Genomic DNA, 55594 nt, shown 5'->3' with positions numbered 1-55594 from the left:
GCCCCACTCATCTATTCGCATCTTGGGGCGTTCCAAGCCTTCGCTGACCGCACTGATTGTGCTGCTGGTCGTGGCCGCCCTATTGTTTGCGATTCCGCGCATGATCCTGCCCTGGGCGCAATCGGCCTTCGTGCAGCAGCTCGATCCCACGGTGTGGGCCGATTACGCTGGCCCGTACGACCTGGCAGCCGCGGTGGTGGCCGCCAGCGCGATCATCATCTTCCTGCTTCGCCGCTGAGCGCGTCCGTCAACGCGCGAGTGCGCGAGCGCATTCCGCCACAAGCGCCGGGCCGCGATAGATCAATCCCGTATAGAGCTGTACCAACTGCGCGCCAGCGTCGACCTTCTCGCGGGCGTGCTCGCCAGCGAGGATGCCGCCCACGCCGATGATGGGCACTGCATCGCGCAGCAAGCCATGCAATGCGCGAATCACCCGCGTCGAGCCTTCACGCACCGGCTGGCCGGACAGTCCGCCCGCCTCTTCCGCATGCGCCAGGCCGGCGACGGCCTCACGACTGATTGTGGTGTTGGTCGCAATCACGCCATCCATCTTGTGGCGCAACAGCGCGTCGGCAACGTTGGCAATCTGGTCGTCATCCAGGTCCGGCGCAATCTTCAGTGCCACCGGCACGTAGCGCTTATGCAGGTCTGCCAGACGCTGCTGCGCATCGCGCAGCGTACCGAGCAAGCTGTCCAGCTCGCTCGCGCCCTGCAGTTGACGCAGGTTCTTCGTGTTCGGCGATGAAATGTTGACTGTCACGTAGCTCGCATGCGGATACACACGCTCGAGGCAATGCAGGTAATCGTCGACAGCGCGCTCGATGGGCGTGTCGGCGTTCTTGCCGATGTTCAAGCCGAGCACGCCGCCCGCCTCGCGCCACTTTGACGCCTTTACGTTATTGATAAATGCATCGACACCGCCGTTGTTGAAACCCATGCGATTGATGAGCGCGTTAGCCGCCGGCAAGCGGAACATGCGCGGGCGCGGGTTGCCCGGCTGCGCACGCGGCGTGACCGTGCCAACTTCAATGAAGCCGAAGCCGAGCGCGCCGAGCGCATCGATATACGCGCCATCCTTGTCCAGGCCAGCAGCCAGCCCGACTGGATTGGGAAACCTCACGCCCATCACCGTGCGCGGCTGCGGGGCTACGCGTCCGCCAATGCAGCCCGAAAGCCCCATCGCGTGTGCCCGCTTGAGTTGGTGCAGCGTGAAGTGATGCGCGTCTTCAGGATCCATCGAAAACAGCAGCGGGCGGACAAGCGGGTACAGGGCGTTGAGCACGATCAGAATCAAGAGAAGAACGCGAAGGGCCGCATTGTAAACGGCCAGCACGCCGCAATGCACCGTGCGCGCCGCTTTCGAACATGGCCGCGCACGATGTGTTTAAACATCAGTCCGCGCCTGCCTTTGCGGCCCATTAGAGGGGCAACACGCACCATCAAAATGCATACAGCACGAGAAAGGTGTTGCATCGCCGCACGGATCTCGCTATAATTTTTTATTCGACGGACGCGGGGTGGAGCAGTCTGGCAGCTCGTCGGGCTCATAACCCGAAGGTCGCAGGTTCAAATCCTGCCCCCGCAACCAGCCAGAAAGTCGAATGCGTTTCTACGGACGCGGGGTGGAGCAGTCTGGCAGCTCGTCGGGCTCATAACCCGAAGGTCGCAGGTTCAAATCCTGCCCCCGCAACCAACCAAAGTAGAACGGCTCGCTCCAAGACCTGAGCCGAATCATGAAGCCCGCATACAGCGGGCTTTTTGTTTTTCTACGTTCCTGACGCGCCGTTTTGCGTGCAACTCAGTCGATACTCCCGGCCCACCCTGCGCCGCGCAGGGACGCTTCGCCGCGGTGATACACTGAGACACTCCACCCGCGACGATTCCCTATGAAATTCTGTTCCAACTGCGGCCAATCAGTCGTCTCGCGCATTCCTGCCGGTGACAACCGACTGCGCGACGTTTGCGACCATTGCAATACGATTCACTATGTGAATCCACGCAACGTGGTCGGCACCGTGCCCGTTTGGAACGATCAGATCCTCCTGTGCAAGCGCGCGATCGAGCCGCGCTACGGTTTCTGGACCTTGCCCGCAGGCTTCATGGAAATCGGCGAGACGACCGCGCAGGCCGCCAACCGCGAAACGCAGGAAGAAGCCGGCGCCAATGTCGAAATCGGCGAGCTGTACTCAGTGCTCAACGTGCCGCACGTGCATCAAGTGCACTTGTTCTACCTGGCCAAACTGAACGATCTGGATTTCGCGCCGGGGGAAGAAAGCCTGGAAGTCGCGCTCTTTAATGAAGCCGACATCCCCTGGGATGACCTGGCCTTCCCGACTGTCATTCACACGTTGCGTTGCTTCTTCGCCGATCGCGCGGCCGGCAAGCTGGCCGACGGCAGCTTCCGCCTCCACACGCTCGACATCTACAAGCCGATGCGCTCGGCCGCGATCGACACGCCGGCCACGACGCCGTAACACCTAACTCACGTTGTCCGCATCATGATTGCCTGGCTGGATCCGCATGATCCCTTCCCGCCGGTCGATCGCGCGCTCGGGCCAGAGTCTGAAGCGCCGGGGCTGCTGGCCGCCAGCGCAGAGTTATCGCCCCAACGGCTGCTGATCGCGTATCGGCAAGGCATTTTTCCATGGTATGCCCAGGGCCAGCCGGTGCTGTGGTGGAGCACCGACCCGCGTATGGTGCTGCGCCCCGAAGATTTTCGCGTCTCAACTACGTTTCGCAAGACACTGCGCCGCGTGCTTGACGACCCGGCTTGGGAAATCCGCATCGACCACGGCTTCCGTGAAACGATGGTCGCCTGTGCCACCACGGCCCGCCCGGGGCAACATGGCACGTGGATCACCGAAGATGTCATTCAGGCGTATACCGCCCTGCACCGCCGCGGCTATGCGCACAGCGTCGAGACGTGGCACGCCGGGCAACGCGTGGGCGGCCTGTACGGCGTGGCGCTTGGCCGCATGTTCTATGGCGAATCGATGTTCGCCCGCCGCACCGATGCTTCGAAAATCGCGCTGGCGGCGCTGTGCGCCTTCCTCGGCGGTCGGGGCGTCGCGATGATAGACTGCCAGCAGGAGACCGAGCATTTGGCGTCGCTGGGCGGTGCCCCGGTGCCGCGCGAGGCGTTTCTCGCACATGTGCGGGAGGCGGCCAACGCGCCGGCCATTGTGCCGTGGCACTTCGACAAATCGGTGCTCCGCCGGTGGACCGTGCGCAATGAGCAAGCTTAAGGAACTCCCCCTCTCGGCATTGCAGTTCTATGCCACCGCGCCTTACGCATGCAGCTATCTCGATGGCCGCTTGGCGCGCTCGCAGGTCGCCACGCCGGCGCACCTGATCAATGCAGACGTCTATTCGAAGCTCGTGCGCGCTGGCTTCCGGCGTAGCGGCATCTTCACCTACCGTCCACATTGCGACGACTGCCATGCATGTACGCCATGCCGCGTCGTCGTTGATCAATATTCACCGACGAGAGCGCAACGCCGCGCCGCCGAGCGGCATCAAGGGCTGGAAGCGTTGGTGGCACCGCTCACCTATGTCGAAGAGCACTATCAGCTCTATCTGCTGTACCAATCGGTCCGCCATGCGGGCGGTGGTATGGACCACGACAGCCGCGATCAGTACGAGCAGTTCCTGTTGCAGAGCCGGGTGAACTCGCGTTTGGTGGAGTTTCGCGAGCCGCCCGAATCGCCATCGGCGGGCAAGCTGCGCATGGTGAGCATGATCGACGTGCTGGAAGATGGGTTGTCGTCGGTCTACACGTTCTACGACCCGATCGAACAGAAGGCGAGTTACGGGACGTACAACGTCTTGTGGCAGATCGCCCAGGCGCAGGCGCTGGACCTGCCCTACGTCTATCTCGGCTACTGGATCGAACAGAGTCGGAAGATGGCCTATAAAGCGCTGTTCCAGCCGCTGGAACTGCTCGTCAATGGCGAGTGGCGGCGGTTTGAAGACGTGGTGCCACCGGCCACGGAATGATGATCAGCGGGACGTACGCTCGATTCCCACGTCGACCACACCATACGTACTGATATTGGAACTCTGGCTGTATTGATCGCGCGAAGTCGTACAACCTGCCAAGGCGCCGCCCACGCAAGCCAAACCTGCCGCCCACACTGCGGCGCGCTTCCACCAAGTCATTTTGCTCATAGGTCGATTCCTCTCAGGGCGCGGTCGAAAGCCGCTCGGCGAGCACAGTGTTGTATGCGCGGACCATCCCGGGAATCAGGAACATGTCCACCAGCACCCACAGCCCGCCGATGACGGCCAGCACCCAGCCAGCAGTGTTACCCATGTCGCGAAACGCCAACCATGTGCCGCCGATGTTGGCGATGGCCTGTGCGACGCCGCTGCCCGGCCGCTTCAGATAAAAGCGATGCGCTCCGAGGAAGCCCAGCAGAAACCACCACAGGTAAGCCACGCCCGAACTTTTCTTCTGGGCGTCGTACAACATGATTTCGCGGGCGGTCTGGTTCATGGCATGGGCTGACACGGGAATAAGCTGTCAGACACTAGCACGCATCCCGCGTTCCATGTCGCCTCTCGATTACATGCTGGCGAGCTTGGCCTCAGCCTTGTCCGTCCACAAACGCATTTCGGCCAGCAACGACGACGGCGAGAACGAGCAGCTTTCCTCACCAAACGACACCGCCATATCCAGCCGCTGCAGCAAGGAACGCCGCACCTGGTCGTACGCCGGTGGCAAGATCGCCAGCGGCGCGAGTACGGCATCGTCGCGCCACTGCTTGAGCAAGTGCGGCAGGTCGGTCGACTTTGCGTGACGATCGAGCGCGTCGCGCAATGTTTGGAGGGATTCAGCGGTGGTCATGCTCGGGCCTTCTTTTCACGGTACAGCTCGCGGAACGTTTTGCCCGCGGGGGCCGGCATATCACGTGTATCGGTCCAACCTTTGCCGATGGGCAGCGAGTGGATCAGTTTCTTGTCGCCGCCCATCCAGCGCAGCACGCGTGCGGCAACCCAGGTGCCGGCTGAGTACAGTGCCGGTCGCCGTGCCATGAAGCCCCACATGCGCAAGCCAAGGCGCTCCGATTGCGGGCGCAGTTCGCGCTCCATTTGTTTCTCGCGCAGCGTGCGCAGCAAATCCGACAACGGGATGGACGCAGGGCACACGCGGTTGCATTCGCCGCACAGCGTGGCCGCTTGCGGAAGGTCCAACGCGTTCGACAGCCCAACGTAGCTTGGCGTCAGCACGCTGCCCATCGGGCCCGGATACACCCAACCGTACGCATGACCGCCGATCTTCTGATAGACCGGGCAATGGTTCATGCACGCGCCGCATCGGATACAGCGCAGCATCTCCTGGAAGTCGCCGCCGATGAGGCCGCTGCGACCGCCGTCGACGATGACGAAATACATATGCTCCGGGCCATCCTTCTCGCCGGGCGCGCGCGGGCCTGTGAGCAGCGAGAAATAATTCGAGATCGCCTGCCCCGTGGCTGAACGCGGCAGCAGGCGCATGACGGTGGCCAGATCTTCGAGCGTCGGCAGCACCTTCTCGATGCCCGTCACGGCAACATGCACGTGCGGCATGATCGTGCACATGCCTTCGTTGCCTTCGTTCGTGACGATCGCAACGGAACCCGTCTCAGCAATGATGAAGTTGCCGCCCGTCACGCCCATGTCAGCGGACAGAAACTGGGGCCGCAGCACTTCGCGCGCCTCGCGCGTCATCTCCGGAATATCGGTCAAGCGCGGCTTGTTGTGCGTCTTGGCGAAGAGATCGGCGATCTCCTCCTTATCCTTGTGCACCACCGGCGCAATGATGTGCGACGGCGGCTCGCTGTCATTGATCTGCAGGATGTACTCGCCCAGATCGGTCTCGATGCTCTGCACGCCCATCTCGCCGAGCACCTGGTTCAGGCGCATCTCTTCGGTCACCATCGACTTGCTCTTGATGACCTTCTTGACCTCGTGCTTGCGAGCGATTTCTGCGACCAGGCGCGCGGCATCGGCGGTGGTTTCGGCAAACAACACCTTGGCGCCACGACGCGTCGCTTCTGCCTCGAACGTAGCGAGCCAGAGGTCGAGATTTTCTAGCGCGCGGTTGCGGCGCTCCTTCAGCGCTTCACGCGTGGCTGGAAAATCGATGTCCTGGATGGCCGCCGCGCGTGCGGTGACGAACTTGGTTGAGAGCTTGGTGAGGTTCTGCTGCAGGCGCTTGTCGGCGAGCTTCTGCCCGGCGCGCGCCTTGAATTCCATGCTGCGGACTTGCATGCGATTGCGTCTCCGTCGTGTTCTTGGCGTTGCGATTTACGCGTCGCCGGCAAGGACTTGCGCGATGTGCAGCACACGCGTGTGCGTGTCGCCCGTACGGCGCAGCCGGCCTTCGATGTTGAGCATGCAGCCCACATCACCGAGCACCACGGCATCGGCGCCGCTGGCCTTGATGTTGGCGCATTTTTCATCCGCGATGGCGGTGGAGATATCGCCATACTTGATCGAGAACGTGCCGCCGAAACCGCAGCACGCTTCGCAGGCGGGCATCTCGGTCAGTTGCACGCCCGGCAGTTTGCCGAGCAGCTCGCGCGGTTGCGCTTTCACGCCCAGCTCGCGCAGGCCGGAGCACGAATCGTGGTACGTCACGTGGCCGTGAAATTCGGAATCGAGCGTCTCGACACGCGCCACGTTGACGAGAAAGTCCGTCAATTCGTACACGCGCGGCGCCAGGCGCTCATAGCGGCCCGCGAGCTCCGGATCGTCTCGAAAGAGATCGGCGTAGCCCTTGCGAATCATGCCGCCGCACGAACCAGACGGGATGACGACGTAATCGAACTGTTCGAATTCCTTGAGCGTTTTCTCCGCCAGATCGCGCGCCAGTGGCCGATCGCCGGAGTTGTAGGCGGGCTGGCCACAGCAGGTCTGCGCAGGCGGCACAACGACGTCGTAGCCAGCCTTTTCCAGCAGCTTGAGCACCGAAAACCCGATGTCGGGCCGCATCAGATCAATGAGGCAAGTGACGAACAAACCTACGCGCATGGGAGTCTCTTGTGTTCTGCGGGAAGCTGCCATTATGCGCCCGCTGCCCTGTCCGGCGCGGCCCTCAAGGCACAGAACTTCTTCATGTCAGCGGTGAGTGCGCTTCACGAGGCCCTACCAAGCACAGCCGGTGGCCGACTGAGAAAGCCCTCGAAAATACCCGGAATCATGCGTCGGGATGGTGCGAATTTTCACATTGTGGGATAGAATTTTGCATCGCATCCGCAACCCACTGCACCCATGGCAGAAGCAGATAAGGACCCCGGCAAGACGTCCATCCAGGTCATCGAACGCATGATGATGCTGCTCGACGCGCTTGCCGATCACGCCGATCCGGTCAGCCTGAAAGCGCTGTCCGCCAGCACCGGCCTGCATCCCTCCACCGCGCACCGCATCCTCAACGACATGGTGGCTTGCCGCTTCGTCGACCGCTCCGACCCGGGCAGTTACCGTCTCGGCATGCGTTTGCTGGAACTCGGCAACCTCGTCAAGGCACGCCTCTCGGTGCGTGAAGCGGCCCTCGCGCCGATGCGCGCCCTGCATCGCCTGACCGGCCAAACCGTCAACCTCTCGGTGCGCCAGGGTGATGAGATCGTCTACATCGAGCGCGCATATTCCGAGCGATCAGGCATGCAAGTAGTGCGTGCTATCGGTGGCCGCGCGCCGCTGCATTTGACTTCGGTTGGCAAGCTGTTCCTGGCTGCAGACGAACTCGGCCGTGTGCGGGCCTATGCCACGCGTACCGGTTTGTCTGGTCACACTCGCACCTCGATCACGGACTTGCCCAAGCTCGAACGTGAACTCAACTGGGTGCGCACCAACGGCTACGCACGCGACAACGAAGAGTTGGAACTCGGCGTACGCTGCATCGCTGCCGGTATTTATGACGATTCGCGGCGGCTGGTAGCAGGTCTGTCGCTGTCTGCACCGGCAGACCGCTTGCAGGACAGCTGGCTCGACAATCTCAAGGACACCGCGCTACAGATTTCCAAAGGCATGGGTTACACGTACGACGAGGACGCCGTACGAGCAGAGTGAGCCGCCGGTTTAGCCAACAAAAAAAGCGCGTTCGATGACGCGCTTTTTTTGTTGGGTGACGCCGAGGCTCAAGCGCCGTGCTGCTCCGATGCCAGCACGGTTGTGGGCTGCGTCGACACAGGTACATTCCGCAACGGCGCAGCAGCTTGCGTGGCCGGCTCGATGTGCGGATTGCGCTCCAGCCAATTGCGCACGCGTGTGGCATCCGCAAAGCGCGTGAGATTGCCAGCCGAATCCAGGAACACCATCACGACGTTGCGGCCGTGCACGTTGGCCTGCATCACGAGGCAGCGGCCCGCTTCGTTGATGAAACCGGTCTTCTGCAGACCAATATCCCATTCGCCGCCACGCACCAGACGGTTGGTGTTGACGTAGTGCAGCGTGCGGCCGTTGGCGTTGACCGTATGTTCAGGCGTGGTCGTGAATTGGCGAATGGTCGGCACCTTGTAGGCAGCCATCACGATCTTGGCCAGATCCTGTGCGCTCGACACGTTGCTGCTCGATAGGCCGTTCGAATCGACATAGTGCGTGTCGTTCATGCCCAGCTCGTGCGCCTTGCGGTTCATGGCGGCAACGAATGCCGGACGACCACCCGGATAGTTACGGCCCAGCGCTGAGGCTGCGCGGTTTTCCGACGACATCAGCGCCAGCAGCAGCAGATCTTCACGCGTGAGCATCGTGCCGAAGCGCAGACGCGAGCCGGTGTTGCGCTCGTAGTCGCGATCTTCATCGGTGATTTCAAGCAGCTCGTCCATCGGTTGATGAGCGTCGGTCACGACCAGCGCCGTCATCAGCTTCGTGATCGAGGCAATCGGCAGCACGGCCGACGAATTCTTCTGGAACAGCACTTCGCCGTTGTTCTGGTCCATCACCAGCGCGACGGAGGAACGCAGCGCCAACGCGTCGGGCGTCGAGCGCAGACCCATCGCCTCGCCAAGCGTCGGCGACGCCGGCACAAAGGCTGCGCGCACCGGACGTGCACCGCGCTCGACCATGATCACACGGCGCTTGCCTTTGACGGTGACGACCTTGCGGACTTTGGTGGACGCGACGTCATCGCTGCTCGCAGCCGCGACTTTGGCGCTGGCCTTGCGATTGACGACGGTCTTGCCCGTGGATTTGACTTTGGCTTTCTTGCTGGCGGCGGGCTTTTTGTCGGTCGTGGCGGCGTTGGCCACGGTAGCGACGGAGACGGCAGCGAGCGCGACGGTCATCAGCGAAACAAAGCCGAGACGTCGAAAAAATGAGGAAACAGACCGTGACATGGTTCGATCACCCGCGCGTGAGATGGCGCAAGTGTAGGTAAAAACAAAATTCTTAGCAAGATGAAGGACTTAGCTCACGGCCTTAAAGTTTGACCTCTGGAGCCTTATCATTCGGTCATCATTTCGACGCAATTGTCTGCTGTGGCAAAGTTCCAATCGCGAAGAAAGTTGCTTAAGCCGCACATGATGTGCGGTGCGGAATCAGCAACGGACGCTGAAGGTACCCCGTGAGTTCCGTCGCACATGCCGACAATCACGGTTTACAACCAGCCCCAACACTTCCTCACAACACGCGCGCGTCATACGCAGAGTCGCAGATCAAAGTCTAACGATGGATCGGTCGTATCTGTTGACATAATTCGACGACTTTTCACCGCCAATTCTCGCTTTGCGCGAAGATGTGCGCTGTAGCGTGCAGGCTGCGGCGCGATGACAACGTCAGTCGAGGAAGCGAGTGAAGTCGGAGACAGGTGCACGTTCGGTGACGAGGGTGTTCTCGATGGCTGCAGGATTCGCGTAACCCATCGACATGCCGCAGACGACCATTTCGTCATCGGTCAACCGCAGATGCTCGGCGATGATCCGATGGAACTGGGTGAAAGCAGCCTGTGGACACGTATCGATGCCGCGAGCACGCGCACCCACCATCACGGCTTCCAGAAACATGCCGTAATCCAGCCAGCTGCCCTGCTCCATCACCCGGTCGATCGTGAAGATGATGCCGACCGGCGCATCGAAGAAGCGGAAGTTGCGCGCGTGCTGCGCGTGCATGCGCTCCTTGTCGGCGCGCTCGATGCCGAGCAAGCCATAGAGATCCCAGCCGACCTTGCGGCGCCGACTTTGGTACGGATCAATCCATGTGCGCGGGTAGTACGGATACTCCTCGCGATGCAGCGTATCGGCCTCCGGATGTTCATACGCCGCCAACACAGATTCGGACAAGCGCGCCTTCGATTCGCCCGTCAGCACATACACCTTCCATGGCTGCGTGTTGCTGCCTGACGGCGCACGGCGCGCCACATCAAGGATCGCTTCGATATCTTCACGCGCCACCGGCGTAGGCAGGAACGCGCGAACAGACCGACGCGACGTGATGGCCTGATCGACAAGTTCGACTTCTGCGGAGGTGGGCCGTCGGTCGGTCATGGCGATGCGCAAAATTTCAAGCAGTGACATTGGAGACAAGCGGCTCGAGCACGGCACGCAGTGCATCCGGCAGCGCCACCGGCCGACGCGTTTCGCGGTCAACGTAGACATGCACGAAATGGCCCTGCGCTGCGGCCTCTTGCGCGTCGCCGCGGAACAGGCCTACCTCATAGCGCACGCTCGTATTGCCCAGGCGCGCAACGCGCAGGCCCGCCACCACAGGGTCTGGAAACGACAACGGCGCGAAGTAGTTACATTGGGTCTCGATGACGAGGCCGATGGTGTCGCTGCGCTCGGGGTTCAGCACGCCCTGCTCGATCAGGTAGGCGTTCACCACGGTGTCGAAGTAGCTGTAATAGACGACGTTGTTGACGTGGCCGTAGACGTCGTTGTCCATCCAGCGCGTGGTGATGGTTTGGAAGTGGCGATAGTCGTCGCGCGTCTGGCGTGGCGTGCTCATGGGCAGCGGGCAGGTGGCCGTGGAAAGTGATCAGGATACGCCAGCCGCTGAGCCTCGGTCACTTGCGGATGACGAGCGCCACACCGCACGCGGCAATCACCATGCCCAACGCAGCGAGCGGCGGAAATCGCTCGTCAAACAGCGCCCACGCCATCACGGCGGTCGTCGGCGGTGTGAGATACAGGAGCGACGTCACCTTGGTGGCCGCGCCTTGGCGGATCAGCACGAACAGCAGCGAGATCGCCCCGATCGACAGCGCCAGCACCGACCACACCAGCGAGCCGATCATCGGCAGCGTCCAATGCACCTCACGCGTCTCAAACACAAACATGAACGGCAGACACAGCAGCGCCGAGGCCCCGAACTGAATGCACGCGCCCATCCGCAGGTCGAACACCGGGCAATGGCGCTTTTGATACAGCGTGCCGACGGTGATCGACAGCAACGCGCCCACGCAAAGCGCAAGCGTCGTCACGCCGACGCCCGCCAGATGCAGCTTGTTGGCCACGACCAGACCCACGCCCGCGATGCCGCACAGCAGTCCCGCCCATTGTCGGCGCGACACGCGCTCCCCACATATTGATACATACAGCGCAGTCAGAATCGGCTGCATGCCGACGATCAGCGCCGTCATGCCTGCCGGCATGCCGAGCTTGACCGCTGCCCAGACGCCCGCCAGGTAGCCCCATTGCATCAGCAAGCCGGCCACCGCGATGTGGCCGACGGCCGCCCAGTCGGTTTCGCCTGTGCCGGCGTGGCGCGGCAGCGGTACGCGCGCCAGCCAGACCAGCGGCAGCAGGCACACCAGCACGCCCACGAAGCGTAAAAACAGGAACGTGATCGGCTCGGCGTACGGCATCCCGTACTTGGCCACGATAAAGCCAGTGCTCCAGATCAGCACGAACAGCCACGGCATGGCGACAAAAAACAGAGAGCCTCGCGCTGAGGCTGGCGCGACGGAAGACACTTGGGTCATGCGGAAAGCGGAAGAGAGGTCGATGCGCCAGCGGCCTCGTCGCGTGCTGCCCAGCGCTGTGCGTGGCGGGCAGCCAGCGCGATGGTCTGCGCGTGGACGGCCACGGTATCGTCGATATTGTTGCCGTAGCCGCCCGCCATGGTAACGGCAACCGGTATGCGCCGTTGATACGCGAAATCGAAGACTTCCTGGTCGCGCCGGGCCAAGCCATGCAGCGTCAGCTTGAGCCGGCCGAGCCGATCGCCCTCATGCGGATCCGCGCCGGCCAGATAGATGATCAATTGCGGCTTGAAGCGCCCGGCCAGGATGTCGAGTGCGCCGGTCAACGCTTGCAAATAGTCCTCGTCGCCACAGCCATCGTGCAGGCCGATGTCGAGATCCGACGCTTCCTTGCGGAACGGATAGTTCTTCTCGCCGTGCAGCGACAAGGTGAAAACGGTGGCGTCATCGCGCAGGATCGACGCCGTGCCGTTGCCCTGATGTACATCCAGATCAATGATGGCGACCGGAAAATCCGCCGGCGTCCTGCCTGATTGGCGCTGCATCCAGCGCGAGGCAATGGCTGCGTCATTAAATACACAGAATCCGCCGCCCTTGTCCGCGTAGGCGTGGTGCGTCCCGCCCGCCAGGTTGACGGCAATCCCGTCCGCCAGCGCGGCCTCGCTCGCGGCCATCGTCGCGCCGGCCGACCGGCGGCTGCGCTCCACCATTTCCGACGACCAGGGAAACCCGATCTCGCGCTGGCGCGCCGGGTCAAGCCGACCAGCGCTTACCGCCTCAACATATTCGGGCGTGTGCGCCAGCAGCAACGCGTCGTCCTCGGCGCGCGGCGCCTCATGCAGGGACAGCCACGGCACGTCGGCCAAAACCCGTGCCCGCAGGTCGCTGTACTTGCGCATCGGGAACCGATGGCCCGGCGGCAGCGGCAAAACAAAATGGTCGGTGTAGAACGCCCGCATGTGAATAACAAATCGCAACGCAACAAAAATGGCACTCGGGCGCATCCTAACCTACGCTGCACTCGTATGTTTTTTGAGACGGAATTACCGCCGGAAGTGGTCAAATGCATTTCACCTGCACCACGGACGCGCATTTTTCTGCCACAAAAAATTACGCCAAACGGTTGGTCGCGCAATTCCTGTGCACGAAAAATCAACGAATTCTGATTTTTGTGCGATGCACAAATGGCGCTTGACACTGGTTTAACATTCAACAACAATGAAATTGTTGCGATGCACCATCCCTAATTTGATCGCGATGTCGCCTGGAAGGCCCGACGCTGACCGTCATGCTTTGTACATCTGGGCGATCTAAATTTTCATTTTGATTCCCCGACCCACCTTTGTATTTGGAGAGACAACATGCTGACTCAGGAACAGATCGCTGCGGCGCACAAGGCCAACCTGGAAACGTTCTTCGGCCTGACCAACAAGGCATTTGAAGGCGTCGAAAAGCTGGTCGAGCTGAACCTGCAAGTCGTCAAGGCTACCCTGGCCGAAAACGTCGAACACGCCAAGAAGGCACTGACCGCTAAGGATGCTCAAGAGCTGCTGTCGGTGCAAACCGCCGCTGTGCAGCCGCTGGCTGAAAAGGTTCTGGCTTACAGCCGCCACCTGTACGAAATCGCTTCGGACACGCAAACCGAATTCAGCAAGGCTGCTGAAGTGCAAATCGCTGAAAATAGCCGCAAGCTGCAAGCGCTGGTCGACAACGTGTCGAAGAACGCTCCGGCCGGTTCGGAATCGGCAGTTGCCCTGGTGAAGTCGGCTCTGTCGGCTGCCAACAACGCCTACGACTCGGTGCAGAAGGCCACCAAGCAAGCCGTGGAACTGGCTGAAAGCAACTTCCACGCTGCTGCCAACGCTGCCAGCAAGGCAACCGCCCAAGCTTCGGCCCAAGCGCGCGCTGCTACCGGCAAGAAGTCGGCAACGACTGCTGCCTAAGCGCTAGGCTAGCGTAGTTACCCTGTTGTTCAAGCGGGCCTCCCTCGGGAGGCCCGTTTTGTTTTGGCCATCGAGCCACTCCTCCAAACACGTCGTTTGCGCGCATTTGCGCGGAACCGAAACGCACGCCCCGCGGTCCATTCCACCGTGTTCGTTAGATTGTCTCCTCGGTCCCGCTACCGAAACCTGTCCTCAGTGGTGATCAGTGGGTACCTTTAGCCCGGCTTCGGCCGGGTTTTTTATGTGCGCCTGAAACGTCTCTGCCCTTCAAATTGCGAACTTTGCAGGCGGCCAACGCTCCATTCTGTATTGCGGCCCACCGCCCCCTCTCCCCTTCCCAATGTCTCGCGAATCCCTCGCCAAGCGAAGTCTGATCGTCGCGGCTGCGCTCATCCTGCTGTTAGAAGAGTGGATCTGGAACGTCATGCAGCGGGCGACCGCTCGCTTGGTGGCCCACCCCTGGGTCCAAGCAGCGGAGCGAAAGTTGGCACAACTTGAGCCTATCGAAGCTCTCTGCGCATTTGCCCTGCCTATGCTGGCGTTGCTGCCGTTCAAGCTGGCGGCCGTCTACGTGCTCGCGCGGGGCCATCTCATCGCAGGCACCCTAGTTCTGGTCGCAGCGAAAATCGTCAGCACGGGGCTGGGTGTACGCATCTATGCCGCCGTGCGACCGCAATTGCACACGATCGCCTGGTATGCCCGCTGGGAATCCGCCTTCCTGGCTTGGAAGCAGCGCATGGTTGCCACCCTGCAGGCAACGCCGACCTGGCAAGCCCTGCAGGTACGAATTGCCGTCTGGCGTGCCCGTCGGCATGGGTTGTTACAACAGATATGGCGCCGCCTGATCGCGGCCCTGCGTCTGCTACGTCGGCATCGGCGTCCAGCTGAGCCTCGGCACTGACCCGCTGCCACATCGCCCCCCAAAAAAAGGGCCGCCCAATCGAGCGGCCCTTCCTTTTTGCCAGCCAGATTTTAGGGTGGCTCCCAAAACTTGGCGGTTAATTGCATTTTAGCGTTTACGGGTGGGCGGTACGTCCGTGCAAACGCCTTCGTAGATTTCTGCAGCCATCCCCACCGATTCACCCAACGTCGGATGCGGGTGAATGGTCTTGCCGATATCCACGGCATCTGCGCCCATCTCGATGGCCAAGCAAATTTCGCCGATGAGATCGCCTGCATGCGTTCCAACGATGCCGCCACCGATGATGCGGTGGGTTTCCTCGTCGAAGATAAGCTTGGTGAAGCCCTCGTCACGGCCGTTGGCAATCGCGCGGCCCGATGCAGCCCAGGGGAACACGCCCTTGCCATACTTGATGCCCTGCGCCTTGCACTGGTCTTCGGTCAGGCCTGCCCAGGCTACTTCCGGATCGGTATAGGCGACCGACGGAATCTGCTTGGCGTCGAAATACGCCTTCTCGCCGTGCGCAGCTTCGGCCGCCACGTGGCCTTCGTGCACGGCCTTGTGTGCCAGCATCGGTTGACCCACGATGTCGCCGATCGCGAAGATGTGCGGCACATTCGTGCGCTGTTGCTTGTCCACTTCGATGAAGCCGCGGTCGGTCACGGCCACGCCGGCGTTTTCCGCGCCGATGCGCTTGCCGTTCGGAGCGCGGCCCACGGCCACCAGCACCGTGTCATAGCGTTGCGGCTCGGCCGGTGCTGCTTCGCCTTCAAACTTGACGTAGATGCCGTCCGGCTTGGCTTCCACTCCGACCGTCTTGGTCTTGAGCATGACCTTGTCGAAGCGGCTCTTGTTCATCTTGTCCCATACCTTGACGAGGTCGCGATCAGCGCCCTGCATCAGGCCGTCGAGCATTTCCACCACGTCGATGCGGGCGCCCAGCGTGCTGTACACCGTGGCCATTTCCAGGCCAATGATGCCGCCGCCAATGACCAGCATCTTGGCCGGCACTTCGCGCAGCTCCAGCGCGCCAGTCGAATCGACGATGCGCGGATCTTCCGGAATGAACGGCAGCTTCACGGCCTCGCTGCCGGCAGCGATGATCGCCTTGGCAAAACGGATGACCTTCTTCTCGCCCGTCGTTGCCTTGCCGTCGCCGTCCGTCAGCTGCACTTCAAGGTGGTTCGGGTCCAGGAACGCACCGACGCCGCGCACGACCTGCACTTTGCGAGCCTTGGCCATGCCGGCCAGCCCGCCGGTCAGCTTGCCGATGACGGATTCCTTGTGCTTGCGCAGTTGGTTGATATCAACCGTGGGCTCGCTGTAGACAATGCCGTGCGCGGCCATGGCCTTGACTTCGTCCATGACTGCCGCCGTGTGGAGCAGCGCCTTCGACGGGATACACCCCACGTTCAGGCAAACGCCGCCAAGCGTGGAGAAACGCTCCACCAGCACAGTGTTCATGCCCAGGTCCGCACTGCGGAAGGCTGCCGAGTAGCCGCCCGGGCCAGAGCCGAGGACGAGCATGTCACATTCGATGTCGGCGTCGCCAGCGTGCTTGGCCGCTTGCGGCGCGGGTGCCGATGCTGCCGGTGCGGCAGCAGGCGCTGCGGCCGGAGCCGGTGCTTGAGCAGGCGCCGGAGCAGCAGCCGCGCCGGCTTCAGCCGTCGCGATTACCGTGCCCTTGCTGACCTTGTCGCCCACCTTGACCTTCACGTCGACGATCTTGCCGGCCACGTCCGACGGCACTTCCATGCTGGCCTTGTCGGATTCCAGCACGATCAGCGACTGCTCGGGCGCCACGGTATCGCCCGCCTTGATCAGCACTTCGATGACTTCCACCGCATCGAAATCGCCGATGTCCGGCACCTTGATTTCCACCACGCTCATTCCTGACTCCTTGTTCTTGTCGTCGGCACCCGGCATCGCCCGGGCCCGCTGACGCTTTTCAATCCTGCAGACGGACTGTGTGCACCTCGATCGGGCCGCCCGAACTCTTGTCGAACTCCACGCCTGCGGACACGCCCACCTGTGCAACGTCCGCCGCCGACTTGCCCGGCATATCGAACACCGCCGACATGGCACCCAGTGCAAAGTTGCGCCCCGAACCGATGCCCCAAAAACGGTCGAACGCAAACACTTCGCGGTACGAATAGACGCCGTAGATGCCGGTTGCGTTGGCGATCAGACAGGTGATCTGTGACGACTCGTAGGGGTCGTCGTCGTCTTCCTTGGTGTTCACGAAATACTCGTCCTTGAGCTTTTCATGCACCTTGAGGAAGGTCCGGAAGACGTCGTCACGCGTGCCGAGGCGGCACTCATCAGCCAGACCCGCCAGCAGACTCCGCATGACCGGGAAGTGGGCCGTCGTGCCCGCCAGCGCGATCAGAGAATCGCCCACCTGGAAGATCTTCTGGTTCTGCTCGTAGCCACGCGCCAGGCGCGTATCGCCGAACGTCACCAGTGAATCGGCCGCAATCGCCACTTCGCCGTCTTTCTTGACCACCACGCACGTCGTCATGTCGTCCTCGCCATCAGTCCACTGACCAGTCCGCCGACCGCTGCAAACCCAACCGGGCCGGCACGCACAGGCCCGAAGCCAGATGCGTGCCGCGCCCGCGTGGGCTTACAGGCTGACGCGGCGGAAGTCCGCCAGCACGCTGGCCAGATACGCGTTGAAGCGTGCAGCCTCCGCGCCGTCGATCACGCGGTGATCGTACGACAGCGACAGCGGCAGCGTCAGGCGCGGCACGAATTGCTTGCCGTCCCAAACGGGCTTCTGATAACCACGCGACAGGCCAAGGATGGCCACTTCCGGTGCGTTGATGATCGGCGTGAAGTTCGTGCCGCCAATACCACCCAGCGACGAGATCGAGAAGCAGCCGCCCTGCATCTGGTCCGGTTTGAGCTTGCCTTCGCGGGCTGCCTTCGACAGATCGGCCATTTCCTTCGCGATGTCGATCAGGCCCTTCTTGTCCGCATCGCGGATCACCGGCACCACCAGCCCATTCGGCGTATCGGCTGCAAAACCGATGTGGAAGTACTGCTTGAAGACCAGGTTGTCGCCGTCCAGGCTCGCGTTGAACGTCGGGAATTTCTTCAGCGCGCCCACGACCGCCTTGATCACGAACGCCAGCATCGTGAACTTCACGCCGGCCTTTTCGTGGTCCTTGTTCATCTGCACGCGGAAGGCTTCCAGCTCGGTGATGTCCGCTTCGTCGTTGTTGGTGACGTGCGGAATCATGACCCAGTTGCGGTGCAGGTTTGCGCCGGAAATCTTCTTGATACGCGACAGCGGCTTGGGATCGACCGGACCGAACTTGGTGAAGTCGACCTTCGGCCATGGCAGCAGGTTCAGCTCGCCACCGCCGGCCGGTGCACCCGCGGCAGCCTTGCCCGGTGCCGCGGCCTGACCGCTCATCACACCCTTGACGTAGCGCTGCACGTCTTCCTGCGTGATGCGATTCTTCGGACCTGTACCGCCCACGAGATTCACATTGACGCCCAGCTCACGCGCGTACTTGCGCACCGAGGGGCTGGCGTGGGCCGCCTTGCCGACCGTACCGACGGTATCGGCGGTGTACGTAGCGGGCGCTGCGGCCGGAGCAGCTGCGGGCGCAGCCGCGGGGGCCGGGCTCGGTGCAGCGGCAGCCGGTGCGGCTGTGGGTGCCGGTACTGGAGCTTGCGCAGGTGCCGGCGCAGCGGCAGCACCGCCCGCACCCTCCAGCACGACGATCAGCGTGCCTTGCGACACGGCATCGCCCACCTTCACGCGGATTTCCTTGACGGTACCGGCGGCCGGCGACGGCACATCCATCGTGGCCTTGTCGGACTCAAGCGTGATCAGCGACTGCTCGGCTTCCACCTTGTCGCCCACCTTGACGCTGATCTCAATGACCGGTACGTCGGTGTAGTCGCCGATGTCCGGCACCTTCACCTCAACCGTACCGCCACCCGCAGCAGCGGGCGCTGGGGCCGGAGCTTGTGCGGCAGGTGCGGGCGTCGGCGCCGCAGCGGCCGGAGCCGGTGCGGGTGCCGCTTGAGGTGCCGGGGCGGGCGCGGCGGCAGCGCCCTGCTCTTCGAGCAGCAGCACCAGCGAGCCTTCCGACACGGTGTCACCCACCTTGATCTTCACTTCCTTGACGACGCCGCTCTTGGGCGAGGGCACGTCCATGGTCGCCTTGTCCGATTCCAGCGTAACCAGCGAATCTTCGGCGTTGACGGTATCGCCCGCCTTGACCAGCACTTCGATCACCGGGACGTCTTTGTAGTCGCCGATGTCCGGCACCTTGATTTCTACGACTTGACTCATTCTTCTGTCTCCAGAGGGTCTGGCGGCGAGAGCATCCGGCGGCGGACACGCGTTGCCCCGCAGGCTACCGCATCGTGCAGGCAAATGCACGTTGCGGGAAGTCTGTCGGGGCGGTGCCCGGCCGGACGCAACCCGCGCGCCCGGCGGCTCCGTTATACGGTCATCGGGTTGGGCTTGTTCGGATCGAGGTTGTACTTCTTCAGTGCCTCGGCCACCTTTTCGCGCGGCAGCACGCCTTCATCGGCGAGCGCCTTGAGCGACGCGACCGTCACCCAGTAGCGGTCCACCTCGAAGAAGTGACGCAGCTTCTCGCGGGTATCCGAGCGGCCGAAGCCGTCGGTGCCCAGCACCACGTAGCGACGCGGCACAAAGGCGCGGATCTGCTCGGCGAAGGTACGAACGTAGTCGGTCGAAGCGATGACCGGACCGCGTGCGTTCTTGAGCAGCTTCTCAACGTGCGACTCGCGTTGCGGCTCGGTCGGGTTGAGCAGGTTCCAGCGTGCGATGGCGTTACCTTCGCGGGCCAGCTCGGTAAAGCTCGGGCAGCCCCACAGGTCGGATTCGACGCCCCAGTCCTTCTTGAGCAGATCGGCAGCGGCAATCACTTCACGGAAGATCGTGCCCGAACCCAGCAGTTGCACGCGCGGTGCGTTGCTGTTCTCGACGCCCTTCTTGAACTGGTACATGCCCTTGATGATGTCGCCCTCGACACCCGCCGGCATTTCGGGGTGCTCGTAGTTTTCGTTCATCACCGTCAGGTAGTAATAGACGTCTTCCTGCTCGACATACATGCGACGCAGGCCGTCTTGCATCACCACCGCCAGTTCGTACTGGAAGGTCGGGTCATACGAGATGCAGTTCGGGATGGCAGCGTGGTACACGTGCGAATGGCCGTCTTCATGCTGCAGGCCTTCGCCGTTCAGCGTGGTACGGCCAGCGGTACCGCCCAGCAGGAAGCCGCGCGAGCGCATGTCGCCAGCGGCCCAGCAAAGGTCACCGATACGCTGGATGCCGAACATCGAGTAGTAGATGTAGAACGGGATCATCGCCACACCATGCGTCGAATACGACGTGGCGGCAGCAATCCAGTCGCACATGGCACCGGCTTCGTTGATGCCTTCCTGCAGCACCTGACCCGTCTGCGATTCCTTGTAGAACATCAGCTGGTCGTGATCCTGCGGCACGTATTTCTGGCCTTCCTGGTTCCAGATACCGACCTGACGGAACAGACCTTCCATGCCGAACGTACGCGACTCATCCGGCACGATGGGCACGACGTGCTTACCGATGTTCTTGTCCTTCAGCAGGATGTTCAGAATGCGCACGAAGGCCATCGTCGTGGACACTTCGCGGCCTTCGCCGGTGGCCTTGAGCAACGCGTCGAACGCAGCCAGCGCGGGAATCTGCAGCGGGTCAGCCTTCTGACGGCGAGCCGGCAGGTAGCCACCCAGGTCCATGCGAGCCTTGCGCATGTATTCGAGTTCCTTCGAGCCTTCTTCGAACTTGACGTACGGAACGTGCTCGAGCTGGTCGTCGGCAACCGGAATGTTGAAGCGATCACGCAGCTTGCGGATAGCGTCCACCGGCATCTTCTTCTGCTGGTGGGCGATGTTCATCGCTTCGCCCGCCTCACCCATGCCATAGCCCTTGATGGTCTTGGCGAGAATGACGGTCGGCTGGCCCTTGTGATTGCTCGCCGATTGGAACGCCGCGTAGATCTTGTGCGGGTCATGGCCGCCGCGGTTCAGCGCCCAGATGTCGTCGTCGGACCAATCGGCCACCATGGCCTTGAGTTCCGGCGTGTTGAAGAAGAACTCGCGCACATAAGCGCCGCTCTTCGACTTGAAGGTCTGGTATTCGCCGTCGACGCATTCCATCATGCGGCTCATCAGCAGGCCCTTCGTGTCGCGGGCAAGCAGTTGATCCCAGCGGCTGCCCCAGATGACCTTGATGACGTTCCAGCCAGCGCCGCGGAATTCCGATTCCAGCTCTTGAATGATCTTGCCGTTACCGCGCACCGGACCGTCCAGGCGCTGCAGGTTGCAGTTGATCACGAAGACGAGGTTGTCCAGCTTTTCACGGCCGGCCATGCCGATCGCGCCCAGCGATTCCGGCTCGTCGGTTTCACCGTCGCCCAGGAACGCCCAGACCTTGCGGTTTTCCCAGTTCTGGATCAGACCGCGGCTGGCCAGGTACTTGGTGAAGCGCGCCTGGTAGATCGCCATGATCGGGCCCAGGCCCATCGACACGGTCGGGAATTGCCAGAAATCCGGCATCAGCCAGGGGTGCGGGTACGACGAGATGCCCTTGCCGTCCACTTCCTGGCGGAAGCTGTCGAGTTGCTCCTCGCTCAGACGGCCCAGCAGGAAGGCGCGCGAATACACGCCCGGCGCCGAGTGGCCCTGCACGAAGACCATGTCGCCGCCGTGCTTGTCCGACGGGGCGTGCCAGAAGTGGTTGTAGCCGACGTCATACAGCGTGGCCGCCGAAGCGAACGACGAGATGTGGCCGCCGACGTTGGTGTCCTTGTTCGCGCGCAGCACCATCGCCATGGCGTTCCAGCGCGTATACGAGCGGATGCGGTGCTCAATTTCCTGGTTGCCAGGAATGCGGTCCTGGTTCTCGACCGGGATCGTATTGATATAGGGGGTTTCTGCGTGCAGCGGAGACGTCACGCCGTTGATGCGTGCGTATTCGATCTGCTTGTCGAGGAGGAACGCCGCGCGTTGCGGGCCTTCCGCGCCGATGACGCCTTGCAGCGCCTCCAGCCATTCCTTGGTTTCCTGGGGATCAGCGTCGCTGGCGCTCGTGGCACCCAGGACTTGTTCTGGTACGGCCGACATGGCGGTCTCCTTGGTAGCAGTAACGGTAGTTGCGTCTCTTGTGAGGCACCCCACTGCCGCGCGCGTCCGCACGCACGCAGGGAGCCACCCCGACTTTTGCGCTGATTCTATGGGCACCCGCAAACGCAGCACAAGCGGAATTTTCAAATTGCGATATGGTTTTTTATAATGTGGAATATTGCCGCAACGCAAAACAAATCACTTTTGACATTGCGGTGCAGCATTTTCCGAGCGAACGAGACAGCTCACCAATCGGTTTCCCCAAGCGACCCGCAAGTTGATTGCCGTTACACTTGGTTTTGCGCAGTTGCACAGATGCCCACTCCTTTACCTCCGCAGAATTCCGGCGTTCGTCCGCCCATCATGCTTGCCCCCTCCCACGCTTCGCAGGACCCGGCCGCCAAGCCCGAGCCGTCAACGCCTGCTGCGCCTGCGCCCATTTCCGTGAACGCGTCTGAATTGCCTTCAGACGAAATCGTGCGCCCGAACATGCCCCGCCGCCTGTGGCTGACGCGCCTGGGGCGGCTATGGACGACCAATTGGTTCATGTTCATCCCGCTGGTGGCGATCGTCCTGTTTGCCGGCGCGATGATTTTCATCCTGTATCAGTTGCACGCCACCGAGGTGCAGCAGCAGCGCGACGCCCTCTACCGTGATGCCGCCTGGGCCGAGCAGAAGGTGCGCCTGTCGCTGCAAAGCAATCAGGATCAAGTGGCCGCCCTGGCGCGCGATATCGGTGCCGCGCAACTTGACCCAAGTGCCTACCGCGATGCGGCCCGCCAGCTCTTGCGCGAGAACCCTGAACTCGTCTTCATCAACTGGCTCGATGCCACGCGCCGCCCGCGCTGGGCGTTCCCGTCCACTTCCGAATTCACCGCACGCGTGCGCGAAACGCGCGACCATCCGCTCGAACCCGAAATCCAATCCGCCTACGACGCTGCCCGTGAGACGCAGCGCGCCGTCTATTCCCGCCCCATCCAGAACGAGCGCGGCGAGAGCTTCATGCTCATGGAAGTGCCGATCGTGCGGGACAACGAATTCCTAGGCACGGTGGGCGCCATGTATTCGGTCACGGGCATCCTCACGCAGCTGCTGCCGGGCGAGTTGACCGACCGCTATCGGTTCTCGCTGGTCGACAAGAACAACGTGGTCCGCGCGAGCACTTCGTTGCGGCCAGTGCCCAAGGCCGCCGCGTCGTATGAAGTGCTGCTGGATCCGCCGGGGCATTCGCTGTCGCTGCGTGCCGAGGCGTATCCGGCACCGTCCAACCTGCCCAACAACATGCTGATGTGGCTGGTGGCCGGCCTGTCGTGCTTCGTGATCTGGAGCCTGTGGAGCGTGTGGCGCCACACCAGCCGCCGCTCGGAGGCGCAGCGCGCATTGCTGGCGGAAACATCATTCCGCCGCGCCATGGAGAACTCCATGGTGATCGGCATGCGCTCGCTCGATCTCAACGGCCGCATCACCTATGTGAACCCCGCGTTCTGCCGCATGATCGGGTGGACGGAAGCGGAACTGGTCGGCCGCATGCCGCCGTTCCCGTATTGGCCGCCCAACGAGATTGGCGAGATGCAGAAGCACATCGAGCTGACCCTGCGCGGCAAGGCGCCTGCCAACGGCATGGAATTGCGCATGATGCGCCGCGACGGCACGAGCTTCTATGCGCGGATGTACGTCTCGCCGCTCATCGACGCACGCGGCCGGCACACGGGGTGGATGAGTTCCATCACGGACATCACCGAGCCCAAGCGCGCCCGCGAAGACCTGGCTGCCGCGCACGACCGCTTCACCACGGTGCTGGAGAGCCTGGACGCGGCCGTGTCCGTGCTCTCGACCGACAAGGCCGAGCTGCTGTTCGCCAACCGCTACTACCGCCAGCTTTTCGGCTGGGAGGCGTTCGGCCACCTGCAGCTCTCCGGCAACGACGTCAACACGGAAGACGTTTCCAGCGATGCGCTCGACTTGGTGGACGCCTATGCCGGCCTGCCCGCCTCCGAACTGACACCGCACGCGGCGGACGCGCGAGAAATCTACGTGCCATCGATGCAGAAGTGGTTTGAAGTTCGGCGCCGCTACATCCAGTGGGTCGACGGCCACCTCGCGCAGATGCAGATCGCCACCGACATCACCGTGCGCAAGGCCGCTGAAGAAATGACCCGCCAGCACGAAGAACGCATCCAGTTCACCAGCCGTCTGACGACGATGGGAGAGATGGCCTCGTCGCTGGCACACGAACTGAACCAGCCGCTGGCAGCCATCAACAACTACTGCATGGGTGCGGTCGGCCGCCTGAAGTCCGGGCGCAGCACCCCGGAAGAGTTGATCCCGGTGCTGGAAAAGACCTCCGCCCAGGCCGTGCGTGCCGGCACCATCATCCAGCGCATCCGGGGCTTTGTGAAACGCAGTCAGCCGCAGCGGCGCGAATCCGACCTGCGCGATATCGTGGCCGACGCGGTGGGCCTGGCCGAACTCGAAGCCACCCGCCGCGGCATCACCATCCTCACGCGCCTGCCGGGCGACCTGCCGCATCTGTACGTCGATCCGGTGCTCATCGAGCAGGTGCTCGTCAACCTGCTCAAGAACGCCGCCGAAGCCATGGCCGCTCACCCGCGCCTGCGCGCCGCCAGCGTCCTGCGCCTGCACGCCAACCTGATCCACGACCCGGAAAATTCCGTGCTGATCGAGGTGATCGACCAGGGCCCGGGCGTGGACGACAGCACCAAGGAGCGGCTGTTCGAGCCGTTCTTCAGCACCAAATCCGACGGCATGGGGATGGGGCTGAATATCTGCCGCTCCATCATAGAATCCCACCTCGGCAGGCTCTGGGTAGAAAACAATGCCGATGGCATCGGCTGTACGTTTAAAATCATCCTGCCGCTGAATCCGCTGTAATCGTTTTTAAAACATAGAACGTAGACCGAGGACTCCTCCATGAGCACAACGCCCGCCGCAGTTGCGCCGCGCAACGAAACCGTGTTCGTCGTCGATGACGATGAAGCCATGCGTGACTCGTTGACGTGGCTGCTCGAAGGCAACGGCTACACCGTCCGCACCTACCGCAGTGCCGAAGAATTCCTGGTCGACGACAAACGTGGCGAAGGCGTCGGCTGTCTGATCCTCGACGTACGCATGCAAGGCATGAGCGGCCCCGAGCTGCAAGACCGCCTGCTGGCCGAGAACAGCCGCATGCCGATCGTTTTCGTCACGGGCCACGGCGACGTGCCGATGGCGGTGTCGACCATGAAGAAAGGCGCGGTCGACTTCATCGAAAAGCCCTTCGACGAATCCGAACTGCGCGAGCTGGTTGAGCGCATGCTCAGCAAAGCCCGCAGTGAAGACTCGGTCGCGCGCGAGCAAAAGGCCGCCAAGGACCTGCTCGGCCGCCTGACCACGCGTGAGCAGCAGGTCCTGGAGCGCATCGTCGCCGGCCGCCTGAACAAGCAGATCGCCGACGATCTGGGCATTTCCATCAAGACGGTGGAAGCGCACCGCGCCAACATCATGGAAAAGCTCAACGTGAACACCGTGGCGGACCTGCTGCGCCTGGCCCTGTCGCGCAACGCCTGAATCGGCTGCAGAAAATCCAAGCGATCATCCGGGCGGCCGGAAGGGAGGCGGCGATTTATAATCGCGGTTTGCCTTCTCCCTCCTCCGCCCAGCCATGACCGCCCAACTCATTGACGGCAACGCGCTTGCCAAACAACTCCGCGCCGAGGCCGCACAACGCGCCGCCGCCCTGACCGCGCGCGGCCACCAACCCGGCCTGGCCGTCATCCTCGTCGGCGAAGACCCGGCCAGCCAGGTCTATGTGCGCAACAAGATCAAGGCGTGCGAAGACAACGGCTTCCTGTCCAGCTTCGACCGCTACCCTGCTGACCTGTCCGAAGCCGACCTGCTCGGCCGCATCGACGCGCTGAACCGCGACCCGCGCATCCACGGCATCCTGGTCCAACTGCCGCTGCCCAAACACATCGACAGCCACAAGGTGCTCGAAGCCATCGCGCCCGAGAAGGACGTGGACGGTTTCCACGTGGCCAATGCCGGTGCCCTGATGACCGGCGCCCCGCTGTTCCGCCCCTGCACGCCGTACGGTTGCATGAAGATGCTGGAATCGATCAACTACCCGGTGCGCGGCGCCAATGCGGTGGTGGTCGGTGCCTCGAACATCGTCGGTAAGCCGATGGCGATGCTGCTGCTGCAAGCCGGCGCCACCATCACGATCTGCAACAGCAAGACGCGCGACCTGGCCGCGCACACGCGTGAGGCCGACATCATCGTGGCCGCCGTGGGCCGCCGCAACATCATCACTGCCGACATGGTCAAGCCGGGCGCCGTCGTCATCGACGTGGGCATGAACCGCGACGATGCCGGCAAGCTGTGTGGCGACGTCGACTTTGCCGGCGTCAAGGAAGTCGCTGGCTATATCACGCCCGTGCCGGGCGGTGTCGGTCCGATGACGATCACCATGCTGCTGATCAATACCCTGGAAGCCGCCGAGCGCGCTGCTGAAGGAGCCGCGCTGGCGGCGTAAGCTTCACCTTGATCCAGTTGGAAACGGAAAAAGCGTCCCCACCTCTTGGATCGGACGCTTTTTTTGTCCCCCGAATTTCTCTACCGAGCCTGCCATGACCGACATTTCGCCCAAGGTTGCCACCCCGGCCAACAATCCGCTGCTCGATTTTTCTGGTCTGCCGCGCTTTGCGGACATCCGCCCCGAACACATCACGCCGGCCGTCGACGTGCTGCTTGAGCGTGCTGCATCGGCGGTCGCGCAGGTCAAAGACCCCGCCACGCCTGTGAGCTGGAACACCGTCGTCACCGCACTGGAGGACGCGACCGAGCCGCTGGGCCGCGCCTGGGGCATCGTCAGCCACCTGAGCGCCGTCGCCGACACGCCGGAGCTGCGCGAAGCCCATGCCGCCAATCTGCCGCGCGTGACCGAGTTCTGGTCGGGCCTGGGCCAGGATCTGGAACTGTTCGAGAAGTACAAGGCGATTGCCGACAGCGCGGAATACGCCACGCTGTCGCCTGCGCGCAAGAAGCTGCTTGAGAACGAGTTGCGCGGCTTCCGCCTGGGCGGCGCGGAATTGCCCGAAGACCAGAAACCGCGTTTTGCCGCCATTCAGGAACAGCAGGCGCAACTGACCAAGGCCTTCAGCGACCACGTCCTGGATGCGACCAATGCCTACGCGCTCGTCATCGACGATGAAGCGCGCCTCGCCGGCCTGCCCGACGACGCCAAGCAGGCGGCACAGGAAGCGGCACGCCGCGACAATCCCGATGCGACCGGTTGGAAGTTCTCGCTGCATTTCCCGTCGTACTTCCCGGTGCTGCAATACGCAGACGATCGCGCGCTGCGCCGCACACTGTACGAAGCCAACGTCACGCGCGCATCCGAACTTGGCGCCCAGTACGGCGGCGGCAAGGCCCAATGGGACAACACCGCCAACATGGCTGAACAGCTCACGCTGCGCACCGAAGAAGCGCACATGCTGGGCTATCGCAATTTTGGCGAGGTGTCGCTCGTGCCGAAGATGGCCGATTCGCCCGAAGACGTGCTGCGCTTCCTGGGTGAACTGGCCGACCGCGCCCGTCCGTTTGCCGAGAAGGATTGGGAAGAGCTGCAGGCCTTTGCCAAAACCACGCTCGGCATCGACAAGCTCGAACCGTGGGACATGGCCTACGCCTCGGAAAAACTGCGCGAGGCACGCTACGCATTCTCCGAGCAGGAGGTGAAGCAGTACTTCCCGGAACCTGCCGTGCTGGACGGCTTGTTCAACGTCGTGCAGACGCTGTTCTCGGTAAAGATCCAGCCGGAGGCGGCCGAGGTATGGCACCCCGACGTACGCTTCTTTCGCGTCGAATCTGCCCAGGGCGAGTTGCTCGCACAGTTCTACATCGACCTGTACGCGCGCGAAGGCAAGCGTGGCGGTGCGTGGATGGACGACGCACGCGGCCGCAAGCTGCTGGGCGAAGCAGGCGTGCAAACCCCGGTGGCCTACCTCACCTGCAACTTCTCCGGCCCGGTCGGCAACAAGCCAGCGCTGTTCACCCACGACGAGGTCATCACCCTCTTCCACGAGTTTGGTCACGGCCTGCACCACATGCTCACGCAGGTGGATGAGCTGGGCGTGTCGGGCATCAACGGCGTGGAATGGGACGCGGTGGAGCTGCCGTCGCAGTTCATGGAGAACTTCTGCTGGGAATGGGAAGTGCTCTCGCGCATGACGCGTCATGTGAATTCCGGCGAGCCGCTGCCGCGCAAGCTGTACGACAGCATGCTGGCCGCGAAGAATTTCCAGAACGGCATGGCGACGCTGCGCCAGATCGTGTTCTCGACGTTCGACATGCACCTGCATACGGACTTCGACCCAAAGGGCACGACGTCGGTGCTGGAGCTGTCGCGCCAGATCAACAATCGCTTCCACGTGGTGCCGCAGGCCGAGCTGTCGCGCTGGCCGAACACGTTCAGCCACATCTTTGCGGGTGGCTATGCGGCGGGTTACTACAGCTACAAGTGGGCCGAGGTGCTATCGGCAGATGCCTATGCGGCGTTTGAAGAAGCCAGCAAGCTGGGCGGCTCGGTGCTCGATGCGGAAACCGGCGCACGCTATCGCCGTGAAGTGCTGGCCGTGGGTGGCAGCCGCCCGGCCATCGAATCGTTTACGGCCTTCCGCGGTCGCGCCCCTAGCATCGATGCACTGCTGCGTCATGGCGGCATGATGGCGGAAGCCGCGTAACGGACTGCTGCGCCAGCCATGACAACGCCGCTTCGTGCCAACGCCGAAGCGGCGTTTTTCATTCGAGCCCGCTGCGCTTGATGGCACAATATCGCACCCCTGAACGGCGCCGAACTGTGCGCCGTCGCCATTTGCAAGGACCGAGCCCTCATGCGTGTCGCCACCTGGAACGTTAACTCCCTGAAGGTCCGCCTACCGCACGTGCTGCAATGGCTGGGCGAGCGCGAAGCCGACGCCACCCCCATCGATCTGCTCTGCCTGCAGGAACTGAAGCTACCCGATGACCGTTACCCCCTGGCCGAGCTGGACGCCGCCGGCTATGCGTCGTTGTTCACGGGTCAGAAGACGTACAACGGTGTCGCCATCCTCGCGCGCAAGGCGTCGGTGCCTGAAGGCCGCGATGTGGTGAAGAACATCCCTGGTTTTGCCGACGAGCAGCAGCGCATCGTTGCCGCCACGTACGACGTCGACGGCGGCCCGGTGCGCGTGATTTCTGCCTACATTCCGAACGGGCAGGCGCTCGACTCCGACAAATTCGTCTACAAGCTGCGCTGGCTGGAGGCACTGCAGGCGTGGCTGACGAGCGAGATGGCGGCAAACCCGCGACTGATGCTGCTGGGCGATTTCAACATCGCTCCCGAAGACCGCGATGTGCACGACCCCAAAAAGTGGGAGGGTCAGAACCTGGTGTCGCCTGAAGAGCGGGCGGCGTTTCGAGCGATGCAAGGCGCTGGGCTCGTCGATGCGTTTCGCATGTTTGAGCAGGAAGACAAACTGTTCTCGTGGTGGGATTACCGCATGTTCGGCTTCAAGCGCAACGCCGGCCTGCGGATCGACCACATCATGCTTTCGCCTGAACTCGCCAAGCTGTGCGAGTCGTGCCATATCGACCGCGTGCCGCGCACGTGGGAGCAGCCATCAGACCACACGCCCGTGGTCGCTGCCTTGCGTCGCGCATAAGGAGCGCCCCGCATGGCTTCTGCCTTCAAGCACCGCAATCTCCCGCATCTCCTGCTGCGCGCCCGTGAGACCTTCATGGCGCGCTTTCGGCCGATCCTGCGCGAGCACGGCATTACCGAGCAGCAATGGCGCGTGCTGCGTACGCTCAACGATACCGGCGACATGGAGCCCAACCAACTCGCCGATGCATGCCTGATCCTGAGCCCAAGCCTGACGCGCATGCTGGCTGCGATGGAACAGTCCGAGATGATCGTGCGGACAAAGTCGTCGGTGGACCAGCGCCGGCAGGTGATTTCGCTCACCCCCAAGAGCCGCCAGTTCCTGGCCGATGTGGAGCCGCAAGTGGATGCGGAATACGCACGCATCGAAGCGCAGTTGGGTCGCGCACGCCTCGACGCGCTCTACACCACCATCGACGAGTCGATCCACGTCATGGAAACCCATACGCCGATGGGGCGTTTCACAGGCGACGAATAACGCCCGTCAATACACGCTGCCCGCCAGTTGCGCCTTGGCAGCGTCCTCCCCCTTGAACGCCCGCGCCAACTGTTCGGCGCTACGCGCCAGCAGCGTGACATCCGTCCCGACCGCAACGAAGGTCGCTCCGAGCGACAGGTAATGCTTCGCCTGCGCCTGATCCGCTGACAGAATGCCCGCCGCCTTGCGGGACGCGACGATGCGTTGAATTGCGCCGTCGATCGTCTTGCGGACTTCTGGATGCGCCGGTGCGCCCAGGTGCCCCATGGATGCCGCAAGATCGCCAGGGCCAATGAAGACGCCGTCGACGCCTTGCACGGCAAGAATCGCGTCGAGATGCTCCAGGCTCTCTGCCGTTTCGACCTGAATCAGCGTGCACATCTGAGCGTCGGCCTGGTGGAGGTAATCGTCTACGCGGTTCCAGCGCGATGCGCGAGCCAGCGCGCTGCCAACGCCACGAATACCGTTCGGTGGATAGCGCATGGCTTCCACCGCCGCACGCGCCTCGTCGGCGTTCTGGACCATCGGCACGAGCAGCGTCTGCGCGCCGATATCCAGCAGGCGCTTGATCTCGACCGGATCGTTCCAGGCAGGCCGCACGATGGGATGCGACGCGTATGGTGCAACCGCCTGCAATTGCGCGAGTGTCGATTGCAGTTGATTGGGTGCGTGCTCGTTGTCGATCAGCAACCAGTCGAACCCGGCACCCGCCACAATCTCTGCCGGGTACGGATGCGTCATTGCGAGCCACAGGCCGATCTGCGGCCGGCGCTCGGCCAGCGCGCGCTTGAAGCTGTTCACCGGGAGTTGCATCGCGAGGGCATCCTTTGAGCGTTAGACGGTTAGACGGTCAGACGAAATGGCAGGCAATGCTGCCAAGCGGACCATAATCGCAATGGAATGTATCACCGGGCCGGGCTGGCACCGGCCGCGTGAACGATCCGCCAAGAATGACCTGCCCCGGCTCCAGCGCGACGCCGTGCGGCGCCAGCTTGTTGGCCAGCCAGACGACACCGTTGGCCGGGTGGTTCAGCACGCCGGCTGCCACGCCTGTCTCTTCGATGACGGCGTTGCGCGAAAAGATGGCACTGACCCAGCGCAGGTCCACATCGCGCATGCGGATGGGCCGGCCGCCCGTCACGACGCCAGCGTTCGCAGCGTTGTCGGCAATCGTGTCGAACACCTTGCGCGGGCGCCCGCTGTCGGGATCGATCGATTGCGAGCGCGCGTCGATGATCTCGAGCGCCGGTATCACGTGGTCCACCGCGTCGTACACATCGAACAGCGTCACCTCCGGCCCCTCCAGCCGCTTGCCGAGCACGAAGGCAAGTTCCACTTCCACACGCGGCACGATGAAGCGGCTGGTGGGAATCTCGCTACCCTCGGCAAAGAACATGTCGTCGAGCAGCGCGCCGTAGTCCGGCTCGTCGATCTGTGAAGACTGCTGCATAGCGCGTGACGTCAAGCCGATCTTGTGGCCCTTCAGGCGTCGCCCTCCCGCCAGCTTCATCGCGACCCATTCGCGCTGGATGGCGTAGGCGTCATCGATGGTGATGTCGGGGTGCTCAAGCGAAACCTGCCGGATCTGTTTGCGGTCGATCTCGGCCTGGTGCAAGCGGCGCGCGATCGTCTGGATGGTCGTGGTGTCGAGCATGCGTCAAGCCTTGGGAAAACGCGCGTGGATGTTGTTGTGCTTATAGCTGCCGCCCTCGTCAAACTCGGTCAGCTCCATCGACAGCGCTAGATAACGGCGCCCGAAGGCCTCGGTAAAATGTACCTTGACTGCCTCGAACAGCGCATCGCCGGCGGCCTTCTTGACCTCGGGCGTACGGCCCGCTGCAATCTTGAGCGTGACATGAACGAAGGCGTCATCCTCTTTGCCGTCGGCCACGCGGTAGTCGGTCAGCTTCATGGCGCGCGATCGGATCCCGCCGGTCGGAAACACGCCGTTCTGCGCCATCAGCGTCTCGTTCATCGCCTGCAGCAATTCCGGAATGCGGGCGTCGTCGCCCAGGTTGTCGGTGTATTCGACGATGACATGCGGCATGTCGCTCTCCTCAGGCTTCAACTTGTTCACGTTCGGGCAACGGGAAGACCGCGTTGATCTGGCCCGTGCCGGAGCTGGCGAAATAGTCGGTGATGACCTCGACGCCCCTGTCATAGGCATCCCAGCCAAGCAGGCCGAGCAGCATGGCCGTGTCGTGCATGCCGCCCTCGCCTTCGCACAGCGATGCGTACTCGGGCAGCATCGCGCAGAAGGTCTTCCAGTCGCCCTGCTTCCATAGCTCGACCACGCGCAGGTCGACCTGCTTGAAAAACTCGCGGCTGATCTGGTGAATGGATTCTTCGGAGCTTCCGTTGTCGTTGAAACGGTGCGAGAGCGATCCGCTGGCAAGAAATGCGACGTTGCTGTCGCTGGCCTCGATGGCTTCAAGCAGCGCGGCGCCAAAGCGGCGGCTTTCTTCCAGTGTGTGCCACGCGCACCAGCCCGCGATCGACACGACCTTGAAGTCCTGGTCGCTGTTCATGTACCGCATCGGCACGAGCGTGCCGTACTCGAGTTCCAAGCTATTGATTTCGTGCGCACGCGTGAACACACCGCGCGCCGATGCCGTCTCCGCAATCAATCGACCAAGCGCCGGGTTGCCCGGATACGCGTACCGCATGTCCTTGATGAAATGCGGCAGCTCATTGCTCGTGTAGACACCTTCGAAGCGCGCATTGCAATTGACGTGATAGCCGGCGTTAACCAGCCAGTGCACGTCGGACACGACGATGGTGTCCACGCCCAGGTCACGGCAACGCTGTCCGATGATGCGGTGGCCCTCGATGGCCGCCTCACGGCAGCCATGGTGCTTGCCCGGCAGCTCCGACAGGTACATCGACGGCACGTGGGTGATCTTCGCGGCCAAGGCCAGCTTGCCCATGGTGTCTCCTTCCGCCCTTGTTGTGTGGTGTGACCGGCGGCGCGTCAAACGCCCCAGCGCGGGATATGGTGGCTGCCCATCGAGATACAGACGTTCTTGATTTCGGCAAACACCTCCAGACTGTACTCGCCGCCCTCACGCCCCGTACCGGACGCTTTGACACCGCCGAAAGGCTGGCGCAGATCGCGCACGTTCTGGCTATTGACGAACACCATGCCGGCTTCGATACCGCGCGCCACGCGGTGCACCTTACCCACATCCTGCGTCCAGATGTACGAGGCCAGACCGTATTCCACGTCATTGGCGAGTTTCAGGCCATCGGCCTCGTCCTTGAACGGGATCAGGCAAGCCACCGGGCCAAAGATTTCTTCCTGCGCCACCCGCATGCGGTTGTCGACGTTGGCCAGCACCGTGGGCGCCACGAAGTTGCCGTTCTGCAGGTGGCCGGGCAGGCCAGCGGGTTTCTCCGCGCCGCCGGCCAGAATCTTCGCGCCTTCCTGTTCGCCCAGGCGGATGTAGCCGGTGACCTTCTCCCAATGCGCGCGCGTGATCATTGAGCCGACATGGGTAGTCTCATCCGCCGGATCGCCCACCACAAGTCGCTTGGCACGCTCGGCAAACTTGCGTCCGAAATCGTCGTAGACGCTCTCTTGCACGAAGATGCGCGAACCGGCCGTGCAGCGCTCGCCGTTGATCGAGAAGATGGTGAACAGCGACGCATCCAGCGCGCGATCCAGGTCCGCATCGTCGAAGACCAGCACCGGCGATTTACCGCCCAGCTCCATCGAGAATTTCTTCAGGCCGGCGCGCTCCATGATGCGCTTGCCGGTCGTCGTACCCCCGGTGAAGGACACCACGCGCACATCCGGATGACGCACCAGCGCATCGCCAGCCGTTGCGCCATAGCCTTGCACCACGTTCAGCACGCCGGGCGGAATGCCGGCTTCCAGTGCCAGCCGGCCAAGCTGGTCCGCTGTCAGCGGCGACAGCTCCGACATCTTGAGCACCGCCGTATTGCCCAGCGCCAGGCACGGCGCCACCTTCCACGTGGCCGTCATGAAGGGCACATTCCACGGCGAGATCAACGCGCAAACACCCACCGGCTGATACAGCGTGTAGTTCAACATCTGGTCATCAACCGGATACGTGCGGCCGTTGACCTGCGTGCACACCTCGGCGAAGAAATGGAAGTTCTCGGAAGCGCGCGGAATGAGCTGCTTGCTCGTCTGCGCGATCGGCAGGCCGGTGTCCAGCGTTTCCAGCGCGGCAAGGTGCGGCACGTTCTGCTCGATCAACTCGCCCAGGCGGCGCATCAGCTTGGCGCGTTGCTTGGCCGGCGTGTTCGCCCAGGCCGGAAATGCTGCCTTGGCTGCCGCTACCGCCGCGTTGATCTCGGCTTCACCGCCTGACGCCACCTCGACGATGGCCTCGCCCGTTGCCGGGTTAGTCGTGATGAAACGCTCCACGCTGTCGACCTGACGGCCATCGATCCAATGCTTGACAGGGTCCATGTTGACGGCGCTCATGCGGGCTCCTGGTTCGGTTCTTCGGCAACGATGGTGCTCACCAGCCTGCCGATGCCTTCAATTTCTGTGATGACTTCGTCGCCGGGTTGCGTGTCGGCCAAGCCCTCCGGCGTGCCAGTCAAAATCATGTCGCCGGGGCTGAGCGTCATGAAGCTGGAGAACCACGCTATCAAGGCAGGAACGTCGAAGATCATGTCGCGCGTGTTGCCCTCTTGCGTGACTCGGCCGTTGACGGTGGTGCGTAGCGCGAGATTCATCGGGTCTGGCACATCGTCTCGGTCTACCAGCCACGGTCCGATGGGCGTGCAGGTGTCGCGGCTTTTCACGCGCAGATTCGGGCGGTAATAGTTCTCGAGATAGTCGCGGATGGCGTAGTCGTTGGCCATCGTATATCCGGCCACGTAGTCATAGGCATGCTCGCGCGGCACATTACGCGCGGTCTTGCCGATGACCACGACCAACTCGCATTCGTAATGCATGAACGCAACGCCAGCGGGGCGCACGGTATGGGCGCGATGGCCGATCAGCGTATTTGGCCCTTTCAGGAAAGCGAGCGGCTCCTCGGGCGCTTTGAAGGCCAGCTCCTTGGCGTGGTCGGCGTAGTTCAGGCCCAGCGCGAAGACGGTGCGGGGTTCCACCGGCGGCAGCCAGACGCCCTCGGTTTCGCGCAAAACACGGCCGTCGGCCAGTCGCAGGCGGGTGTCGTCGCCGGGCATGGCGGTGGCGTGATGGATTGCGCCGTCATAGGCAATACGCGCGTGTTTCATCGCGAAACCTCCGATTGGCGGATCAACGTCGTCGTCAGCGTGCCAATGTGGGCGATGTCGATATCGATGCGATCCCCTGCGCGCGCCAGCGGCGGATTCTCCGGCATGCCAACGAGCAGCACATCGCCTGCTTCAAGCGTCATGAATGCCGTCACGTCGGCGAGCAGTTGGGCGACGGGCCGCACCAGCGTCGACGTGTTAGCACGCTGTTTGATCTCACCGTTGATGCGCACGGTGATATCGAGTGCATCGGCGTCGAGCACATCTTCGCGGTCGACCATCCATGGTCCCATCGGGCAAAAGCCATCGCGGCACTTGTGGCGGATCGCCGGGCGATAGTAGCTCGCATGCGGCACGGTCAGGTCGTTGACGACGGTGTAGCCGGCGATGAAATTGGCGGCCTGCAGCGCTGGCACGCCCGTGGCGGTACGACCGATCACCACTCCCAGGCAAGCACCGGCCCAAACGCCATCCACGTCTGCCGGCAGAGCAACATCGTGGTCATGACCAATGCGCGTGTTAGCCGGCTTGAGATACAGGATGGGCGCCTTGGGCGGGGCCTGGTAAGGCGGTGCAGATAGCGCGTCGCCCAGCGCATCCAGTTCGCCGCGGTAGTTCAGCAACGCGCCGACGACGGTACCTTCGACCGGCGGCAGCCAACGCAAGGAAACAGCAGGCTCTGCCGCGGATGCGAACACCCGCTCCACGACTTGCCCCTGCGGCAATATCACTCTGCCTCGCAGCATGGTGTCTCCTGCCCTCTCATATAATTAACATGTTAATCATCTGATTGGATTGCGGCCCTGTCAAGTCGGGAAACTGCGGCGCAATGAAAAAGCCGGTCACGCGGACCGGCTTTTCAGGCGGCGGACGATGTGTCCGCCATGCAGAGGCATCGGGCACGCCGATGTCTACGGGGGCAATCGATCAGACTCAGGCCACGGCAATATGCGCGCGCTTGACCACGACCGGTTGCGGCAAATCATCTAATCCATGAGATCGCTGCACGCCGTCTGCAATGAGTACGCGGGCGGCATCCTGGATCCGCTCTTGGCCAGCCTCGAAGGCTGCCTGAAGCGACAACACCTGATCACCTTCCAGGCCTTCCCAAAGCGCCTCACGCGTTGCCACGCAAGTCACCTTTTCACCGTCGACCAGTGCGTCGAACAGCAGGCCTTCGTTGTTGATGTCGTACGCCTCTTTCTTTTCGAACTTGATTTCCATCGTCAAAGCCCTCCGATTGCAATGGACAACAACGCACACGCTGTTGCGTGGAAACTTTGCGGGGGGGCCGGCAAGGTTTCGTCAGACATCGTGTCTGGCTGCATAAATCATTTTAACCACAGCTTGCGATGCACGTGCGAGCGTCATTTGTAGCATCGCAGCCGTTGAATGGTGGCTTGACGCCGCTATCCCAGGCGGCATCAGGCCTCGCGCGCCCCTTCGTCGCAGCTATGCTTTTTTGTCAGGGCCGCGCGCTTGCCAATTTGAGCAAAGCGGAAGCCACACGCAAGGCGCGTGCCGGACGAGCAGCCAAAGTGTGCCTGCCAATGCAACCACATGGTTTGCGACACGTCGATGTCAGCGCGGAATGCGTTGGAACCCTCGCCAAAAAGCGCGCGGGTTGAACGCAATACATCGACGTTGTAATAGTTGCGCGCCGACTGAGGGAAAAACTACTCAAACCCCTCAGTCGGCGATTCGAACGACAATGTTTGACCGCGTCGCAGCCATGTCGTCAGGGAATGGATGCGCCCTTCTTGGTCAGAGCACGGTTTCGGAAACCGGCGCAGCGCCATGTTCCGACGTGTGCAGCAGCGAACGACGACGCGCATACCCGAAGTACACCAGCAAGCCGATCGCAACCCACACCACAAAGGCGATCCAGGTAACGGCCTGCAGGTGGCCCATCAGGAACAGGCACATGCCGATGGCCAGCAGCGGCACCACCGGCACGCCGGGGCAACGGAAGCCACGATGCAAGTCTGGACGCGTGCGACGCAGCACCAACACGGCAACTGCGATCAGCGAGAACGCCGCCAGCGTGCCAATGTTGATCAGTTCTGCCAACACATTCAGCGGCACGAATGCAGCGATCACAGCGAAGACGATGCCCACCACCCAGGTGTTCAGAAACGGCGTCGCATAGCGCGGATGGATGTGCGACAAGCGCTTGGGCAGTAGCCCGTCGCGCGACATGGCGAAGATGATGCGGGTCTGGCCATACGCCATCACCAGAATCACGGTCGTCATGCCGATGATGGCACCCAGATCGACAAAGCCCGCCACCCAGCCTTCACCGGCCATCTGCAACGCCAGCGACACGGGGTGATCCACGCCCGCAAACTTCGCGAACGGCACGATGCCCGTCATGATGGCGGCCACCAGCACATAGAGAATCGTGCAGACCGCCAGCGAACCAATGATGCCGATCGGCAAGTCGCGCTTGGGATTGCGCACCTCTTCGGCCGCGGACGTCACCGCATCGAAACCGATGAAGGCGAAGAACACGATGGCCGCCGCGCCGAACACGCCTTCCATGCCGAACGGCATAAACGGCTGCCAGTTGGCGGGCTGCACATGGCGCACGCCCACGACGATAAACAGCAGCACCACCGTCACCTTGATTGCGACCATGATGTTGTTGGCGCGCGCCGATTCGCGAATGCCGAACGACAGCAGCGCCGTGATCAGCAGCATGATCACCAGCGCCGGCAGGTTGAGCAGCGTCTGCACGCCCGGAATTGCACCCGGTGCAGCGGTGAGCGCCACAGGCAGATGAAGGCCGAAGCCAGACAGCAGCGATTGGAAATAGCCGGACCAACCCACCGAAACAGCGGATGTGGCCAAGCCATATTCGAGCATCAGATCCCAGCCAATGATCCAGGCGACCAACTCGCCCATCGTGGCGTAGGCATACGTATAGATCGAGCCCGACACGGGAATGGTCGAGGCGAATTCGGCGTAGCACAGCGCGGCAAATCCGCAGGCGAGCGCTGCGACGATGAAGGACAACGTGAGCGCCGGTCCTGCGGTCAGCGCGCCAGTGCCGGTAAGCACGAAGATGCCGGTGCCGATGATGGCGCCGACGCCCAGGAACGTCAGGTCCAGGGGCCCGAGGACTTTCTTCAGGCCGGTATTGCTGTGACCCGTGCGGATCATGTGATCCACGTTTTTGGTACGAAACAAACTCATTGACTGCGTCTCCTGTCTGCGTGCTGCCGAATGTGACGGCATGCACTGTCGCGCACGTGTGGTGCGCGGCGGCGGATTATGCAAAAAAGCGGGCATTCTACCCGCTGGAGACATTCCGCCCTTCTATCGCCGTCATGCAGACAGGAAAATAGGACAATTCGTATCCGATTGCCGGCTCGGCCGGTTCAATCTCAGTCAGTGCGGGCCAGGTCTTCGGCAAACAGCGGTTGCTGGCGCGCATGCGCATCCGACTCATATAGCCGCACGCCCACGCCGAGCAGTCGCACGGGAATGCCACGGCGTTCAAACCCCTGAGCCAGCAGCTTGGAGAACACCGGCAAGGACACCTGGGGCGAGATGCATTCCACTGTCGTGCCACGAAAATCGGCAAAACGCAGCTTGACGTAGGTTTTGTGGATCATGTTGCCTGCGCGGGCACGCTCGACGCGGGCGGCAAGCTGCTCGACGAGGACAATCAATTCGCGCTGGCAATCATCAAGTGTGCGCAGATCGGTGGCGTAGGTTTCTTCCACACTGACCGACTTGCGGACTTGCGAGGGTTGCACCTGCCGATGATCGATGCCGCGGCAAAGGTCGTGCAGCCGGAAACCGAATACGCCGAAATGCTGCTGTAAGCGGTCGGTGCCCCAGGCGCGCAAGTCGCCGCAGGTTTCCGCACCCAGGCGGCGCAGCTTGGCAGCGGTCACCTTGCCGACGCCGAACAGGCGGTCGACGGGCAGCTCCGCAACAAACGCATCGATCTGCTCCGGCCGCACGACGAACAGGCCATCGGGCTTGTTCCAGTCACTGGCGATCTTGGCGATGAACTTGTTGGGCGCCACGCCGGCCGACACGGTAATGCCGATATCTTCGCGCACGCGGCGGCGGATGTCTTCTGCGATGCGCGTGCCGCTGCCCGCAAGCATGGGGCTGTCGGTCACATCCAGGTACGCTTCGTCCAGCGAGAGCGGCTCCACCAAGGGCGTGTAGCCGTGATAGATGGCAAAGATCTGGCGCGCGACCTGGCGGTACTTTTCCATCGACGGCGGCACGATCAGCAAGTCCGGACAGCGTTTGACGGCCTGCGCCATGGGCATCGCCGAATGGATGCCAAACTTGCGCGCCTCGTAATTGCAGGTTGCGACCACGCCGCGCCGCTCCGGCCGCCCACCGACGGCCAGCGGCTTGCCAACCAGGCGCGGATCGTCGCGCATTTCGATGGCAGCGTAAAAACAATCGCAGTCGCAGTGGATGATCTTTCGCACGGCACAAGGCCAGAACCGGCCGCGGGAAGCCGCGTCGGTGTCGGGCTTGCTCGTTCAGGAGGAACGCAAGCGTATCAGCTTCCGCCGGCTGCGCACGCAACGCCGCGCAACAATGCATTTCGCCGATATTGCAACGCAACATCGGCGAATGAGGGGACGGGAAGAAGACGGCCTAGCGGCCGATGTCGTGCGAAACGGCGCCGAGTTCGTCGTTCAGCGCGTGCTGCTCGTCGCCAGACAAGCCGCCGCGATGCTGGCTGGCCATGTCGTTGGCTTCCTGGCGGATGCGGCGCAGGCGGTCGCGCAGGCCGTCAGCGCGGTACGGATCGATGTAGCCCTGCGATTGGCGAACGTCGATACGGTGGAATTCTTCCGCAAGACGGCCCTGTACCTGATCAAAGCGCGCACGCGGGTCCACCGGTGCCGCGACGGGGACGGGCTCACGCACCACCACCGTGCGCGTTGGCTGCGGTGGCGCCACGACACAACCGGCCATGGAGGCCGCTAGTACAGCGCACAGGGTCAGACGCGGAAGAATCGACATGATTGGGCTCGTATTGTCGTTGTAGAAACGCGCAGTCGCGCGAGAACTGGCGCTATCTTACGAACCGCTTCACGCAAAGCTGTGACGATTGGTAACAGCAGATTACTTCCGCGACAGCTCCGGTGGTTCGACCGGCGGCGGGGGTTCATCGGGCGATGGCAGATCGGGGGGAATTCCCGGCGGCGAAGGCTCGTCGGGCGGGGGAACGGTATGTGCGGGCAGCACGCAATTGACGGACATGGTTTCCCTCCGGGCAAAACGCATTGACAATCTAGTACGCGATTCCCATGCCAACAAGTCACTCCACCCAACCTATGCACGACCTGCCAACCGCTCGCTTTCAGGATCGCACGCTCATCCGCATCGGCGACTCGCGTGCTGACGGCTCCATGCTGCTGCTCGCGCCGGAAGCCGGCGGCCGGCTGGTGCGCTGGCGCCATCGCGGCGAAGACATCCTCTTCTGGCCCGAACCGGCCGATTGGACAAATCCAGCCAAAGTGCGTGGCGGCAATCCGCTGCTCTTTCCCTTCATCGGCCGGCATTTTGTGGAGGGCAAAGTCGGCCGCTGGCGCGACGCGCGCGGGCAACTTCATGAGCTCCCGCAACACGGCTTTGCACGCGACCTGCCGTTCGAAATGGAAGATGCAAGCGACGCACACATCGTCTTACTGCTGCGCGACAGCCCCCAGACGCACCAAGGCTATCCATTCGCCTTCGAATTTCGCGTGACGTACCGGCTGATTGACGACGGGCTGGAGGCGACCTTCTCCGTCAAGCATCTGGACGAAGGCGACGCGCATGCGCCCATGCCCTTCTACGCCGGCCATCATTTCTACCTGGCGCTACCGCATGCACTGCGCGGCGCGACCGAATTGTTGATGCCGTCAGCGAGGCTGTCACGCCAACTGCCCGATGGCAGCCTCGACAGACCGGAGCCGGGGCGCGGGACCTACCAGCTAGACGACCCAGCCCTGCAAGACCGATATCACTTGCTCGATGACGCCGGCGCAGCCACGCTGGTCATTCCGCCGCATGCGGAAGCGCCGCTCGGGCGGCGTATTCGCTTCGAGGTGGACGGCGCGCCGGTGCCCTGGCACGCCATCACCACCTGGACAGAAAACGCCACGTCGGACTTCTACTGCGTCGAACCATGGATGGGCTTGCCGAATGCGATCCACCACGGCGAAGGCCTGCACCTGCTCGCCCCTGGCGAGACCCGGCAGGCGACCTGCCGGCTGCGGATCGCACGGTAGCCAACGCGGTCAGGCCTTCTCGTAGGCCTGCACTGCGTCCATGACACGCGCCGAGTACACCAACGCTGCCCCGGCATTGAGCGAAATCGCTACGCTCAGCGCGTCGGCAATCTCCTCATGGGTTGCGCCATGCTTGATCGCCTCGGCGGTGTGCACGGTGATACAGCCATCGCAACGTGTGGTCACTGCCACAGCCAGCGCGATCAGTTCGCGCGTCTTTGCATCCAGGCTGCCCGTCGTCGCAGCCGACAGCGTCTTGTAGCCCTTGACCGTATCCGGCGTGATTTGACCGATCTCGCCAATGCGACCCAGCAATTCCTTCCGATACTCGACCCAGTTCAGCATGATGTGCTCCGGTGGTATGGCGCTGGCCCGATGCCGCGCCGTTGGAAAGAGTATTGTCTTTATGTGCGATCCATTGAATACTTAATTCAGGCAATTTTTGTCGCAATCGTCTCAATGGACACACTCAGCCAATTCATTCAACTCACCCGGCCGCAGGCGAGCCTCGATTTGCGGTGCCTGTTCCAAGGGCCCTTCTCGATCCCCCACGATCCGGAGCCAAATGGCCAAGTACTGTTCCATCTCGTGCTGTCGGGCAGTTGCCTGGTCGACACGGGTGGTCACACGCTTACGCTGCATGAAGGCGATTTCGTCCTCTTCCCGCGCGGCGCGGCCCACACGATTCACAACACCGGCGCTGCGGATGTGCCCGCCCGCAAGCCTCGCACATCGCACGACGGTATGTTGCCGCTCCGCCAAACCGGCCGCGGTGCCGCCGAGGTCGACCTCCTCTGCGGCCGCTTCACTCACGAAGCGGGTTCGACCACGCTGCTGGTCCGTACGCTGCCCGATCCACTGCACGTGTCATTGATTGCTAGTGCGTCGTTTCCGGCGCTGCAAGCACTCATTGGACTGATGCGCGACGAAGCCGAAACACGCGCACCTGGCGCGCTGGCGATTGTCACCTCGCTCAGCCAAGCGTTGCTGACGATGGCACTGCGCGTGTACGGCCAGCGCGAAAACGCCAGCTCCGGCACGCTGACGCTGCTGTCGGACGCGCGCCTCGGCCCATCGATACAGGCGATGCTTAGCGCGCCGGAACGCGCATGGACCATCGACGCCCTCGCCGATCTGGCGGCCATGTCGCGCGCCACCTATGCGCGGCACTTCAAGGCGCGCGCCGACATGACGGTGTGGGACTTTCTCACGCGTGTGCGCATGACGCTGGCCTGCGACGCATTGGTCCATACGCAGCTCAGTGCGGGCGAAATCGGCGCGCGCGTCGGTTATCAATCCGAAGCGGCGTTCGGCAAGGCGTTCAAGCAGCAACTGGGAGTGACGCCAGCGCGGTATCGGCGGGCGACGGGTTGATCGTCCGCCATCGCTAGCGCTCGGGCTTGCGGCGAGTGCGCGTGCTCGCGGTGCTTTGCGACACGTTGGGCTGGCGTGCCGGGCGCGTTCCCGTGGCCACCCATTCGCCGTAGAAATCGATCTTGCCGTCGATCAACGCAAGCGAGCGCGTCCACTCTGCAATCGTCTGCACGACCTGCGCGCGATGCGCAACCAGCAACGCATGCCGAGCTTTCAAGGTGCTTCGGCCCTCGCACACCAGCGCCGTGTATTCGCGCATCTGCGCGACCGGCATCCCCGTGTTGCGCAGACGCTCCATCAACTCAAGCCAGTTGACGTGCTGCTCGGTATAAACACGTCGCCCCTTTGCATCGCGTGCAACACCGGGAATCAACCCCTGCGCCTCATACCAACGAATCGTATGAATGCTGCGGCCCGTGCGTTCAGCCAAGGCACCGATCAGCAAACGAGCCGGGTCGCGCTCAGCCATGGGACTCAGTGGAGACGTCCACCGGAGTACCAAGGGCTCGGTTGACGAGATCAGTGTCGAAGTATTCGATCAGTTCGTGCATCTTGCCCTCTTGCATGTGGATGACGAAACAGTACTGATTGTTATAGGCAACGCCATCGCGCGTCGTGTTGCGGCCTTGCGCTTCTACAACCACGGTATCGCCATCGGCTGTGAAGCGGTGGGCAACCGTCGTAATGCGACCAAGCTTCGCTCGCAGCGGAGCGAACAGCTCATCCAGCACCGTCTGCTTGCCTGCATAACGTCGCGACCACTGCGTCGTGCCAGTGCAAACCCAGCTGAAATCATCCGCCATGAGATCAACGAAGGGCTTGGCGTTGCTCACAGCCAGTTCGGCAAAAGCGGCTTGCAGGATCTGCTTGTTCTCGAGTGCGTTCATGGGAGTCTCCTAGTGTGAACGCTCTGATTACAGGTGCTAGAGCGCACTCTAGCGCAAGGACTTTCTTTGCCGCAGCCATGCGGAGCACCATCACACAGCGCCCGATCGAACTGCGAGCGAACTACTAGTCATGGGCGCTAGGCCTCTGTTATACTTTCAGGCTTCGGGGCGTAGCGCAGCCTGGTAGCGTACCTGCATGGGGTGCAGGTGGTCGGAGGTTCAAATCCTCTCGCCCCGACCAAACAAAAGCCAGTGTAATCAAGCGATTACACTGGCTTTTCTATTTCTCCGCGCAGCGCAGTTGGGGCCGAATATTTGACAGTGTCCAATATTCGAGTGCGCCGATCCGTCGCTCCGTGCCGCAAATCCTCCAGTCCGCGCCCGCCTCGCGCTCGTACGAGTCGCAGGTGTAGCTGCCGTTCCGCAGCCCAGGACCGCATCCACAGCACGGCGAAAACCACCTTCGAGGGATGCGCTGCACTCATTGATTCCTCGTCGCAGTGCCAAACGTCCGCGCCTCCAGCTTGGCGCCGACACACGTGTGCTGCAGATAGCAGACGCGCTCTGCCTCGTCCAGCTTGACGCGCTACACTCACCTGCGGCATAGCGGAGATCGGTTTGCCGGGTGGAAGTGGCTGGACATCATCGCGCCGGCGCCCAATTCCTCCAGCCCCGCGGAAAACGCCTAATAAGAAGACGCGAACATGCACATCACCAGCACCCGTAACTCCACCCTCATTGCTGCACTCGTGCTTTGCCTTGCCCAGCCAGTCAACGCTCAAACAGACAAGCCGTCGCCCTATGCCGAGGTTGGAATTCCCGCATCGTCGCGCATATGGTCGAGCGAAGACTACATTAAGACCGCACGTATTCTGGCGACCGGTGCAGTGCCTCTGCCGCGTTTCTCGACCAAGGATGGCGCAGACCTCCTCGCCAGGATGACGGCATTGGAGAACTTGGCGATCTTGCACAACCACAGCGTACCGATCGAGCCTCGTTTTGCGGACTACGACAAGTACTTGGCGGGCGGCAATGCGATTCGCAAGGTGTACACGGACGCAGCATTCAAGGCCAATCCGCCCAAAGATGAGCTTGCTGCGCTGATGGCATTTCTCCTTCACTTGGCGACCACAGGCTTTGAGTTGGCGAATGAATATCTCGCCACCGTGCCAAGGGATGATCAATACCCCAAGCGGCTGGAAGGTCTAGAAAGAATGAAGGTTTTGCTGACCTCGCTAGTCGCCAATGCGCAACGCATGTCAGAGAACGAGAAGGCCGTCGAACCAAGAGGTCGATCGCTTTTGCTCAAAGCGTTGAGCGACACGCTTCCCATTACCAAAAGCGCCTTTTCTTCGGACTACAAGATAGAGCTCTTTCTAAACCTTCGGGCAGATCGTGACTTTTACGACGATCCGGGCGACAAGCAGCTATGCGCCGCGATGTTGGCGGAATTGGGCGAGTCAGTCCTCCTCCCGGAAACCGGAACAAATAGCAGGTAGCCCGCCCAGGTGCGCCCCGCTCCACGTCTGCATTGTCTACGTTGACGCGTAGCATCCGGCCTACGATACTGTATAAACATACAGTACTCGTACCATGCCCTATCCCCTCCGCATCGAATACCCCGCGCTCAGCACCGAGCAACTGAAGGCCATCGGCGACCGCTATGGCCACGACCCCGTCGTACGGCGGCTGGTGATGGAAGTGCAGGCCCTGCGCAACCTCGTCTATCGCGTGCACCAGGTCGCCGAGGCCGCCGGCCCGGGCGGCCGGACAGACGGGTTCGGCATTGCCGTCGCAGCGCTGCACGAAGAGCTGGCGGCGGAGACTTGGTTTCACGAGCACGTTGCAGAGATAGAGGCACGACGCGCGTCCCGCCCGGCCGAGCCCTCCCCCCATGAGCGCCGGGCGATGCGCAACGCTCGCAAATGGTGACGGTGCGCCCATGTCGAACCCTATCCGCGAGCGCTTCCCCGCGCTTACCCTTGCCGAGCTGCACAAGCTGGCCGAAGAGCACCGCGACAACGAAACCGTCATGCGGCTGCTTTGGGAGATCCGCGCGCTGCACGTCGTCGGGTACCACGCTTGGCGCGTAGAAACAGAAGAGTATTTTGTCTACCCGGACAACCCGCTCGGCGCTGCGGTGTTAGCCCTGCGGGCAGCGCTGCAACAAGAGAACTGGCTGTCCGAGATGATCGTCAAGGTCAGAGGGGAGCGACCGCCAGCCGACCGGAGGTGACCGCCTGTAATACACGGCCGGCAGCTACCCCTTCCTGGTGGTTTGGTTTCTGTTCCGTTCGCCGATAATGAAAATACGCAGAATGCTCAATGGCCCGTACTTTTGCGTCTTCTGCGTTTTATGACGCTTCCTTTCGAGGGGGGAGCGCCACGCCCGCGTCGTGTGCAGGGCGTTTTTTTTCGGTTCACAGCAAACGTTTACGCAATTGAGCGAGTCGATAGCCCTTCGGAGCGCCTTCTAATACGCGCCCGTGCTGATGCGGGTTTACCGGCGCGTCTTCACACCACCGCGCACAGTATCATCGGACCACCCCACCCCAAGGGTGCGCCCCCATGTGCTACTCCGCCCAAATCGAAGCCGACTATCGACGGTTCGTACACGAGTACGGCGCCATCATGTCGCTCGACGAATTCACGCGGATGGTGATGGAGTACTTCGCCAACCCCAAGATGCGTGTGCCGCGGGCGATGACCGCGCACTTCCTCGAATCGCCCGAGACCGAAGAAGAAAAGAAGATTGCCGACGTCATCCGCGCGCGCATGGCCGCAGACGAAATCGCGCTGCTGCAGGAGCTGGCCAAGCAGACCGAACGGCTGGAGAAAGCCCAGCAGGCCCTCGCCGCCAAGGCTACCAAGAAAGCCGCTGAAGACGTCCGCATCGCTACCAACAAGATCGCGGCGGCCAAGGGCAAGCTCGAAGAGCTCAAGAGCACCGAGCTCAAGCCGCGCGACTCGCGCATCTACCCCGGCTGGTACGCGCCCGTGATGGTCATGGAGAACGGCCGGCGCGTCGTCAAACCGATGCGCTACCAGTGCCGCCCCGCCGGCAAACCGGCCTTCTACGACGAGCAGTATCCCGGAACCTACAACGCCCGCCGCGACAACCTGCGCGGCTTCTGGAAAGGCCAGTACGGCCACACGCACGGCCTTGTCCTGGTCGATGCGTTCTATGAATACGTGCAGCAGCCAGAGGGCACAAACGCCATCCTCGAATTCCGCCCCGACCCGCCGCAGACGCTGCTCGTAGCCTGCGTGTGGTCACACTGGCGCGCGAGCAAGCCCGGCGAGAAGGATCTGCTGTCGTTCGCGATCATCACCGACGATCCGCCGCCGGAGATTGCTGCGACCGGGCACGACCGTGTGCCGATTCCGATCAAGCCGGAGAACATTGATGCGTGGTTGAACCCGGAGCCGCGCGGCCTCGATGCGGTGGACGCAATTCTTGAGGACAAGCTGCGGCCGAATTACGCGCATCGGCTTGCGACGTGAAGGACTATCGGAAAGGGAGCGTTTTGCTACCCGGCGCCATGGCTGGCGCAATGTTAGGAGGCGCGGCGGGAGCCGTTACTGGAACTTACCTCTATCTCCACTGATTTGACGGGAGAGGCCAAATGAAATTATTTCTTTTAATACTCATAGCAATACTATGGATCCCTTTAACATATTGGACCATTAGTTATTTTAGTAAATACAGAAACCAGCCAAACGGGAGCGCGGTTTACCGGCGAGGCGTCCTTGGATTTGGCATTCCATTTTGGTTGGTTGAAATAACTTTCACTGCCGCAATCATGCCGGATCGCGACATTTATTCCTTGTTTTTATGGGCCACGATTTTTATATACATTTCGTTTCCACTATGCTTGTGGGCTGGTTTTTTTTGGGGAAAAGGAATGGCAGCAGTTTTTCCAGAGGCGCATGATCGGTAAGCCCGCTCACCGCGTGCTCAACAATTGAAGACCTGACCAAGCAAGACGAGTACGCGGGTACCATCTGGGCGTTCGTCGAAATCGACTACCCTGCTGCTTTTCAGCGATATCCGTTCCCCCAGAACACACGAAATGCTCGCGCGACACAAAGCAATCCTGGGTCTGTCCCTGCTGTTCCTTTTGTTGCTGTCTATCTACCCTGCGTTTTTGTTTGCGCGCGATTGCTACGCCCCGTCCCTGTTTCCAAGGTTCTATATCGCGTTGGCCGGAGGGGTGATTGTCGCAACGCTGTTCGCCATACTCGATTTCCCAACGTCGGACACTTCGTCAAAGCGCAAGATCGACCCAGTGGGGCAATTTGTTTGCTTTGCGCTGTTCGGCGCCTTCACGACGTGGACCTGGGCGACTGCAATTCCCCGCTTCACCGCAGACCGGGCGCTAACAACGCAAACGACTTTTGAAAAGGTTCGAGGCGCCAAAAGCTGCCACACGGCCGTCCAGTTTGTCGACCCTGGGGGCGCTGGCACGATCAAGACGTGCGCATCCCTGTGGAACCTTCCTTCTCTGCCCGAACGCGGCACGATCAGCGTTACAGAGAAGGTCAGCACGCTTGGCGTCTACCTCGTCAAAATAGAACTCGTCGCTCCGCAGGCTCCGACAGAACGCCAATAAGTATGCCTCTGGAAACCGTCCGCTTCGATCGCGTCTTCGGCATTACCAAGACCTCCCAGAACCGCATGCCGGTGACGCTGTTCGGTTTCCAAAGCGGGGCCCACATCGAGTATTCCGCCGCTGCGCCCGGCGAGCCCCGCATCGAGGCGGGCATGACAGTCACCGCCTATTGTCGTTGATGACCTCCACGTTCGCAGCGGGCCGCAGGAAGTACAGCGCGGCGCCGCCGGCAAAAACTTCGACGTAGCATTTGTGGGCGGGAAAGCGGGAAAGCAGGAGATCCGCGAGGCGGCGCTTGCCGCCGATCCACGGAATGATCGGTGTTGCCATTGGTATCAATTGAGCCTAAGTGCTTTGCTAGAATTGCCGCGCCTCCTAGGAAGGTAGGCGGGCCTTGGCTTGGCTCACTGACTACGCCAGTGGGTCCGGCGGCCATGATGGTGTTGCTGCACCATCGCGGTCGCCCGTCTTTACGGCTGGATGTGGATGCCAGCCGCTTCAAGCGTGCGCAGGCTGGTTGCTGCGCACGTTTGGGTTCTCTGGGCGCAATGCTGATTACATAGCGGGCGCATCAAAGCACTCACCAAAGGAAATCACGCTATGCGAGTTGCTGACCTGATCCAGGCAGGCGGGAAATTCGAAGGAAAGAAGATCACCATAGAGGGCGTCTTCGTCATGGTTCGGGGCGTTGGCTACTTTGTCCAGGATGCGACCGATCGAGACAATAGAGGCAAGGCCATTTTGGTCGTGTCCCCAGGGCTAGAGAAGGCCCTTCTTTCAAGCGTTCCTGCTTATGGCGGCGGGCCAATTAGCTACCGCGACAACGCAGAGATATCGGGGGTGATCATCCCGTCGCCGTCCAGTGAATTCGCTCTCGCGATCACCGAAATAGAAGACTTCGCAATCTACAAATACAACGAACGAATGCGAGTCAACATCTAGAAACGCCGCCTCAAACCTGACGGGGCACATACCGATAGCGGCCCCGCTCATCTGCCGGCAGAACCTTGGACCGCATCGCCTCGCAGCATGCCCCTATGCGCGCAAAATTGGCCCGCGCTTGCCGCAGGGTGAGACCGTGGTTTGCTCCCGACCACGAATCAAGGTCATCCAATCCGAAGCCGTCATCTTCCCAAAAGCACACAGGACAGATTTCCCAGTCCCCTCTCGCGCCCACGGTGAAGTAGTCACAGCAATTGCATTGGTACTCGAGATCCATTGAGGTCCGCCAGTCGTTGCAAAGCGATGATTCCCGCTCTTTGGGTGCATGGTAGCGGTGATACGTCTACGATTTCCGCGAGCGCTTCCTATTCGAGACAACATCGGATTGTCCCGATGCGTACAAACGGATGTGCGCATCCAGATGTTTTTCCAATTGCTCGTCTGCCGTATCGTATTTCTGAGGGCTTCGGAGCTTCGACAGCATTGCCACCACGAAGCTCGCAGTAATCTTGACAATCATTGACCTATGAAGCTGGTAGAACTCTCGAAATGCATCCAGATCAGCGCCTTTTGAAAGTTCCTTCTGCTTGTCGCGGCATATTATGAAGGCGAAGCGCCCGTACTCATTAACTAGGTATGAATTTGCCTGCCTATATTCGTCTACCCCGAGATGCTCGTAATTCTTAACCTCGAAGACAATTTGGCGTGAGTTATAGTCCTCACGAACCCTCCGCCAGAATCCTTCTGTGGCGTTATTGGTTGCAACGATGTCGCGCCGTGACGAAGCGTTCCCGTTAGGCTTTAGCTGTATGTTGGTTAGCCTACGTGCAGCGATTAGCTCTATTGCACGCTTACACCAGTCTTCGAACTGCGCCGCGTGATCTAATCCTGGTTCAATCTGATTGAGTTCGCTGATCATCCGGCCGATACCTTGATTCCGTTGCTCTTTCACCAAAGAGGATATGGTGATTTCGTACTCATCAAAGATTTCTTCGGCGTTGGCACTATCGGAAACCTCGCCTCGAATCCCCAGCGCATTCCAATAGCAAGGATGAATAAGAAAGTTCGATTTCGAGTCGAAAAGCCGGTCAGCCTTTTTGCCGTCGTGGCTGAAGATGTAGTTTCCAGTCCCATCATCCTCGACGCCAACGAACCCAATGCCGTAAAGCGTCTTCAAGACCTCCATTGACCCACCAATGATCTTGATATGCTGCGCAGTTTCGGCAGCCAGACCGGGTTGTTCCAAAAGGTCGTCAAGAACGCGTAACCCTTCATCCACCGAAAACTTCGGACCGCATTGCGCAATAGCTTTGGTGACCTCACCAATCCCCGGAAATACGGATGAATATTCCTTGCGCAGATCATCATATCGAATCGAAGAGATATGAGTCGCAGACGCTTGAAGGTCAGCAGGAATCAGCGTTTTCCGCTCTTGTTTCTTTGCATTATGGAAAGCTGTATTCAGCAGCGAAATTAAGTCACGCGGACGGTACAGTGTGAGCTTTAAACAGGCCCGAAACCCTTCGCGCCCGTGTAGCTCATTGGATGTGACACTGTTCCACAGCTTGATATCACTCTCAATATCGATATCAAAGGCCGCACGCAAACGCCGACATACGAGATAGAAAAGTTCCTGCGTATCCCAATGTAGCCGCAGGACGTTTCCTTCGACATTGCGAGTGAAATCTTGATCAGAGAACTGAATTGCCCTGAAAATGTTATCCCGAAGAAACAGAACGGACTTTATATTGTTCGTCTTATTTCTAAGGTCGTCGGCGCCGTAGATAATGCCATCAACGATCCCTATGCCGATATCATCGGACTCGTAACCCTCATCAAGGCGGTCAACAATAACCATAGCCTTCCTGCCAAGCTTGGCGAGGATTTGGTCAACCTCGGCAACCACATGGTTAACATCAAGCCTACTGGCCAGCTCGGAGATCGCCTCATCTGGAGAGTCTTCGGCATGCAGCGAGTTTTTCAGGGCGATCTTTGTCCGCGAAACTATATTAGAGCCACTTTTTTCCCACCTCAGAAGAGGAAGCAAGATATCGGAGTCACTAACCGATTTTTTTGTCTTGTAATAGTTATGCAGCTGGAGAGCAATTTCCATTGCCATCGCGTATCGCCAAACTGTCTTTATAGCGGCACGCACTCGCGTTACCGTCGTGCCGAACTTCGACGCCACGGCGCGCAAGCCGAATACGTCCTCCTCATCGGGAGCGACTACAACGACAAAATACTTCTTTTCTCTCCATTCCCTTTGGAGCCGATACGTCAGCGCACTCTTCCCTGTGCCGCGCCGGCCGACTACGACGAACCTGTCGTCAGATTCGAAGAGAATCTTATAGTCCTGCCCCTCGAAGAACGCAGTGTCGAGCATTGCGTGGTCGTTCTCCGCCCGGACATCTCCAAGCGCATTGGCACGATTTTCAAGGTTGGACATCGGCTTCTTCGTTCGAGTTGATTGGGGCGCCCAACGACACACCAAAGCGCTAGCCGATTATAGCGAGGCGCATTGCTACGGCAATACTGCCTCACTGTCTAGGGCTGCATACGAGCATCCGCTCTCTCCAGCGCCCTCTCCCTCCCCTGCAAGTATCTCAGTTTCTCCGCATCCCGCTCTGCCCCGGCGAAGAGATCGACAAGATCCGCCGCATCCTCTCCAGATAGCGCGTTACCTCTCCGAGAAATGGGTACGGTCAAGCGCGTCGAGCTGCTCGGTAAGCCGCTGGTTTGCACGTAACCCCCACCAGCCGTATACTCGGCCGGTCGCCGGAAACACCGGCACACGGGATTGGCGTCCCGGAATACAAAGGCGCAAGCAAGCCGCGCCGTCTTTCTACGCGCGGCTTTATTGTTTGCGTGTGTCTCGTAGTTGCTCCTATGGCGGCTCCGGGCGGGGCCAGCTTCGGCTGGGCCGGTTTCCTTTGTTTCCGGTACGCCAACTCCGTTCGGTAGCCGCCCCCTGATTGGCGTCGGGGGGCGGCCTCAAAGCCAAAAAACAAAGGATTCAACTATGACTAACACGTCTGTTGGCGCGTCCGCGCTCGCCCTTACCCCGAACACCTTCAATTTCGAATCAAACGCCGTCCGTGTTGTTTTGCGAGACGGCGAGCCGTGGTTTGTAGCCACCGACCTTTGCGCGGCGCTGCACTTGGATGCAACGGCAATTCGGAAATTGGATGAGGAGGAAAAGGGTCTGCATTCAATGCAGACCCTTGGCGGAATGCAGTCCGTGGCGGTCATCAGCGAATCCGGCATGTACGCCCTAGTCCTGCGCTGCCGCGACGCAGTGAAGCCGGGCACCGTGCCGCACCGCTTCCGCAAGTGGGTCACGTCCATCGTCCTGCCTGCCATCCGCAAGACCGGCCAGTTCACCGCACAACCGCGCATCGACGCCGCGCCCCGCGCAGCCCTCACGCCGGAAGAGCTCGCCAGCCTCTACCCCGCCGACGTCGAGCGCGCGCTGCAACTGCTCAACAAACACATCTACCAGGCAGACCGCTACACCGGCATGCTCATCGTCCTGCAGCACGACGACGCCAAAGAGCCCGTCGTCATCTCCGCCGGCAGCTATCGGCACAAGCGCGCCCGCGCGCTGACTGACTTTGCGCGGGCGTCGGTGCAGATTTCGGATTTGATTGAGGCGGGGGTGTAGGGGTTGCGGCGTGGCTCGCATCGCTGGCCGATCTGCTGGCGGCGGTGCGAGCCGTGGGGGCTGACCGCTATTGGCCGAAAGCCGCCGGCTCGAAATTCATGGGGCGACGGACGTTGCCGCCCTAGGCGGTCGATGGCAACGGATTCCCGGATGCGTCACGTCGTCTTTCGACTCCGGTTTGCGGGTTACGACCTTGACCCCATGAAAAACGGGTTCGCGATGCGGAACACTCGGACCGGCTCCTCTTTGAAAACTCTCTCTATTGACCACGTGCTCTCGCGCAACTCCCAACAGAGCTGCGTTCCACGTAAGCCCGCAAGAATTTCATCCTTCACGTCGAGTATCTGCAGTGGCCGTCCTGCGATGCCGCCTTTGATAAGGCTCGTCGATACTTCGACCCATTGGACATCCCGAAGCGGGATTGGCCCACCCGGCCCTTCTAGATAGCCCTCCGTTGGCAGAATCAGAAGTTGCCCCCAATGTCCCTCTACGGTCGAAGCGGCTGCTCTCCACGAAACACGAACCCAACAGCGGAGCCGCTGCACCAGTCCACATAGCGGGGACCAATACGACAATGCGTCGTTCATACTCATACGATTTGAACCTCAGTATTCTCTGGCCGCTCCTGGCTGCGGACATTGGGGGGCATACGATTTACTTCTGTCAGCACAAGTCCCAAGCGAACAGCACTTGCCTGCAGTGCCTACACACGAATTTGTACAGAGCGGAGTCACCACCTGGTTGGTAGCCTTCCGTAACCCATTTCCACGCCGCCTCGTCCTGTTTGTACTCAAGCAGCCAAGCTTGTTTGGTGCTGTCGGATGCTGACTCGACGTCCTGAATACTGACATCGCCATGAAACTCGCAAGCGTCACCACAGTGAGAAAGCCACCACTCCTGTTGCCAAGAGACATAGCCCGGGGTCCGAAGATTCACCTCTTCTATAACGTCGGCTGGCACACCCGCACGCGCCAGAGGGTACGAGTCAGCGAAAGATGCGTCCAGCTTGCTGGCTGCAGAACCATCGGCGATGCACCACGGGCACAACGCGTCGTGCAAATCGTTGACTGAATAGACCGGTCCTACATAGATGTAGCCTCGCGCCTGATTGCAGCACGCGCATATCTTTTCGCTAGCAGCGACAGCACCGGTTGCAAGGGGCGCCGGATGGTAGCGAAAGTATGGGAGCGGTTCTGTTCCGTTCATGGCCCTGTACTTGAATGTCCTGTGTTGACCGAATTCAGACATTCCGACTCTACCATCTCGCAAGTGCCACTCGTCAGGGCTGAACACAAACACCAGCCTCCTCAAACACACGTCGCCTCTCCGAGAAATGGGTACGGTCAAGCGCGTTGAGCTGGTAGGTAAGCTGCCGGTTTGCTTCCCGCTGGTTTGCACGTAACTCCGACCAGCCGTATACTCGACCGGTCGCCGGAAACACCGGCACACGGGCTTGGCAGCCCGGTATCCACAGGCGCACATCAGCCGCGCTTAGTTTTTCGCGCGGCTTTTTGTTTGCGCACGTCTGGCACTCCTATGGGCGGGCCGGACAGGAGGGCTTCGGCCCTGCCGGTTCCTGTGGTCCGGTCTGCCAACCTGTTCGGTTCCGCCCCACCCCCGTTTGGCAGCGAGGGCGGCGGCCTACTCACCGCACCACAGGAGTCTGCTATGACTGGAAATCTCAGCAGCGCGTCCGCGCTCGCCCCTACCCCGAACACCTTCAATTTCGAATCGCATTCGGTGCGCGTTGTCATGCGCGACGACGAGCCGTGGTTCGTCGCAGCCGACGTTTGTGCCGCGCTTGAAATCGCCAACAGCCGGGATGCGCTCCTGAAGCTGGATGCCGACGAAAAGGGTGTCGGTTTAACCGACACCCATGGCGGCCGGCAACAAGTCGCCATCGTTTCGGAGTCCGGGATGTACGCCCTAGTCCTGCGCTGCCGCGACGCAGTGAAGCCCGGCACCGTGCCGTACCGCTTCCGCAAGTGGGTCACGTCCATCGTCCTGCCGGCCATCCGCAAGACCGGCCAGTTCACGGCACAACCGTGCATCGACGCGGCGCCCCGCGCTGCCCTCACGCCGGAAGAGCTCGCCAGCCTCTACCCCGCCGACGTCGAGGGCGCGCTGCAGCTGCTCAACAAACACATCTACCAGGCAGACCGCTACACCGGCACGCTCATCGTCCTGCAGGCCGAGGACTCCAAAGACCCGGTCGTCATCTCCGCCGGCAGCTATCGGCACAAGCGCGCCCGCGCCCTGACTGACTTTGCGCGGGCGTCGGTGCAGATTTCGGATTTGATTGAGGCGGGGGTGTAGGGGGATGGGGCTCGCATCGCTGGGCGGGTTGGCGGCGGTTCGGGCGACTGGTGCTGACTGCTGTTGGCCAGTCCCGCCACCTGTCACGTTTCTTTCAGGCGTCGCCGGTGCCGACTAGACTTCTGATAACGTGAATTCGGAACACGGAAGTCCGCACCCGTTTGGGGCCGGCCCTTCTGTTCGGAGAGTCCTCGTCGATGCCGTTTGCCTAGATCGTCGAACTCACGATGGTTCATCGCGCCCCGACTC

General features: G+C 61.6%; 56 protein-coding genes, 3 tRNA genes and 1 pseudogene (2 of these 60 cut by a window edge). 27 read left to right on the top strand and 33 right to left on the bottom strand.

Annotated elements, in window-relative coordinates; all coding sequences use genetic code 11:
• A protein-coding gene (locus ACEN9T_RS16600; protein WP_313903643.1) for a hypothetical protein crosses the window boundary here: on the top strand, positions 1-238 show its 3' portion. Its footprint begins 2 nt before the window's first position; only the last 238 of its 240 coding nucleotides appear in the window; only part of the start codon is in view: it crosses the left edge, with 1 base visible at position 1; its stop codon occupies positions 236-238.
• A gap of 9 nt (positions 239-247) precedes the next feature.
• Here ACEN9T_RS16600 and ACEN9T_RS16595 read toward each other — a convergent pair whose 3' ends face one another.
• Positions 248-1282, bottom strand: a complete 1035-nt coding sequence (locus ACEN9T_RS16595) for a quinone-dependent dihydroorotate dehydrogenase (protein WP_413708324.1) — start codon at positions 1280-1282, stop codon at positions 248-250.
• 229 nt (positions 1283-1511) lie between these two features.
• Between ACEN9T_RS16595 and ACEN9T_RS16590 the strand changes: the two genes are divergently transcribed.
• The 5 genes from ACEN9T_RS16590 to ACEN9T_RS16570 all read left to right on the top strand — a co-directional run bounded on the left by ACEN9T_RS16590 (position 1512) and on the right by ACEN9T_RS16570 (position 3996).
• Positions 1512-1588: transfer RNA gene (locus ACEN9T_RS16590), tRNA-Met, on the top strand.
• A 28-nt stretch (positions 1589-1616) separates the two neighbouring features.
• Positions 1617-1693, top strand: a tRNA-Met gene (locus ACEN9T_RS16585).
• Between the two features lie 193 nt (positions 1694-1886).
• Complete coding sequence (locus tag ACEN9T_RS16580) at positions 1887-2474, top strand: NUDIX hydrolase (protein ID WP_092970156.1); 588 nt, start codon at positions 1887-1889, stop codon at positions 2472-2474.
• Between the two features lie 24 nt (positions 2475-2498).
• Complete coding sequence (gene aat / locus ACEN9T_RS16575; protein WP_413708323.1) at positions 2499-3245, top strand: leucyl/phenylalanyl-tRNA--protein transferase; 747 nt, start codon at positions 2499-2501, stop codon at positions 3243-3245.
• Positions 3232-3996, top strand: a complete 765-nt coding sequence (locus tag ACEN9T_RS16570; RefSeq protein ID WP_413708322.1) for an arginyltransferase — start codon at positions 3232-3234, stop codon at positions 3994-3996. Before aat ends, ACEN9T_RS16570 begins: the two co-directional genes overlap by 14 nt.
• A gap of 184 nt (positions 3997-4180) precedes the next feature.
• On the opposite strand, the gene ACEN9T_RS16565 is transcribed toward ACEN9T_RS16570, so the two are convergent.
• From ACEN9T_RS16565 to ACEN9T_RS16550, 4 genes are all read right to left on the bottom strand, one after another.
• On the bottom strand, positions 4181-4495 hold the full coding sequence (locus ACEN9T_RS16565; RefSeq protein WP_024975544.1) for a TM2 domain-containing protein: 315 nt from the start codon (positions 4493-4495) through the stop codon (positions 4181-4183).
• Between the two features lie 69 nt (positions 4496-4564).
• Positions 4565-4846, bottom strand: coding sequence for a hypothetical protein (locus ACEN9T_RS16560; RefSeq protein WP_413708321.1), 282 nt, complete (start codon positions 4844-4846; stop codon positions 4565-4567).
• Positions 4843-6252, bottom strand: coding sequence for a LutB/LldF family L-lactate oxidation iron-sulfur protein (locus ACEN9T_RS16555; protein WP_092970148.1), 1410 nt, complete (start codon positions 6250-6252; stop codon positions 4843-4845). The genes ACEN9T_RS16560 and ACEN9T_RS16555 overlap by 4 nt, the downstream gene beginning before the upstream one ends.
• A 36-nt stretch (positions 6253-6288) precedes the next feature.
• On the bottom strand, positions 6289-7014 hold the full coding sequence (locus ACEN9T_RS16550; protein ID WP_112184704.1) for a (Fe-S)-binding protein: 726 nt from the start codon (positions 7012-7014) through the stop codon (positions 6289-6291).
• 240 nt (positions 7015-7254) lie between these two features.
• On the opposite strand from ACEN9T_RS16550, the gene ACEN9T_RS16545 reads away from it, so the two are divergent.
• Positions 7255-8052, top strand: coding sequence for an IclR family transcriptional regulator (locus ACEN9T_RS16545; protein ID WP_092970144.1), 798 nt, complete (start codon positions 7255-7257; stop codon positions 8050-8052).
• A 68-nt stretch (positions 8053-8120) separates the two neighbouring features.
• On the opposite strand, the gene pbpG is transcribed toward ACEN9T_RS16545, so the two are convergent.
• The 5 genes from pbpG to ACEN9T_RS16520 form a co-directional block, all read right to left on the bottom strand.
• On the bottom strand, positions 8121-9317 hold the full coding sequence (gene pbpG, locus ACEN9T_RS16540) for a D-alanyl-D-alanine endopeptidase (protein WP_260771893.1): 1197 nt from the start codon (positions 9315-9317) through the stop codon (positions 8121-8123).
• A gap of 438 nt (positions 9318-9755) precedes the next feature.
• A complete protein-coding gene (locus ACEN9T_RS16535) occupies positions 9756-10463 on the bottom strand; it encodes a nitroreductase (RefSeq protein WP_092970721.1) in 708 nt (235 codons plus the stop codon).
• A gap of 16 nt (positions 10464-10479) precedes the next feature.
• Positions 10480-10923 carry an acyl-CoA thioesterase gene (locus tag ACEN9T_RS16530; RefSeq protein ID WP_092970140.1) on the bottom strand — a complete coding sequence of 148 codons (444 nt, stop codon included), beginning with the start codon at positions 10921-10923 and terminating at the stop codon, positions 10480-10482.
• A gap of 58 nt (positions 10924-10981) precedes the next feature.
• Complete coding sequence (locus ACEN9T_RS16525; RefSeq protein WP_413708320.1) at positions 10982-11899, bottom strand: DMT family transporter; 918 nt, start codon at positions 11897-11899, stop codon at positions 10982-10984.
• Positions 11896-12903 (bottom strand): histone deacetylase, encoded by a 1008-nt coding sequence (locus ACEN9T_RS16520; protein ID WP_413708319.1) that lies wholly within the window; start codon positions 12901-12903, stop codon positions 11896-11898. Before ACEN9T_RS16520 ends, ACEN9T_RS16525 begins: the two co-directional genes overlap by 4 nt.
• A gap of 357 nt (positions 12904-13260) precedes the next feature.
• Between ACEN9T_RS16520 and ACEN9T_RS16515 the strand changes: the two genes are divergently transcribed.
• Positions 13261-13842: a phasin family protein gene (locus tag ACEN9T_RS16515; protein ID WP_024975535.1), complete on the top strand. Its 582-nt coding sequence runs from the start codon at positions 13261-13263 to the stop codon at positions 13840-13842.
• A 340-nt stretch (positions 13843-14182) separates the two neighbouring features.
• Complete coding sequence (locus ACEN9T_RS16510) at positions 14183-14743, top strand: hypothetical protein (RefSeq protein WP_260780060.1); 561 nt, start codon at positions 14183-14185, stop codon at positions 14741-14743.
• 108 nt (positions 14744-14851) lie between these two features.
• Here ACEN9T_RS16510 and lpdA read toward each other — a convergent pair whose 3' ends face one another.
• From lpdA to aceE, 4 genes are all read right to left on the bottom strand, one after another.
• Entirely contained in the window at positions 14852-16633 is a 1782-nt protein-coding gene (gene lpdA / locus ACEN9T_RS16505) for a dihydrolipoyl dehydrogenase (RefSeq protein WP_413708318.1), read from the bottom strand.
• Positions 16634-16691: 58 nt separating this feature from the next.
• Positions 16692-17264, bottom strand: coding sequence for an MFS transporter (locus ACEN9T_RS16500; protein WP_252691464.1), 573 nt, complete (start codon positions 17262-17264; stop codon positions 16692-16694).
• A gap of 105 nt (positions 17265-17369) precedes the next feature.
• Complete coding sequence (aceF, locus tag ACEN9T_RS16495) at positions 17370-19055, bottom strand: dihydrolipoyllysine-residue acetyltransferase (RefSeq protein ID WP_092970128.1); 1686 nt, start codon at positions 19053-19055, stop codon at positions 17370-17372.
• Between the two features lie 152 nt (positions 19056-19207).
• A complete protein-coding gene (aceE, locus tag ACEN9T_RS16490) occupies positions 19208-21898 on the bottom strand; it encodes a pyruvate dehydrogenase (acetyl-transferring), homodimeric type (RefSeq protein ID WP_092970126.1) in 2691 nt (896 codons plus the stop codon).
• A 363-nt stretch (positions 21899-22261) separates the two neighbouring features.
• Here aceE and ACEN9T_RS16485 point away from each other — a divergent pair, with 363 nt between their 5' ends.
• The 6 genes from ACEN9T_RS16485 (at position 22262) to hpaR (ending at position 30075) form a co-directional block, all read left to right on the top strand.
• A complete protein-coding gene (locus tag ACEN9T_RS16485) occupies positions 22262-24790 on the top strand; it encodes a PAS domain S-box protein (protein WP_413708317.1) in 2529 nt (842 codons plus the stop codon).
• 39 nt (positions 24791-24829) lie between these two features.
• The gene (locus ACEN9T_RS16480) at positions 24830-25465 is read left to right on the top strand and encodes a response regulator transcription factor (RefSeq protein ID WP_024975528.1); all 636 of its coding nucleotides are present in this window, start codon (positions 24830-24832) and stop codon (positions 25463-25465) included.
• Positions 25466-25559: 94 nt separating this feature from the next.
• A complete protein-coding gene (gene folD, locus ACEN9T_RS16475) occupies positions 25560-26429 on the top strand; it encodes a bifunctional methylenetetrahydrofolate dehydrogenase/methenyltetrahydrofolate cyclohydrolase FolD (protein ID WP_009240794.1) in 870 nt (289 codons plus the stop codon).
• 94 nt (positions 26430-26523) lie between these two features.
• Positions 26524-28638, top strand: a complete 2115-nt coding sequence (locus ACEN9T_RS16470) for a M3 family metallopeptidase (RefSeq protein ID WP_413708316.1) — start codon at positions 26524-26526, stop codon at positions 28636-28638.
• 150 nt (positions 28639-28788) lie between these two features.
• Positions 28789-29598 (top strand): exodeoxyribonuclease III, encoded by an 810-nt coding sequence (gene xth / locus ACEN9T_RS16465; RefSeq protein ID WP_092970120.1) that lies wholly within the window; start codon positions 28789-28791, stop codon positions 29596-29598.
• A gap of 12 nt (positions 29599-29610) precedes the next feature.
• Positions 29611-30075, top strand: a complete 465-nt coding sequence (gene hpaR, locus ACEN9T_RS16460) for a homoprotocatechuate degradation operon regulator HpaR (RefSeq protein ID WP_413708315.1) — start codon at positions 29611-29613, stop codon at positions 30073-30075.
• 6 nt (positions 30076-30081) lie between these two features.
• On the opposite strand, the gene hpaI is transcribed toward hpaR, so the two are convergent.
• The 11 genes from hpaI to ACEN9T_RS16405 all read right to left on the bottom strand — a co-directional run bounded on the left by hpaI (position 30082) and on the right by ACEN9T_RS16405 (position 40299).
• A complete protein-coding gene (gene hpaI, locus ACEN9T_RS16455) occupies positions 30082-30888 on the bottom strand; it encodes a 4-hydroxy-2-oxoheptanedioate aldolase (protein WP_413708314.1) in 807 nt (268 codons plus the stop codon).
• Positions 30889-30925: 37 nt separating this feature from the next.
• On the bottom strand, positions 30926-31729 hold the full coding sequence (hpaH, locus tag ACEN9T_RS16450; RefSeq protein ID WP_092970114.1) for a 2-oxo-hept-4-ene-1,7-dioate hydratase: 804 nt from the start codon (positions 31727-31729) through the stop codon (positions 30926-30928).
• Positions 31730-31732: 3 nt separating this feature from the next.
• The gene (locus ACEN9T_RS16445) at positions 31733-32122 is read right to left on the bottom strand and encodes a 5-carboxymethyl-2-hydroxymuconate Delta-isomerase (RefSeq protein ID WP_413708313.1); all 390 of its coding nucleotides are present in this window, start codon (positions 32120-32122) and stop codon (positions 31733-31735) included.
• Between the two features lie 10 nt (positions 32123-32132).
• Positions 32133-33002: a 3,4-dihydroxyphenylacetate 2,3-dioxygenase gene (hpaD, locus tag ACEN9T_RS16440; protein ID WP_413708312.1), complete on the bottom strand. Its 870-nt coding sequence runs from the start codon at positions 33000-33002 to the stop codon at positions 32133-32135.
• A 44-nt stretch (positions 33003-33046) separates the two neighbouring features.
• The gene (gene hpaE / locus ACEN9T_RS16435; RefSeq protein ID WP_413708311.1) at positions 33047-34528 is read right to left on the bottom strand and encodes a 5-carboxymethyl-2-hydroxymuconate semialdehyde dehydrogenase; all 1482 of its coding nucleotides are present in this window, start codon (positions 34526-34528) and stop codon (positions 33047-33049) included.
• The gene (locus tag ACEN9T_RS16430; protein ID WP_413708310.1) at positions 34525-35295 is read right to left on the bottom strand and encodes a fumarylacetoacetate hydrolase family protein; all 771 of its coding nucleotides are present in this window, start codon (positions 35293-35295) and stop codon (positions 34525-34527) included. The genes hpaE and ACEN9T_RS16430 overlap by 4 nt, the downstream gene beginning before the upstream one ends.
• The gene (locus ACEN9T_RS16425) at positions 35292-36041 is read right to left on the bottom strand and encodes a fumarylacetoacetate hydrolase family protein (RefSeq protein ID WP_092970104.1); all 750 of its coding nucleotides are present in this window, start codon (positions 36039-36041) and stop codon (positions 35292-35294) included. The genes ACEN9T_RS16430 and ACEN9T_RS16425 overlap by 4 nt, the downstream gene beginning before the upstream one ends.
• Positions 36042-36228: 187 nt before the next feature.
• On the bottom strand, positions 36229-36519 hold the full coding sequence (locus ACEN9T_RS16420) for a DUF1488 family protein (protein WP_092970102.1): 291 nt from the start codon (positions 36517-36519) through the stop codon (positions 36229-36231).
• Between the two features lie 540 nt (positions 36520-37059).
• Positions 37060-38490 (bottom strand): amino acid permease, encoded by a 1431-nt coding sequence (locus ACEN9T_RS16415; RefSeq protein WP_413708309.1) that lies wholly within the window; start codon positions 38488-38490, stop codon positions 37060-37062.
• Positions 38491-38681: 191 nt separating this feature from the next.
• Entirely contained in the window at positions 38682-39704 is a 1023-nt protein-coding gene (gene dinB, locus ACEN9T_RS16410; RefSeq protein WP_413708462.1) for a DNA polymerase IV, read from the bottom strand.
• A gap of 223 nt (positions 39705-39927) precedes the next feature.
• A complete protein-coding gene (locus ACEN9T_RS16405; RefSeq protein WP_024975513.1) occupies positions 39928-40299 on the bottom strand; it encodes a hypothetical protein in 372 nt (123 codons plus the stop codon).
• A gap of 314 nt (positions 40300-40613) precedes the next feature.
• Here ACEN9T_RS16405 and ACEN9T_RS16400 point away from each other — a divergent pair, with 314 nt between their 5' ends.
• Positions 40614-41552, top strand: coding sequence for an aldose epimerase (locus tag ACEN9T_RS16400; RefSeq protein WP_092970092.1), 939 nt, complete (start codon positions 40614-40616; stop codon positions 41550-41552).
• Between the two features lie 9 nt (positions 41553-41561).
• On the opposite strand, the gene ACEN9T_RS16395 is transcribed toward ACEN9T_RS16400, so the two are convergent.
• Complete coding sequence (locus tag ACEN9T_RS16395; protein WP_012435915.1) at positions 41562-41897, bottom strand: carboxymuconolactone decarboxylase family protein; 336 nt, start codon at positions 41895-41897, stop codon at positions 41562-41564.
• Between the two features lie 114 nt (positions 41898-42011).
• On the opposite strand from ACEN9T_RS16395, the gene ACEN9T_RS16390 reads away from it, so the two are divergent.
• Positions 42012-42926 carry a cupin domain-containing protein gene (locus ACEN9T_RS16390; protein ID WP_413708308.1) on the top strand — a complete coding sequence of 305 codons (915 nt, stop codon included), beginning with the start codon at positions 42012-42014 and terminating at the stop codon, positions 42924-42926.
• A 13-nt stretch (positions 42927-42939) separates the two neighbouring features.
• Here the strand turns inward: ACEN9T_RS16390 and ACEN9T_RS16385 are convergent, their stop codons facing one another.
• Together ACEN9T_RS16385 and ACEN9T_RS16380 are read right to left on the bottom strand one after the other, a co-directional pair.
• Complete coding sequence (locus ACEN9T_RS16385) at positions 42940-43395, bottom strand: MerR family transcriptional regulator (protein ID WP_413708307.1); 456 nt, start codon at positions 43393-43395, stop codon at positions 42940-42942.
• A complete protein-coding gene (locus tag ACEN9T_RS16380) occupies positions 43388-43813 on the bottom strand; it encodes a nuclear transport factor 2 family protein (protein ID WP_092970086.1) in 426 nt (141 codons plus the stop codon). Before ACEN9T_RS16380 ends, ACEN9T_RS16385 begins: the two co-directional genes overlap by 8 nt.
• A 164-nt stretch (positions 43814-43977) precedes the next feature.
• Between ACEN9T_RS16380 and ACEN9T_RS16375 the strand changes: the two genes are divergently transcribed.
• The 7 genes from ACEN9T_RS16375 to ACEN9T_RS16345 all read left to right on the top strand — a co-directional run bounded on the left by ACEN9T_RS16375 (position 43978) and on the right by ACEN9T_RS16345 (position 48605).
• Positions 43978-44054, top strand: a tRNA-Pro gene (locus ACEN9T_RS16375).
• A 463-nt stretch (positions 44055-44517) separates the two neighbouring features.
• Positions 44518-45312, top strand: a complete 795-nt coding sequence (locus ACEN9T_RS16370) for a hypothetical protein (protein WP_413708306.1) — start codon at positions 44518-44520, stop codon at positions 45310-45312.
• 94 nt (positions 45313-45406) lie between these two features.
• Positions 45407-45745: a hypothetical protein gene (locus ACEN9T_RS16365; RefSeq protein ID WP_413708305.1), complete on the top strand. Its 339-nt coding sequence runs from the start codon at positions 45407-45409 to the stop codon at positions 45743-45745.
• Positions 45746-45755: 10 nt separating this feature from the next.
• On the top strand, positions 45756-46049 hold the full coding sequence (locus tag ACEN9T_RS16360; protein ID WP_413708304.1) for a hypothetical protein: 294 nt from the start codon (positions 45756-45758) through the stop codon (positions 46047-46049).
• Positions 46050-46381: 332 nt separating this feature from the next.
• Positions 46382-47317 carry an SOS response-associated peptidase family protein gene (locus ACEN9T_RS16355; protein WP_413708303.1) on the top strand — a complete coding sequence of 312 codons (936 nt, stop codon included), beginning with the start codon at positions 46382-46384 and terminating at the stop codon, positions 47315-47317.
• Between the two features lie 569 nt (positions 47318-47886).
• Positions 47887-48426 carry a hypothetical protein gene (locus tag ACEN9T_RS16350; RefSeq protein ID WP_413708302.1) on the top strand — a complete coding sequence of 180 codons (540 nt, stop codon included), beginning with the start codon at positions 47887-47889 and terminating at the stop codon, positions 48424-48426.
• A gap of 2 nt (positions 48427-48428) precedes the next feature.
• A complete protein-coding gene (locus ACEN9T_RS16345) occupies positions 48429-48605 on the top strand; it encodes a hypothetical protein (RefSeq protein ID WP_413708301.1) in 177 nt (58 codons plus the stop codon).
• Here ACEN9T_RS16345 and ACEN9T_RS16340 read toward each other — a convergent pair.
• Positions 48598-48756 (bottom strand): annotated as a pseudogene (locus ACEN9T_RS16340) (DNA adenine methylase); the annotation flags it as partial. The gene ACEN9T_RS16345 and the pseudogene ACEN9T_RS16340 sit on opposite strands and share 8 nt — an antisense overlap.
• Positions 48757-49026: 270 nt before the next feature.
• Here ACEN9T_RS16340 and ACEN9T_RS16335 point away from each other — a divergent pair.
• Positions 49027-49368 (top strand): hypothetical protein, encoded by a 342-nt coding sequence (locus ACEN9T_RS16335; protein ID WP_413708300.1) that lies wholly within the window; start codon positions 49027-49029, stop codon positions 49366-49368.
• Positions 49369-49378: 10 nt separating this feature from the next.
• On the opposite strand, the gene ACEN9T_RS16330 is transcribed toward ACEN9T_RS16335, so the two are convergent.
• A complete protein-coding gene (locus ACEN9T_RS16330) occupies positions 49379-49645 on the bottom strand; it encodes a CPCC family cysteine-rich protein (RefSeq protein ID WP_413708299.1) in 267 nt (88 codons plus the stop codon).
• A gap of 66 nt (positions 49646-49711) precedes the next feature.
• Complete coding sequence (locus ACEN9T_RS16325) at positions 49712-51814, bottom strand: P-loop ATPase, Sll1717 family (protein WP_413708298.1); 2103 nt, start codon at positions 51812-51814, stop codon at positions 49712-49714.
• Between the two features lie 573 nt (positions 51815-52387).
• Between ACEN9T_RS16325 and ACEN9T_RS16320 the strand changes: the two genes are divergently transcribed.
• The gene (locus ACEN9T_RS16320; RefSeq protein ID WP_413708297.1) at positions 52388-53029 is read left to right on the top strand and encodes a Bro-N domain-containing protein; all 642 of its coding nucleotides are present in this window, start codon (positions 52388-52390) and stop codon (positions 53027-53029) included.
• Positions 53030-53692: 663 nt separating this feature from the next.
• Here the strand turns inward: ACEN9T_RS16320 and ACEN9T_RS16315 are convergent.
• Entirely contained in the window at positions 53693-54235 is a 543-nt protein-coding gene (locus ACEN9T_RS16315) for a CbrC family protein (RefSeq protein ID WP_413708296.1), read from the bottom strand.
• Between the two features lie 462 nt (positions 54236-54697).
• Here ACEN9T_RS16315 and ACEN9T_RS16310 point away from each other — a divergent pair, with 462 nt between their 5' ends.
• Positions 54698-55345 carry a Bro-N domain-containing protein gene (locus tag ACEN9T_RS16310; protein ID WP_413708295.1) on the top strand — a complete coding sequence of 216 codons (648 nt, stop codon included), beginning with the start codon at positions 54698-54700 and terminating at the stop codon, positions 55343-55345.
• 222 nt (positions 55346-55567) lie between these two features.
• Here ACEN9T_RS16310 and ACEN9T_RS16305 read toward each other — a convergent pair whose 3' ends face one another.
• A protein-coding gene (locus tag ACEN9T_RS16305) for an aromatic alcohol reductase (RefSeq protein ID WP_413708294.1) crosses the window boundary here: on the bottom strand, positions 55568-55594 show its end. 933 nt of this gene lie beyond the right edge of the window; 27 of the gene's 960 nt are visible here — the last part of the coding sequence; its start codon lies off the right edge, out of view; it ends in the stop codon at positions 55568-55570.

Source organism: Ralstonia sp. Ralssp110, from assembly GCF_047325135.1.
Classification (GTDB): Bacteria; Pseudomonadota; Gammaproteobacteria; order Burkholderiales; family Burkholderiaceae; genus Ralstonia; species Ralstonia mojiangensis.
The sequence above is the reverse complement of the archived record's forward strand: the minus strand, read 5'-3'. Positions and strand labels throughout refer to the sequence as shown.

Excerpts from the sequence above, each read along its gene's own strand:
- ACEN9T_RS16385 (WP_413708307.1), bottom strand. The coding sequence starts at position 43,395 with ATGGCTGAGCGCGACCCGGCTCGTTTGCTGATCGGTGCCTTGGCTGAA.
- ACEN9T_RS16470 (WP_413708316.1), top strand. The coding sequence starts at position 26,524 with ATGACCGACATTTCGCCCAAGGTTGCCACCCCGGCCAACAATCCGCTG.
- pbpG (WP_260771893.1), bottom strand. The coding sequence starts at position 9,317 with ATGTCACGGTCTGTTTCCTCATTTTTTCGACGTCTCGGCTTTGTTTCG.
- ACEN9T_RS16550 (WP_112184704.1), bottom strand. The coding sequence starts at position 7,014 with ATGCGCGTAGGTTTGTTCGTCACTTGCCTCATTGATCTGATGCGGCCC.
- ACEN9T_RS16480 (WP_024975528.1), top strand. The coding sequence starts at position 24,830 with ATGAGCACAACGCCCGCCGCAGTTGCGCCGCGCAACGAAACCGTGTTC.
- ACEN9T_RS16560 (WP_413708321.1), bottom strand. The coding sequence starts at position 4,846 with ATGACCACCGCTGAATCCCTCCAAACATTGCGCGACGCGCTCGATCGT.
- ACEN9T_RS16420 (WP_092970102.1), bottom strand. The coding sequence starts at position 36,519 with ATGGAAATCAAGTTCGAAAAGAAAGAGGCGTACGACATCAACAACGAA.
- aat (WP_413708323.1), top strand. The coding sequence starts at position 2,499 with ATGATTGCCTGGCTGGATCCGCATGATCCCTTCCCGCCGGTCGATCGC.
- ACEN9T_RS16515 (WP_024975535.1), top strand. The coding sequence starts at position 13,261 with ATGCTGACTCAGGAACAGATCGCTGCGGCGCACAAGGCCAACCTGGAA.
- ACEN9T_RS16405 (WP_024975513.1), bottom strand. The coding sequence starts at position 40,299 with ATGTCGATTCTTCCGCGTCTGACCCTGTGCGCTGTACTAGCGGCCTCC.
- ACEN9T_RS16430 (WP_413708310.1), bottom strand. The coding sequence starts at position 35,295 with ATGAAACACGCGCGTATTGCCTATGACGGCGCAATCCATCACGCCACC.
- hpaH (WP_092970114.1), bottom strand. The coding sequence starts at position 31,729 with ATGCTCGACACCACGACCATCCAGACGATCGCGCGCCGCTTGCACCAG.
- ACEN9T_RS16365 (WP_413708305.1), top strand. The coding sequence starts at position 45,407 with ATGCCCTATCCCCTCCGCATCGAATACCCCGCGCTCAGCACCGAGCAA.
- ACEN9T_RS16510 (WP_260780060.1), top strand. The coding sequence starts at position 14,183 with ATGTCTCGCGAATCCCTCGCCAAGCGAAGTCTGATCGTCGCGGCTGCG.
- ACEN9T_RS16390 (WP_413708308.1), top strand. The coding sequence starts at position 42,012 with ATGGACACACTCAGCCAATTCATTCAACTCACCCGGCCGCAGGCGAGC.
- ACEN9T_RS16380 (WP_092970086.1), bottom strand. The coding sequence starts at position 43,813 with ATGAACGCACTCGAGAACAAGCAGATCCTGCAAGCCGCTTTTGCCGAA.
- ACEN9T_RS16535 (WP_092970721.1), bottom strand. The coding sequence starts at position 10,463 with ATGACCGACCGACGGCCCACCTCCGCAGAAGTCGAACTTGTCGATCAG.
- ACEN9T_RS16325 (WP_413708298.1), bottom strand. The coding sequence starts at position 51,814 with ATGTCCAACCTTGAAAATCGTGCCAATGCGCTTGGAGATGTCCGGGCG.
- hpaD (WP_413708312.1), bottom strand. The coding sequence starts at position 33,002 with ATGGGCAAGCTGGCCTTGGCCGCGAAGATCACCCACGTGCCGTCGATG.
- ACEN9T_RS16310 (WP_413708295.1), top strand. The coding sequence starts at position 54,698 with ATGACTGGAAATCTCAGCAGCGCGTCCGCGCTCGCCCCTACCCCGAAC.
- hpaR (WP_413708315.1), top strand. The coding sequence starts at position 29,611 with ATGGCTTCTGCCTTCAAGCACCGCAATCTCCCGCATCTCCTGCTGCGC.
- ACEN9T_RS16315 (WP_413708296.1), bottom strand. The coding sequence starts at position 54,235 with ATGAACGGAACAGAACCGCTCCCATACTTTCGCTACCATCCGGCGCCC.
- ACEN9T_RS16520 (WP_413708319.1), bottom strand. The coding sequence starts at position 12,903 with ATGCGCCCGAGTGCCATTTTTGTTGCGTTGCGATTTGTTATTCACATG.
- folD (WP_009240794.1), top strand. The coding sequence starts at position 25,560 with ATGACCGCCCAACTCATTGACGGCAACGCGCTTGCCAAACAACTCCGC.
- ACEN9T_RS16570 (WP_413708322.1), top strand. The coding sequence starts at position 3,232 with ATGAGCAAGCTTAAGGAACTCCCCCTCTCGGCATTGCAGTTCTATGCC.
- ACEN9T_RS16425 (WP_092970104.1), bottom strand. The coding sequence starts at position 36,041 with ATGCTGCGAGGCAGAGTGATATTGCCGCAGGGGCAAGTCGTGGAGCGG.
- ACEN9T_RS16555 (WP_092970148.1), bottom strand. The coding sequence starts at position 6,252 with ATGCAAGTCCGCAGCATGGAATTCAAGGCGCGCGCCGGGCAGAAGCTC.
- hpaE (WP_413708311.1), bottom strand. The coding sequence starts at position 34,528 with ATGAGCGCCGTCAACATGGACCCTGTCAAGCATTGGATCGATGGCCGT.
- hpaI (WP_413708314.1), bottom strand. The coding sequence starts at position 30,888 with ATGCAACTCCCGGTGAACAGCTTCAAGCGCGCGCTGGCCGAGCGCCGG.
- ACEN9T_RS16355 (WP_413708303.1), top strand. The coding sequence starts at position 46,382 with ATGTGCTACTCCGCCCAAATCGAAGCCGACTATCGACGGTTCGTACAC.
- ACEN9T_RS16525 (WP_413708320.1), bottom strand. The coding sequence starts at position 11,899 with ATGACCCAAGTGTCTTCCGTCGCGCCAGCCTCAGCGCGAGGCTCTCTG.
- lpdA (WP_413708318.1), bottom strand. The coding sequence starts at position 16,633 with ATGAGCGTGGTGGAAATCAAGGTGCCGGACATCGGCGATTTCGATGCG.
- aceF (WP_092970128.1), bottom strand. The coding sequence starts at position 19,055 with ATGAGTCAAGTCGTAGAAATCAAGGTGCCGGACATCGGCGACTACAAA.
- ACEN9T_RS16445 (WP_413708313.1), bottom strand. The coding sequence starts at position 32,122 with ATGCCGCATGTCATCGTCGAATACACCGACAACCTGGGCGACGACGCC.
- ACEN9T_RS16345 (WP_413708301.1), top strand. The coding sequence starts at position 48,429 with ATGCCTCTGGAAACCGTCCGCTTCGATCGCGTCTTCGGCATTACCAAG.
- ACEN9T_RS16335 (WP_413708300.1), top strand. The coding sequence starts at position 49,027 with ATGCGAGTTGCTGACCTGATCCAGGCAGGCGGGAAATTCGAAGGAAAG.
- ACEN9T_RS16400 (WP_092970092.1), top strand. The coding sequence starts at position 40,614 with ATGCACGACCTGCCAACCGCTCGCTTTCAGGATCGCACGCTCATCCGC.
- xth (WP_092970120.1), top strand. The coding sequence starts at position 28,789 with ATGCGTGTCGCCACCTGGAACGTTAACTCCCTGAAGGTCCGCCTACCG.
- ACEN9T_RS16485 (WP_413708317.1), top strand. The coding sequence starts at position 22,262 with ATGCTTGCCCCCTCCCACGCTTCGCAGGACCCGGCCGCCAAGCCCGAG.
- ACEN9T_RS16530 (WP_092970140.1), bottom strand. The coding sequence starts at position 10,923 with ATGAGCACGCCACGCCAGACGCGCGACGACTATCGCCACTTCCAAACC.
- ACEN9T_RS16580 (WP_092970156.1), top strand. The coding sequence starts at position 1,887 with ATGAAATTCTGTTCCAACTGCGGCCAATCAGTCGTCTCGCGCATTCCT.
- ACEN9T_RS16330 (WP_413708299.1), bottom strand. The coding sequence starts at position 49,645 with ATGGATCTCGAGTACCAATGCAATTGCTGTGACTACTTCACCGTGGGC.
- ACEN9T_RS16565 (WP_024975544.1), bottom strand. The coding sequence starts at position 4,495 with ATGAACCAGACCGCCCGCGAAATCATGTTGTACGACGCCCAGAAGAAA.
- aceE (WP_092970126.1), bottom strand. The coding sequence starts at position 21,898 with ATGTCGGCCGTACCAGAACAAGTCCTGGGTGCCACGAGCGCCAGCGAC.
- ACEN9T_RS16370 (WP_413708306.1), top strand. The coding sequence starts at position 44,518 with ATGCACATCACCAGCACCCGTAACTCCACCCTCATTGCTGCACTCGTG.
- ACEN9T_RS16415 (WP_413708309.1), bottom strand. The coding sequence starts at position 38,490 with ATGAGTTTGTTTCGTACCAAAAACGTGGATCACATGATCCGCACGGGT.
- dinB (WP_413708462.1), bottom strand. The coding sequence starts at position 39,704 with ATGCGCGACGATCCGCGCCTGGTTGGCAAGCCGCTGGCCGTCGGTGGG.
- ACEN9T_RS16545 (WP_092970144.1), top strand. The coding sequence starts at position 7,255 with ATGGCAGAAGCAGATAAGGACCCCGGCAAGACGTCCATCCAGGTCATC.
- ACEN9T_RS16395 (WP_012435915.1), bottom strand. The coding sequence starts at position 41,897 with ATGCTGAACTGGGTCGAGTATCGGAAGGAATTGCTGGGTCGCATTGGC.
- ACEN9T_RS16350 (WP_413708302.1), top strand. The coding sequence starts at position 47,887 with ATGCTCGCGCGACACAAAGCAATCCTGGGTCTGTCCCTGCTGTTCCTT.
- ACEN9T_RS16500 (WP_252691464.1), bottom strand. The coding sequence starts at position 17,264 with ATGACGACGTGCGTGGTGGTCAAGAAAGACGGCGAAGTGGCGATTGCG.
- ACEN9T_RS16360 (WP_413708304.1), top strand. The coding sequence starts at position 45,756 with ATGTCGAACCCTATCCGCGAGCGCTTCCCCGCGCTTACCCTTGCCGAG.
- ACEN9T_RS16320 (WP_413708297.1), top strand. The coding sequence starts at position 52,388 with ATGACTAACACGTCTGTTGGCGCGTCCGCGCTCGCCCTTACCCCGAAC.